The sequence below is a fragment of the uncultured Thalassospira sp. genome (genome assembly GCF_963976115.1).
In the GTDB taxonomy this organism is placed as follows: Bacteria; Pseudomonadota; Alphaproteobacteria; order Rhodospirillales; family Thalassospiraceae; genus Thalassospira.
Genome location: NZ_CAXBJJ010000001.1, coordinates 57,672 through 115,342, shown reverse-complemented (window position 1 = coordinate 115,342; position 57,671 = coordinate 57,672). Strand labels below are relative to the sequence as shown.

Here is a 57,671-nt window from a genome sequence, read left to right as displayed (position 1 = left end):
ATGGTGTATGTGACGCCGGATGGCGGGCACCACTGGGTTGACAGTGAATGGCGGGATACCAGAACATTGCGGGCAGCCATTGATGATAGCCAGCCGGGGGATTTGATCCGCCTGTTACCGGGCAACTATTTTCTGCCCGAAGCGATCGACCTGCCACGGGACGGCACACCGGGCGAACCAATTATTATTCGCGGTGAACATGGGGCGATTATTGATGGTCGGCGGCCACCGGACCCCGAAGTATCGGCCACCAGCCCGGGGCCGTTGCGCTATGCAGCATTTCGTATGGTGAACCGCTGTCATATCCGATTTGATAACCTTCGGATCGAACGGTGCTGGCCCAGTGCTGTTTACATGGAAAACAGCCACCATCTGACCTTTAAGGACATGCAGATTGTGGGCGGAACCTATGCCTTCTATGCCGATGGGCCACAATGTCGTCATTTAAGCGTTGTTAGATGCGACTGGATGCAGAATGACAGCCTGTGGCGTTACATCAACTGGGCCATGGTGCATGATGGTGAATTGGTACCGGGCGAAAAGGCACCCTATCGTTATTTGAACGGGGCCTTTTTTGGCAGCAACAATATCGCTGGCGATGTGGTGATTCGCGGCAATAATATTCGTCATTGTTATAATGCGATCCGGTTTGATCTGTCGGATGACAATGAGGACGCGCCGTTGGGGCAGTTCAATTGCAATGTTTTGATCTGCAATAACGTGTTTTCTTTTGTGCGCGATAACCCGGTCGAGCCCGAAAGTGTGGCGGTGAACTGGTGGGTGGTCAATAACCAGCTTTACAACTGCCATAAATGGTTTTCCCAGGATGGCGCGCGCGGCGGGTTCTGGTATTATTTTGGTAATCGGGGCTGGTTTGATTCCCGACCAGGGCCGGAAGGGGACGATAATAATGGCGGAGCTGTTTTTAAATTTGGCAAAGACCCCGATGCGCTGCCCGAATTGCCGTTTGAATGTTTTCACAACAGTTTTTACCTGCGCCAGCAATATGTAAAAAAGGGCACCACCCGCAATTGGCGCCATCGCCGTAATGCGATTGGCTATGCCGATGATGCGCAATTACCGCCGGGGTTAATGAACCCGGATCAACCATTTCTGGGCGAAGACCTGGTCCTGTCTGAAGCCGACAATGTGTCATTTGAGGGCGATTTGTGCAATCACCCGACATTCCCTGAAATATTTGACAATTATCCCGGTGTCTATCTGGGCGGAACGCCGGTTGACGGTCAGGTGTTTCGTGCGGGCATTTGCGGTGACCTGGCACTGGTGCCGGATAAGGCAGAGCCCTTTACCCAGCCGCTCGCGGTTGGCATGCCCGACGGCACGGTGTGGCATTCGGCCAATGGTTTGATGCCCGGCGCGCTTGATGGCAACAGCCTGTTTAAAGGCCCCAAATACCGGCCAATTGATCGTGATTATCTTCAGCAGTGCCTTGGGGGTGATTCGGATGACGTTTAGGCTGGCATTTGCGTCAACTCCCGATCTTGTGGTTTGCTGCTAACGTTAGCGTAAATTTATTGACTTCGACGTTGGTCTGGGGTGATGGTGTTGGTTGGGTGTCTTTGAGCATAAGAAGAACAGATGAACGATAAGCTTTACAGCATTACCGAACTTGCCGACGAATTTGACATCACGCCCCGGGCTATCCGCTTCTATGAAACCAAGGGGTTGTTATCACCGCAGCGGGCAGGTGCAACGCGGGTTTATAACTATCGTGATCGCGCCCGTCTGGTTCTGATTTTGCGGGGCAAGCGGCTTGGTTTTACGCTGGAAGATATCAAGGAATATATCGACCTTTATGATGCGGACCGAAGTCATGCCGAGCAATTGGCGCATTTGATGCTGGTGGGGCGTAAACGCATAACTGAGCTGGAACAACAGCTTGACGATGTTCAAACAACATTGGGCGAGCTTCGTAAAATAGAATCAGAAGCCGCTGATGCCTTGCGCAAGCGGGGGCTGGACCCGGAAGAATCGGTGCGTGAGATCAGCAAGAAATTACCCACGAAAGTTGGTGCCTGAACCCGCCGCGCGATTTTGATTTGTTGATGGTCTGAAATCAAGCCCCCCGCCAGACGTTCGTTTGGCGGGGGGCTGTTTTGGGTTGTGCAGCTTGGTTTTAATGGCTCGGCTTGGTTGGTTGACCCAGCGGTAAAGTCACTTCAAAGACTTCTTCGTCTTCCAGATATTTGCGTGTGAAGCCCAATTTTTCGCACAGGGTTAACATGCGGCGGTTATTGGGCAGAACCTGCCCAATAAATGTGGCGACGCCTTTGGCGCGGCAAAATTCGATCATTTTTTCCATCAGGATTCGGCCAAGGCCACGTCCTTTGATGTCAGATCGCACCATGACGGCATATTCTGCATGTTCATTGTTCGGGTCGATCACAACCTGGACAATGCCGTGAATATCCCCTTGCGAGGTCCCGTTGGGAACAGTGGCCACGAAGGCCATCGCGCGGTCGTAATCCAGCTGGGTCTGACGGGCCATTTCAGAATGTGGCAATTCACGGACGGAACCAAAGAAACGAAAGTGGATGTCTTCCGGGGTCAGCTTGGACATGAAAGCGTAGTGCGCGGGTTCGTCTTCGGGTTTGATTGGGCGCAACATATAGGTTGTGCCGTCTTCCAGAACGATTTCCTGTTTGAGATGGCGCGGGTAGGGATGAATGGCCAGGCGTTTGTCGTCGCTTTCAACCTTGGCGGTGACCTTGATGCGGGCATCAAGGGCGATGACGCCTTTCTGGTCAATCAAAAGCGGGTTCATGTCGAGTTCAACCACTTCGCCCAGATGCACAACCAGTTGCGACAGGCGCACCAGCGTCATGTACAGTTCTTCGAGGTTAACCGGCGGCACATCGCGATAACCCTTTAACAGGTTATAAATGCGTGTGCCTTCAACCAGTTCGCGGGCCAGCTTCATGTTAAGGGGGGGTAACGCCATGGCACGGTCACGCACCACTTCCACTTCCACCCCGCCATGACCAAACAAAATCACCGGGCCAAAAATCGGGTCGGTGGTCATGCCGACAATCAGTTCGCGGGCATTGCGGCGTTTCACCATTTCTTGCACGGTAAAGCCGCGCAGGCGGGCATCGGGGAACTGTTTGCCAATGTTTTTAAGCATCTTGGTCGCAGCGCGATGAACTTCTTCGCTGCTTTCAAGGTTCAAAACAACTCCGCCGACATCGGATTTGTGGCTAATGTCGTCCGACAGAATTTTAAGGGCAACCGGAAAGCCGATTTTTTCGGCTGTGGCAACGGCTTCTTCAGTGTTTTCGACCGACAGAGTTTTAACTGTGTTAATGCCGTAGCAATCCAGAACGGCCTTGGCTTCGGGTTCGGTCAGCATGGTGCGTCCGGCATGGATCGCCAGATGAATGATGCCCCGTGCCTTGTCGATTTCGGGTGTGAAATCCTGGGGCACTGACGGGGGCGTTTCCATCAGCAAATCCTGCAATTTGCGATAATTCACCATATGCTGGAACGCGGCCACGGCCTGTTCGGGGGTGTTATAGGTTGGAAGACCTGCTTCGTTAAACAGGACGCGGGCAGGGGCGACGGTTGCTTCGCCAACCCAGTTGGTCAGAATGTTCTTTTTGCTGTTTTTGACTGAATTAATCACGCCACGCGCCACTTCTACCGGGTCGGTAATGGCGGTTGGGGCATGCATGACCAGCAGGCTGTCGATATTCGGGTCGGCCAATACTTTGTCGATGGATTTGGCATAGCGCTCGCCTGGGGCATCGCCAATAATGTCAACCGGGTTGGCGTGGGACCAGGTATCGGGCAGCACGCTGTTCAGGTTATCAATGGTCGACTGTTCCAGATGGGCCAGATGGCCGTGGCGCTCGATCAGGGCGTCGACGGCCAAAACGCCGATGCCGCCGCCATTGGTGATGATGCCAAGCTTGTCACCGCGAAACGGGCGCATGCGCGACAGGGTTTCGGCCGCTGAAAACATTTCGGCGATGGTATACACCCGCAAGACACCGGCACGTTTGATCGCCGCATCAAACACGTCATCCGCCCCGGCCAATGCGCCGGTATGCGATGCGGCAGCAGCGGCACCTTCAGCAAAACGGCCAGATTTGATGCACAGAATGGGTTTGTTGCGCGATGCGGCACGGGCGGCTGAAATAAAGCTGCGGCGTTCATGGATCGATTCGATATACAGCATGATCGCGCGGGTTTCGGGGTCCGAGCCCAGATAGTCGATCACGTCGCCAAAATCGACATCATCGCATTCGCCCAGCGACACGAAATGCGAAAAACCAACCCCGCGCGCGGCGGCCCAGTCCAGAACTGCCGTGCACAAGGCGCCAGATTGCGAAACAAAGGCGATTTTACCCTTGCTGGCACTTTGATGGCTGAAGCTGGCATTCAGGCCAATGGGGGGAACCATCAGGCCCAGGCAGTTTGGTCCCAAGAGGCGCATTTTATTGCGCGCCGCAATTTCAAGCATCGCCTGTTTGACGCTGCGTGTTTCGTCATGCGGTGTTGTGCCAAGGCCTGCGGTTAACACAATGGCGGCCTTGCAGCCTTTGCGATCCAGGCATTCCATGACGGAAATCACGGCTGCAGGCGGCACACAAATGACGGCCATTTCCGGCACGACAGGAAGATTTTCAACATCGGGGTAGGCAAGAACCCCGCCAATGGACTGGCTGCGCGGATTAACCGGCATGATCGGGCCGTCAAAGCCCCCCGCCAGTAAATTGCGCATGATGACCTGCCCAACCGAATGCGGGCGGTTTGATGCGCCGATAACGGCGACTGACGACGGCTTGAAGAGGTGCTCTAGGTTGACTGTGCTCATAACCGAATTCCTGCTTTGCTCTCTGAATGGACGCCGCGCCGATCTGTGCGCTATGTGACCCGTTTTCGGTTCAATGTGATCCCGATCAGAATAATTTCTTTTCGCAGGTGCGGAAAATATGGCGTCTGGTGTCTGTTTGCCTTGTTCTGAATCAAAACCGCGACAGGCTTCACATTTCTGGAACAAAAATTGTTCTGTGGCAGGGTGAAGTAACACAGGCTGGAATGCAAACAGCTTTAATGCATGTGACCTTCCTGACCGTGATCAAGGTCATGGCGTTCCGAGTCTTCAAGCCATTGTTCAACTTCTGCGGCACCGCCCATGGCCAGGGCGATAGCAACATCGTTATGCACATGATCCAGGCTATCAAACATCGGGCACCAGCCAAATGCCTGTATGCGTTCATCCGTGGTCGAAGCAATGGTAAAAAGGTCGCCGTCTATCGGGTGGACGGTGCCGTGAATAACGTCGTTTTCACCAATGATCAGCCAGCCGTCGCTTGATCCGCCAAGTGTACCCAGTTGAACTTTTCGCAATTCAATTTTTGCAATTTTCATTGGTTTTTCCTTTTGGGCGTGTCGATCCATGATGGGGGAGGGTTACGAAAAGAAAAAGGGACCGAACGTTTGTTCGGTCCCTTTTTAATTGGCTCCGGCAGCAGGACTCGAACCTGCGACCCAATGATTAACAGTCATTTGCTCTACCAACTGAGCTATGCCGGATCAGTGTTAAGCACCCCGTTCGAAGTGCGTGGCTGGGGTATAATAAAACCCGGAAACACGTGCAAGACCTTTTTTGACAAAAAATCGGGAAAAATTGAATTTCGTCAAAATTTATCCAGTTTCAATGTCTTATCAGACGCTCGGGGTGGAAATGTTTGGTGCATTTTTAGCCGTGAATAAAACGAGATACATCAAGATCCGCCGTGATGCGTTCGAAAGTGCATCGCTTTGGTGCCGCTGCCGGAAGAACCAAGACGGATACTTAAATTTTACCCGCAATGCCGGGCACAATGAATTGAATAATCAGGATGTTGCAATCAGGGAACCGGGTGGCCCTGTGCGGCGACCAGAATGGCAAACCAGTCCTGGCGGTCCATCGTTATCGCACATGCCTGGGTTGCGGCACGGATCCGCTCGGGTTTCATGGTGCCAAGAACGGGGATCGGCTGGCACGGAAGCGCCATCAGCCATGCGACAGCGATTTCGGCAATGCCTGCAACGTCGTATTTGACACGCATTTCTTCAAGGATCGGCCGAAGGTGGGCGGCAACGGCATCGTCCTTGTCCTTGAACAGGCGCGCACCGCCCAGTGGCGACCAGATCATTGGTCTGACACGGTTTTGCTGCATCAAATCAAACGTGCCGTCAAAAATCGGGTCCAGTTCAAGAACGGAGCATTCAACCTGATTGGTGACAAGCGGTTGCTCAAGCCTGCTTTGCAGCAGATTAAACTGTGATGGTTTGAAGTTGGAAACGCCAAAATAACGAACTTTGCCATCGCGCTGTAGCTGGTTGAAGGCATCGGCAACTTCATCGGCAACCATTAACGGGTCGGGGCGGTGAAGTAACAAGGTATCGATATGGTCTATTCGCAGGTTTCGTAACGAGCGTTCGACCGATTCTATAATGTGAGGTTTGGACGTGTTGTAATGATTAATGCGGTGATCGGGGCGGGCGTCGCACACCAGCGCGATATCGCATTTTGTGATGATTTCCATCTGATGGCGTAAATGCGGTACGGTGGCCAATGCGTCGCCGAAATATTCTTCGCAGCCATAATTGCCATAAATATCGGCATGGTCAAAAGTGGTGATGCCGACATCAAGGGCGGTTTGCATGAGGCGGATAATATCGTCAACGCCGGAAATATCCGGGCTATTCCGAAGACGCCAGGTGCCCCAGGCCAAACTTGAAAAACTTAAATTTTCCGCTAACTGGCGGCGTGAAACAGGTGCTGACATTTCGGGTCCCTATGGGGCATCCTGTTTCTGGCGACGGGCATGTTAATCTGACCCGCATCTGAAACCGGATGACCTGTTTTTTCTGATTGCTCTGCCTATGTCGTATCAAGACATTGCGGTCAGGTAAACTGTCCATCATGTGTCAGATAAGGGCAGGGCAGAGTGTAATCTTGCCATCTGAAGCACTGTATCTATCGTTGTCATTCGTCGTGACAACGTGTCTCAGGACGAGACAGCGTAAAGAAAAAGGGACCGAACAAACGTTCGATCCCTTTCCACATTGGCTCCGGCAGCAGGACTCGAACCTGCGACCCAATGATTAACAGTCATTTGCTCTACCAACTGAGCTATGCCGGATCAGTGGAGGCGCGAGCCGGAATCGAACCGGCGTGCAAGGATTTGCAGTCCTCTGCGTAACCACTCCGCCATCGCGCCAGCGCGTCGGCAGGGCGGTGTATAGCCCTATCGAATACGAGCCGTCAAGCACCCAATTTTACATTTTTCATACAACAGCATGAATTTATGATCAAAAGCAGCACTGCCGCCAGTTTGAGGCTGGCGGCAGTTTTAAAAAATGCGCGTGCGCTGCTAAAGATTATCGACGCCGCTGTTTGCGCTCCAGCCACTGATCAAGGATTTTCTCGCAATCAGGCGATGGGCTGAAATGAAGGTTCGCGACATCCCCCTTACTGTTCTCAACCTCGAACGATAGCGATATTTTAAGGTCATCAAGAGTAATTGTGCCGCGAGAGCCGGATGTAAGCGGGTTTTGCAATTGTACCTTGCAGCCGCCTTTGGACAGATTGATGGTGTTGCCGCGTATGGCTTCACCATTCATGTTGATCTGAACCCTGGTGTTAATGTCGAATCTGGGGTCTCGGCGACGATTTACTTCCGGTGTTGCTGTGCGAACAATACGAACAAGGGTGGCGCGCAGTTCGGCAATGCTCTTGTCGACTTCGGATGCAATCCTGTTCATGTTTTCAGCCCGTTCCAGGTTGCTGTCGGCTTCTCGTGAAACATCGGTAATTTTTTCGGTCACCTGGTTTGATGCGGTTGCTGTTTCAACAACGCTACGGGCAATTTCCTGCGTCGCACTGTCTTGCTGGTGGACGGATATTTCGACATTGGAGGCGACTTGGTCGATGCGGCGGATGTTTGCGCTCATATGTTGAACGGCGGAAACAACCGAACCGGTAACCTGCTGAATATCGGCAATTTGGTGGGTAATTTCTTCGGTCGAACGTGCAGTTTGATTGGCCAGGTTCTTAACTTCCTGTGCCACCACGGCAAAACCCTTTCCTGCATCACCGGCCCGGGCTGCTTCGATTGTCGCGTTAAGGGCCAGAAGGTTGGTCTGGGCTGCAATGCCAGCAATCAGTTCGGCAACTTCACCAATACGGCCAACACTATCTTTCAGGGTTAATACAGTGCGTTCTGCCTCAATTCCTGAAGTGTTGGTTTCGGTTGCGATTGCTGTTGTTTCTTTGATTTGCCGCGATATTTCACGGATCGACACAGCAAGTTCTTCGGAGGCACCCGAGACGGCTTCCGCATTGGCAAGTGCTTCATGCGCTGCGTTAGCTACACTTTCAGAATTGGTTGAAACCCGTTGCGAGGATGCCGCCATGTCGCCGGCAGATGAATTCAGCCTTGATGTCTGGTCAATAATGGCTTCGACCACGATTTGTAATTCGCGTTCAACGGTTTCAGCCAAAATTTGCAGGGCCTTGACGCGCAGGGCGCTGGCTTTTTCTTCGTTTTCATATCGTTCAAGTGTGCCATAGGCCAGCTTGGCATGTAAGGCGCGCAACTGCTGGATTACGGGTTTGAAATCCGAGATGGATGGCAATTCAATTTCGTGGGACAGGTCATTCAGGGCGATGGCTTTAAAGTGATCTTCCATGCGCCGCAAAGGCTTGCACAATTTATGGGTTAAAAGTGTGCCGTAAATCAATGTCAGGGCAATGGTCGCGGCCAGTATCGCCAGATTTACCGTGATGGCGTTATAGCCGTTATGGTCTGCCCAGGCACCAAATCTGCCGGTCAGTACCATTAGAATCGCCATCGAGCCAAAGGCCACTGTCAGGCTGCCACGAATACCAGATACATAATGACGCAAAGATTGCCCAAAACCGATCCTGACAATTTGTCCGTCTTCCAGGTCGATATTCCTGGTGCCGTTGCGCAGGTCGGCATAAGTCTGTTCTGCTTCGCGTTTTTGCTCTGGCGTCGGTTTGGTTCGGATCGAGATATACCCGGTAACGTTTCCATCTTCGATGACGGGGGTGACGTTGGCGCGTACCCAGTAATGATCGCCATTTTTGCAGCGGTTTTTAACGATCCCCTGCCACGGACGCCCTGCCTTTACTGTGGCCCACAAATTGGCAAATGCTTCCTTGGGCATGTCACGGTGCCGTACAATATTATGGGCGGAACCAATGAGTTCATCTTCGCTAAAACCACTGATTCTTACGAAATCCCTGTTGGCAAAAGCGATCTTGCCTCCCGTATCTGTCCGCGAGACAAGGATGCTGGTGTCATCCATTTTGACTTCGCGATTTGTAACTGGCCCCGTATCGCGCATGGTTCCCCCCTTGGTGTTGCCCGTTTTGTGGCGTTTCAATCCCGTGTTAAATACACAGATACCGCGCGGGAAAAATTGATATATCTTTGTATCGTTCCATTAAAGATGATGGATTTTAAGATTATCCATTGGTATTGCGATGGGCCATCGCCCCGATATCGTCATTGTTCCGGGCGCTTTGCGAGATACAGAATCCAGATGCGGGGTTAATTGTTGTTTTGGGCTGGGGAATCGCTGTTTTCGGATGTTTAAGTGTCATGCTTGCAAAAACCCGGATGCACGTTAAAGGCCGCAAGGTTGGCTGAAGGTGATCAGAGGTTGTGTCTGGCGGCGTTTTGGTGGGGATATTGGCAAAAAAACACGAGCCCGTGCTGCCTATCTGCCGCCCATGCAATTTCCAATGTTGTCAGGGGGCGGTGGGCTGACTATAAACGTGACAGCTCGTCTGGCTCTCTGGCTATAATTGCTGCGGGGCCATCATCCTTTTCTTGCGGGAATTTCAGGTCAGATATGATGGATTATCAAGTCGCGCGCCACAACATGGTGGAAAATCAGGTTCGTACCAACAAGGTTACCGATCCTTTGGTCATCGCAGCGATGGAAGATGTCCCGCGGGAACGGTTTTTGCCTGAAAGCAAGCGTGATGTTGCCTATGTCGACGAAGACATTTCCATTGGTAACGGTCGCTATGCCATCGAGCCGATGGTTATTGCCCGTTTGATGCAGGTCGCCGAAATCGCCACCACCGATGTCGCGCTCGTTATTGGCGCAGGGTATGGTTATGCCTGTGCGCTGCTGTCACGGGTTGCGGAAACGGTCGTCGCGGTTGAGGGGGACGGCGCAATGGCGCAGGCCGCCGAAAAAATCATGCAGGACAATAATTTTGACAACGTGATCGTTGTTGAAGGGGACGTTGTTAAGGGATACGCCAAACAGTCTCCTTATAATGTCATTCTGTTTGATGGTGCTGTGGCCGAAGTGCCGGAAGCCATTTTGTCGCAATTGGCAGAAGGCGGGCGTTTGCTTGCTGTTGTTCGTGAAGAGAACAAGGTTGGCATTGCGCGTTTGTATGAACGTGAGCATGGTGTCATCGGGCATCGTGACCTGTTTGATGCAAACGTACCGTATTTGCCGGGGTTTGAGCCGGTCGAAAGTTTTGTCTTTTAAGTCACAATGAAACATATCGTTCCGGTAACAGGGTGCTGATATCGGAACGCATCGTTGTGTTATTTGTTGTTGCAAGGTCTGGTTCAATTGGACATGGTCCGGGATATTTCGTGTCAGGAAGTGGCGGGGCTGATTAAAACATCAGCGCCGCTTACCCTTGTTGATGTGCGCGAAGACTGGGAAGTTGAAATTTGCGCGATTGACGGGGCCTTGCATATACCGCTTGGCGATATCGCACGCCGTCTTGACGAAATTGGCACCGATAAACCGGTGGCGGTTTTATGTCATCACGGTGTTCGCAGCCGCCACGCGGCGATGTTTTTGGCGGTACAAGGTGTTAAAGACGTTTTTAATATCGCTGGTGGTATAGAAAAGTGGGCTATCGATATCGCACCAGAAATGTCACGATACGAATGATGAAAATGAATTAGTTCGGCTAAATGAAGGGAAAATTGGAAATTTTGCTTCCAACGACCTCTTTTTTTAGACATTTTTATTGGCAACGTTACCAAATCGGAACTGCGCTGGGGTCGGGACTTAGTGTAGGACTTTGACAAGGGTGTATAAATGATAAAACGGTTCTTGCTGACCTGTAGCATTCTGGCTACTGCCGGGGTGGTCTCTGCAGCGGCGTCTGCTGAAACCCTCGATGATGCGCTTGCCAAAGCATATCAGAGCAACCCGACACTCGAAGCCGGCCGGGCACAACTGCGCTCTACGGACGAGGAAATTTCAAAGGCGCTTTCTAACTGGCGGCCCACGGTTCAATTAAGTGGTAGTGCAGGTATCCGCAGACTTGATGTTGATACCGATAATGCATCCACAACAAATGATTCGACGCTTAACCCTTACCAGGTCGGCTTGAATGTCAGCCAGCCTTTGTATCGTGGTGGACGGACCGAAGCCGAAACCGAACGCGCCGATGCGCGGATCAAGGCACAGCGCGCGGCTTTGCGCTCAAGTGAACAGACCGTGTTTCTTGATGTTGCAACCGCTTATTTTAACGTTCTGCGTGACACAGCGGTTGTGGAACTGAACCAGAACAACATTCGCGTGCTTGAACGTCAGCTTGAAGCAACACGGGATCGTTTCTCGGTGGGGGAAGTTACCCGTACCGACGTGGCACAGGCTGAAGCCCGCCTGGCGGGTGCCAAGGCTAACCTGATTGCAGCACAGGGAACGCTTGCCAATACGCGTGCGGTCTATGAACGCCTGGTTGGCAATGCACCGACGGACCTTAAAATTCCTGATCCGCTTGGAGGACTGCCGACCGGTGTCAAGCAGGTGGTTGAAACCGCCAGTGCACAGCATCCGGATGTTTTGCAGGCACAATATTCTGAAGACGCTGCCCATGATGATATTCGTCTGAGCGAGGGTGCCCTTTATCCCGTCGTCAGCCTGTCAGCAGGTGTATCGCGCAGCAGCGAATCCTCGTCAGAAGACACCACCACGGATAATGCCGAGATTCTTGCCGAAGTAACGGTTCCGATCTATCAGCAGGGCGCTGAATATTCTACCATTCGTGCGGCCAAGCAGACAGCGGGGCAGGCGCGGCTGGTGGTGGATCAGACCCGTCGGCAAGTAATTGAAAGTGCGACCAGTGCCTGGGAAAACCTGGTAACGGCACGTGCAAGTATCGAAAGCCAGCAGTCTGAAGTTTCGGCTGCCGAAGTTGCTCTTGACGGTGTTCAGCGTGAAGCGTCTGTTGGGTCGCGTACGGTTCTTGACGTTCTTGACCAGGAACAGGAACTTTTGCAGGCGCGTGTATCTCTGGTACAGTCCCGTCGTGATGCAGCGGTTGCCGAATTTGAGGTTAAAGCAGCAATCGGTGCCCTGAATGCACAGGTTTTGGGTCTGCCGGTTGAAATTTACGATGTAGAACAAAACTATAATAAAGTTAAGGATCAATTGTGGGGATCTGATTGATCTGGAAGTGCCAACACCGGCCCCGAACGGTATGGGGTCGGATAATCGACCGGACCAGTTCGGTGATTATTTTTTAGCGCGAAAGAAAACCAATGAGTGACGGGCAACAGGAACCTTCGATGGAGGACATCCTTCAGTCCATTCGCAAAATTCTTGCGGATGAGGGAGAGGATGAGAAAAAGGAACCGGCAAAACGAAAGCCGACCCCGGTGCCTGAACCTAAACCTAAACCAGAGGTTTTTGACGAGCCGGAAGATGAGTTCGACGAACTGGTTCTGGAAGATGAACCCGAAGAGCTGGAACTTGAGGACGAAGAGCCAGAGCCGCTTGATCTTGATGATGAAGAGGAAATGGAACTTGCTCCGGAAAGCATGGATCTTGACGATATGCTCGATTTTGAAGAGCAGGTCGAAGAAGAACCTGAGCCGGAACCCGAACCGGAACCTGTTCGCGAAGAACCGCGACGTCCGGTACCAGCTTTTTACGAGGAAGAAGATGACGACGAGCCTGCGCTGATTTCCGGGCAGACTGAATCTTCGGCCTCGGGCAGCATGACAGAACTGGCTCAGGCTGTTGCACGTAAGCGTGCAATTGGCTTGGGGATCAATGCCGGTCATGCCACCCTTGAAGATCTGGTGCGTGATATGCTGCGCCCGATCCTGAAAGAGTGGCTTGACGAGAATTTGCCTTACATGATCGAGCGCCTTGTGAAAAAGGAAATCGAGCGGATTGTCAGCCGCGCCGAAGACCTTTAGGCGAGCCGATTAGTAACAATCAGCGGCGCGCCTTTCGGTGCGCCGCTTTTTTTCTTTTCTCAATAAAACCCGCAGCGGATCAGAAAGACGATGTTGGATAAAACCTACAACCCGACCGACGTGGAAAACAAACTCTACGAAAAATGGGAAAAATCCGGGGCATTTGCCGCCCATCCGGAAAGCAAAGAAAATCCCTATGTCATTATGATGCCGCCGCCCAACGTGACCGGCAGCCTGCATATGGGGCATGCTTTGACCTTTACCTTGCAGGATATTCTGGTGCGCTATAATCGCATGATCGGCAAGGATACCCTGTGGCAGCCGGGCACGGACCATGCCGGTATTGCGACCCAGATGGTGGTGGAACGTCAGCTTGGCGCCCAAAATGTGACCCGTCACGATCTGGGCCGTGAAAAGTTCGTCGAAAAAGTCTGGGAATGGAAAGAAGAATCGGGCGGAACGATTACCAATCAGTTGCGCCGCCTTGGCGCATCGCCCGATTGGCCGCGCGAACGCTTTACCATGGATGAAGGCCTGTCGTCTGCTGTGCGCAAGGTGTTTGTCACCCTGCACAAACAGGGGTTGATTTATCGCGACAAGCGACTGGTCAACTGGGACCCGAAACTTCTGACCGCAATTTCAGACCTGGAAGTCGTCCAGAAAGAAGTTAAAGGTCATTTCTGGCATTTTAAATATCCGATCGAAGGCCGTGAGGGTGAATTTATTACCGTTGCCACCACGCGCCCGGAAACAATGCTGGGCGACACGGCTGTTGCGGTTCATCCCGACGATGAACGCTATGCGGATCTGGTTGGTAAATATTGTATTTTGCCAATTGTTGGCCGTCGAATTCCGATTGTCGCCGATGAATATGCCGACCCTGAAAAAGGGTCCGGTGCCGTTAAAATCACCCCGGCGCATGACTTTAACGACTTTGAAGTTGGCAAACGCAACGATTTGGAAAAAATCAATATTCTCGATGACCACGCCTGCATCAATGACAATGCCCCGGAAGAATATCGCGGCATGGACCGCTTCAAGGCACGCGAACTGATCATTGCGCGGATGGACGAATTTGGTCTTTTGGAAAAGATCGAAGACACCGTTCATATGGTGCCCTATGGCGACCGCTCAAACGTTGTGATCGAGCCTTACTTGACGGATCAGTGGTTTGTGAATGCCGAGGTGCTGGCAAAACCGGCAACCGAAGCCGTCGAAGATGGTCGCATCCGGTTTGTGCCGAAAAACTGGGAAAACACCTATTTTGAATGGATGCGCAACATCCAGCCGTGGTGTATTTCACGGCAGTTGTGGTGGGGCCATCGTATTCCTGCATGGTTTGGCCCGGATGGCACTTTCTTTGTTGAAGAAACCGAAGAAGAAGCCATTGCCGCCGCCAAGGCACATTACGGCAAAGAAGTTGAACTTGATCAGGAAACTGATGTTCTTGATACGTGGTTTTCATCTGCCTTGTGGCCGTTTTCGACCCTTGGCTGGCCCGAACAGACGCCGGAACTTGGAAAATACTATCCAGGTGATGTGCTGGTTACCGGGTTTGACATCATTTTCTTCTGGGTTGCCCGTATGATCATGATGGGAATGCATTTCATGGACGGGCAGGTGCCGTTTCGTGATGTGTATATCCATGCCCTGGTACGTGATGAAAACGGCCAGAAAATGTCCAAGTCAAAGGGCAACGTGATTGATCCGCTTGATCTGATTGCAAAATTTGGCTGTGATGCCCTGCGCATGACGCTGACGGCCCTTGCCGCACAGGGCCGCGATATCAAACTTGCAGAATCCCGGGTGGAAGGGTATCGCAATTTTGCGACCAAAATCTGGAACGCCGCACGGTTCTGCGAAATGAACGAATGCAATGTTGTTGACGGATTTGATCCCAAATCGGTTAAAACGACCTTGAATCGCTGGATCGTTGGCAAGGTTGCCGAGGCCGCCAGGAACGTTTCGGGTTCGATTGAAAACTATCGTTTCAACGATGCCGCAGCCGGTGCGTATCAGTTTGTTTGGGGTACTTTTTGTGACTGGTATCTGGAACTGGCCAAGCCGGTTTTTATGGGCGATGATGCCGATGCCAAGGCCGAAACGCGTGCGACAGCGGCCTGGGTTTTTGATCAGATTTTGCTGATCCTGCACCCGATCATGCCGTTCATCACCGAAGAATTGTGGGCGCAGACCAGCGAAAAACATACTGGTTTGTTAATGGCGCAAGCCTGGCCGACATTAGGTGACGATCTGATCGATACCAATGTTGAAGCCGAAATGGATTTGGCGTTGCGCCTGATCGGTAACATTCGTGGTGTTCGTTCGGAAATGAATGTACCGCCATCCGCCGAAGTGCCGATTTATCTGGTGGATGCCACCGATGCCATGAAAGCCGCCATTGCTGCGCAGGAAGCCCAGGTAAAGCGCTTGGCCCGTGTTGCCGTGATCGAGTTTATTGGTGCGGATCGGACCGAAGCTGTGGCAAAAGGCGCGATCCAGACAGTGGTTGACGGTGTGCCCGTGTTTGTTTCTGTGGCGGATTTCATTGATGTTGCGGCCGAAAAATCGCGACTTGAAAAAGAAATAGAAAAAATCGGCAAATATATCAAAGCGCAGGAAGGAAAACTTTCCAACGAACGCTTTGTTAGCCGTGCCCCGGAAGAAATTGTTGCCGCTGAGAAGGCCAAACTTGAAGATGCCCGGAATACCTTGGGTAAACTTCAGGAAGGTTTTGATCGCATTGCTGCCATGTAAGGGTGTGAATTTCATAACCTGATCACGAAAAGGGGTGTCGCATTTGCTGCATCCCTTTTTTGTCACTGGTATTGGTGATGGAATCGCCTAAATTGTCGCCACGTGTTTTACGCAGGAGACATTGTGATGCCGCTTTCCCGTTTGCCGTCGCCGCCCTATTATGCTGTTATTTTTTCCTCTATTCGTACCGATGGCGATAGCGCGGCATATGGCGCTAAAGCCGCCGAGATGAGCCGCCTTGCCGCACAACAGGATGGATATTTGGGTGAAGATTCGACCGAGCGCGACAGCGAAGGTATGGGCATTACCGTATCGTACTGGCGTGATGAAGCGGCCATCAAGGCATGGAAATTACAGCTCGATCACACCGCAGCCCGTAATATGGGCCGCGAAAAGTGGTATCGGAGCTATACCTTGCGGGTTGCGAAAATTGAGCGAGCCTATGATTTTGATCGGCCGGATGCGGACGGCGATGCTGTCAGCCGGAACCAGGATTGATGCTGGTCGAAGAATACCCGTTTATTGAACCCGATATTGCCTTTGGTGCTTTGGCAGGTTCAGGTAAGTGCCAGTTTCTGGATTCTGGAAATGACGCCGGATTTTCCTATATCGCGCTAAACCCCATCCATATAATCACGGCCCGTGACGGGCAGGTGTGCCTGGATGGTGTCGATGTGCCCGGTAACCCCTTTGCTGTCCTTGGCACTTTGATGGCCCAATATGAGGTTCCCCACGATGCGACCTTGCCGCCTTTTCAGGGCGGGCTGGTTGGCTATTTTGGCTATGATTTGTGCCAGCAACTGGAAAACCTGCCGGAACCTGAACAGGACTGGATAAACATCCCCGATTTGATGGCGGGCATTTACGATGTTGTTCTGTCGTTTGACCTTGCCAAACGCCGGATGTGGATCATTGCGCATGGCTTTTGCGCGCCGCAAAGTCAGGCGCAACGGATGCGTGCGCGAGAGAAACTGGCCGATATCAAAGACCTGCTTCGTCGGGCCATGCCATTTGAGGTAGACGTTCCTCAAGCCCCCGAATTACCGGCCATGATGTCGTGGCAGGCCAACTTTAACCGCGCGGATTACGAAAATGCGGTGCGCCGGGTGCTGGATTATATATTTGCGGGTGATATTTTTCAGGCAAATTTATCGCAATCGTTTTTTGCGCACTATGGCCTGGGGCAGATGCCAGACAGATTTGCTCTGTATCGCAGACTGCGCGGCTTAAGCCCGGCACCGTTTGGCGCATATCTGGATTTTGGTGCGGTTGCTATATTGTCAAATTCGCCCGAGCGCTTTTTGAAAGTTGATGCTGACGGCAGGGTGGAAACCAAACCGATCAAAGGCACGCGTCCGCGCGGCAACACACCGCTGGAGGATGCCGCAAATGCACAGGAATTGTTGTGCTCGGACAAGGACCGGGCAGAGAATGTCATGATTGTCGATCTGTTGCGCAACGATCTGTCCAAGGTCTGTGAACCGTACAGCGTTGTTACAAAGGCGATTTGCCAGCTTGAAAGTTTTGCCAATGTTCACCATCTGGTTTCAACGGTCGAGGGCAGGCTGGAAACCGGAAAAACGGCGATTGATGCGTTCGCAGCGTGTTTCCCCGGTGGCTCCATTACCGGGGCGCCGAAAATTCGCGCCATGGAAATCATTACCGAGCTTGAAAACCGTCGCCGGGGTGCCTATTGCGGGGCCATTGGCTTTATTGGCTTTGACGGTGCGATGGATACCAGTATCGCCATTAGAACCTTGTCTATCCATGAGGGGCGGATGGCCTTTAACGTTGGGGGTGGTATTGTGGCCGACAGCATACCGGCTTGCGAATATGACGAAACCATGTCGAAGGCGGCCAAACTTATAGCGGCCCTTGGGATCGTGACCAGGTTGTCATAAGGTCTGGCAGGGTCGTATGGTCGGGCAACCGGCATGAAAACTGGAAATCGTTTGTGATTTTATTGATCGATAATTACGATTCTTTTGTCTTCAACCTGGCCCGATATGTGCGCGAGCTGGGACGCGAGGTTGTGGTGATGCGCAACGATGCGATTGATGCGCCTGGCGTTCGCCAACTGGCCCCCGAAGCCGTCATTATATCGCCCGGGCCGTGCGCGCCCGATCAGGCCGGGCAGTGCTTGAATATCGTTCGTGACACCTGCAATGATTTTCCGCTGTTGGGTGTCTGTCTGGGGCATCAGGTGATTGCCCAGGCATTTAACGGGACAATAACCCGTGCCGCCCGTCCGCTACATGGTAAAACCACGCCGATTGATCATGATGGCACAGGGGTGTTTTCCTCATTGCCTACCCCGTTAACGGTAACCCGTTATCATTCCCTGATCGCGAATTTACCAACGAATAACGCCAAATTGCGGGCCACAGCGCTTAGCCCCGATGGTGAATTAATGGCGCTGGCGCATCTGAGCCTGCCGGTTTACGGCGTGCAATTTCATCCCGAAGCCGTTCTGACCGAACATGGACACGATTTACTGGGTAATTTTTTGACCATCGCGGATAAATTCAACCAGCAAAAATTATCGCGACAAGTGGCAGATCGTACAATCGCGAAAGGGGCTTGAGGATGTTGTGGTTGAATGGCACTTTTCTGAATGAAAACGATGCACATATATCTGTTTCAGATCGTGGTTTTTTGCTCGGCGATGGTGTGTTCGAAACCATGCGAGCAACGAACGGTCATGTTGGGTGGTTATCTTTTCACCTTCAAAGAATATCGCAAAGTATTGATGTGTTGGGGGGATTTCCTGTTAAGATTCCAAGTGAAGCAACATTGGCGAAAGTGATCTCGACATTGTGTCAGGGCTTTGAAAAACGCCACGCCGTTATCCGTCTAACTGTATCGCGCGGGCAGGGCGGGCAAGGGTTGCTTGCGATCGGGGCAAGTGGATCGACCGTGTTAATCACGGCAAAACCCATTGACCTGGATGCAGGATGCGGGCCGCTTGAACTGGCAATATCCAAACAGGTACGCCGCAATCCGTGGTCTGTTGCCAGCCGTATGAAAAGCCTTAATTACCTTGACAATATTGTCGCCCGCAAGGAGGCCGCCGATGCCGGCGCGGAAGATTGCCTGATCCTGACGCAGGATGGTCATGTCGGGGAAACCACCATTGCCAATGTTTTTGCGATGCTTAAAGGGCGACTTTATACCGCACCAAAAGAAAGCGGCATTTTTGCCGGGTTAAGCCGGGCCTGCGTTATTGATTGGGCGCAAAGCAATCACATTTCGCTATGTTATGATCCGGTAACGATTGAGCAATTGAAAACAACGGACTGCGTATTTGTTTGCAATGCATTGCGGGGCGTTCGTGTGGTTTCAAGTGTTGGGGATTATATGCTGAACCAAACGCAAAGTGGATTAAAACTGATTACAAAATTATCACAGCACCTTGAAAACAGCATCGGACGTTAGGTTTTAAGGGGCTGAATTTTTACAGTTTGCCTGTTTTAAATGAATAGACGTGCAGAGAGAACATGACGCAAGCTGGAAAGTTAAAGCAAATTTCGGCGATCAGATTGCTGGAATTGCTGAAAAAGAACGATCATTCCGGCAAAAAACTGTTTGTCGGGTTGCTGAATCTCCCGGTTTCGTTGCGACTATCACCCGATGATTATGCTGCTTTGATGCGTGAAGGTTTTCGCCTGCTGCCTGAACGTACCCAGCAATATAAACTCAATAACGGTATGGTCGCCTTTGTTCGGCTGGGGCGGGGGTTGGGCAATGTGGACCCATTTGTCGATACTATTTCCGAGTTGCTCGAAAAGGTTATTGTTCGTCACGGGTTGGGCGCTGTCCCTGAGGATATCTGGAGCGAATTTCGCTGGCCTGATGATGATGCCAGGTTGCAAGCCGCACTTCAAATCAGCAGCAAAAATACAAATTTTACAACCGGCAAAAAGAAAATTGACCTTGGAAATCTGTTGAAGGCGGCCATTTCGGGTGATGCTGTTTATGATTCTTGTCGTCGCCAGGCCATATTGGAAATCCGCGAGACCCAACGCGAAATTATTGGTCATGAACTTTATTGTTCGCTGGATTTTTTACGTCACAACCATTTGTCAAACTTCGTCCTCGAAGGTTCTGGCGAAATAGAAATCCTGTCGCGGGTGCTTGATGACAAAGTCATGGCGCTAACCGAAAGACTTGCCCCTCTTGTTTTGCCCGATGTGTTGCATCTGAACATGCAGGTGCAGACAATTTTTTCCGACTCGTTTGCGAATTTTCTTGGCAATGGCGGTAGCCGGTTTGCCCGAAACCTGGCGATTGAGGTTTCGCTGGAAAATGCCATTGCCGACTGGTGGGAATTCGAGGATGCCTGCAAGTTATTGCAATCGGCCGGTGTTCGTGTGGGGCTGGATCGCATTACACTGCCCGCACTGGAATTTTTGTCGCCGCGCAAGATCAATGTCGATTTTGTAAAAGTGATCTGGGATCAGAATATCATCGGGTCAAAGCGGTCCACTGTTGCTGAAAGACTGCGTGAATTTGCAGTCGCCTTGGGCAACCGCAATCTGATTTTAACCAGGTGTGACAGCCGCACCGCCGTACGCATGGGACGGAGCCTTGGGGTGGATGCTTTTCAGGGCAGCTATATTGATGCCCTGTTGGGCAAGTATCTTGGCGACCAATGCGATTCACCCCATGCCGCTGGAAACGAACGCCGATGTGCCGTCTGCCAATGGGCCCCGCGTGAAACCGAAAGCAATGGCTGCGGCTTTCATTTCCGGGCGGGTAAAGTGTTGCCGCCGCTATAGCACGATACCCGCATGGTTTTGGGCATGTTTTCGACGCGACAATCGGTTACCCCCATTTTCGCAACGATATGTTGGCAAGGTTTGACCTTGCCAAGATGGGCGTAATTTTCTAGTGTCTTTTTGCTGATCGTTGTTTACGGTTAGTTATGTCGTTATTAAAACGGCGCTTATTCTCAGGGCAGGGTGTAATTCCTGACCGGCGGTAACCCGACTTCGGGAAGCCCGCGAGCGCCTGGCAGGTAACTGTCAGGGTCAAGCAGATCTGGTGTGATTCCAGGGCCGACGGTAATAGTCCGGATGGGAGAGGATAAAGCGTGACGGGATGGGCAACTGGATATTCCATATGCCTGTTTTGTTAGGTATCGACAAAGAGCGATGTTTACATCGTTGCTTTGACCTTTCTTGCGTGCCCTGATTCGTAAGCCGCCATTATTGGAGGACGGTTATGAATCAGAGTGATCATCAAGAACCCACATTGTCGCAATTTGGCGATTCAATGGTCCGGATGGAACGTGCCATTGCCGATTTGCAGGCCGGAAAAGGGGTTCTGGTTGTTGATGACGAAGATCGCGAAAATGAAGGCGATCTGATTTTTTCTGCACAGCATTTAACCAACGAACAAATGGCGATGATGATTCGCGATTGTTCCGGCATTGTCTGCCTGTGTTTGACAGATGCCCATGCAACGGCACTGGAATTGCCACCCATGGTGACAAACAACACCTCAAGCATGGGAACAGGCTTTACAGTTACCATTGAGGCCAAGGTTGGCGTCACCACCGGTGTTTCAGCCGCCGACCGCGTGACAACCGTTAAGGTTGCCACAGCGGATGGTGCCAAAGCAGCGGACCTTGCGCGTCCTGGTCATGTGTTTCCGTTGCGTGCGCGCCCCGGCGGGGTGATGGAACGGCGCGGCCATACCGAGGCCACCGTCGATATGATGCTTCTGGCCGGGTTAAAACCGGCAGGGGTTTTGTGCGAAGTCACCAACCCCGATGGCACCATGGCCCGTTTGTCCGAACTTGTTAAATATGCCGGGCAGCATGACATGGTTGTGATCAGCATTGACGATATCGTCGCCTACCGCCAGCAAATGCAAAAAGCTGCAGAATAATCTTGCTGGCGTTTGATCGGTGCGAAACCATAAAGGGACGGTCCATCTGGCCGTCCCTTTTGTATTCATAATCTATCAAATTAATAATTCATCATATCTGTTTGATATCAATAAATTACCCATCAATCATGCACCAGACCGGAGTGTGGTCCGATGCTTTTTCCTTGCCGCGCGGGTCGCGATCAATATCGGCAGCGCTCAGGCGGTCGGCTGCGGCCGGGGTTAACAGCAAATGGTCGATGCGCAATCCGTTATCCTTGTTCCACGCCCCGGCGCGATAATCCCACCAGCTATATTGATGGCCATTGGCATTAAAGGTGCGAAAGGCATCGGTGTAGCCCAAATTCATTATGGTGCGCAGACGTTTGCGTTCCTGGATGGAGCATAAAACCGTTTCATGCAGTTTTTCCGGGTCATACACATCGGAATCATCCGGGGCGATATTGTAATCGCCGCCCATGACCGCAGCTTCCCCGCTGGCAAAAATATGTTCAAACCGGGTAATCAGGCGGTCTAGAAAGTTCAGCTTGTAAGCGAACTTTTCCGATCCGACTTCCGTTCCCATTGGTACATAAATAGAGGCAACCCGAACCGGCTTTTCGCCTGAAATCACGGCTTCAATATAACGAGCCTGTTCGTCATCGTCGTTGCCGGGCAGGCCGCGCTGAACGTCCTCAATCGGGAATTTCGACAGGATAGCGACGCCGTTATAGGTTTTCTGGCCGTGAATGGCGATGTTATAGCCAAGATCTTCAATTTCCATGGCCGGGAAACCGTCATCAACCGTTTTGGTTTCCTGTAGCAGCACCACATCGGGCTGCGCTTGGTCCAGCCATTCGAGGATATTGGGAAGGCGTGCCTTGATCGAATTGACATTCCAGGTGGCGATTTTCATAAATTCCTCGAATTTCGCTAAAATATTGCCAAAAATAAAACGGGACCTGCACAATCACAGGTCCCGTAAAGATCTATCGCTTTCATTTCGGCCAATCAAACCGAGAAACTTGATCCGCAACCACAAGACGACGACGCATTGGGGTTATTCACCCGAAATGCCGCCCCGACCAGTTCGCGAACAAAATCAATTTCGGCTCCGCCCAATAAATCAAGCGAAACGTCATCGACGACCATTTTGGCGCCGAAATTTTCGAAAACATGATCTTCGTTGCTGCTATTATCGTCTAGCGAGAATTCGTACTGAAAACCGCTGCAACCGCCGCCAGAAACCTGCAGGCGTAGCATAAGGCCTTTATTGCCTTCGCTGTTGATCAGTTCCTGAATGCGGGTCGCCGCACTTTCTGTCATCTGTACTTGCCGGGATGCTTCCGCCATTTACATGCTCCTTGACACTCAACCCAACGTGTGGGGTTTAATAATCTGACATAACTTTAGCACAATCAGACCTGCCTGTTTAACCTGTATTTAGCCCATCATTGGTAAATGTCAAAACCCCGGATCGGCAAGGCTGCCATGCCACTGGCATGCCTTGCTTGCGTTTTGTCGTGAAATGGCTCAAAACACCGGCAGACTGTTGGCCATTGGCCCTAACTCACAAATTACAAAAGTCTTTATTGCCATGAATGTTTTCACCCAGTTGAAAAGCGATATCGAAGGCCAGATTGCGGCCCTTCAAACCGAAGGCCTCCTGTCGGGCGACCTTGATATAGCGCGTGTTACCGTTGAACCGCCGCGTGATCCGTCGCACGGCGATGCCGCAACCAATGCCGCCATGTTGCTGGCCAAGGGGGCGGGAATGAAACCGCGCGACCTGGCCGAAAAACTGGCCGAAAAACTGCGCACGGTTCCCGGTATTGCTGCTGTCGAAATTGCCGGGCCGGGCTTTATAAATTTGCGCATGGCCAATGAGTTTTGGCTGTCACAAATTACCGAAGTCCTCAATGTTGGTACGGAATATGGCAACAGCCCGATGGGGCAGGGTGAACGGGTGAATGTCGAATATGTTTCGGCCAACCCAACCGGCCCGATGCATGTCGGACATTGCCGGGGTGCTGTTGTTGGTGATGTGCTGGCAAACCTGTTGTCCAAGGCGGGCTACGACGTTACCAAGGAATATTATGTAAACGATGCGGGGGCACAGGTTGATGTGCTGGCACGTTCGCTTCATTTGCGCTATCGCGAAGCACTGGGCCAGGACATTGGCACCATTCCTGCCGGTCTTTATCCTGGCGATTATCTGGTTGCGCCGGGTAAAAAACTGGCTGCACGCGATGGCGACAAATGGGTGGATCAGCCCGAAGAAGCCTGGTTGCAGGAATTCCGTGCTTTTGCCATCACCGAAATGATGGGTCTTATTCGCGACGACCTGGCGCAGTTGGGTGTTGAACATGATGTTTTCACATCCGAAGCCGCCCTGGTTGCCGCAGGCAAAGTTCAGGCGGCGTTTGATTATCTGGAAAGCAAAGGCGACATTTATGTTGGCGTGCTGGAGCCGCCGAAAGGCAAAGCACAGGATGACTGGGAACCCCGCCCGCAAACCCTGTTTCGCGCGACCGATTTTGGCGACGATGTGGATCGTCCGTTAAAAAAGTCCGACGGCAGCTGGACCTATTTTGCCTCTGACATTGCCTGCCATTTCGATAAATACGAACGCGGCTTTGCCAATATGATCGACATTTTCGGTGCCGATCACGGCGGTTATGTCAAACGTATGAAGGCCGCAACCAAAGCCATCACCAATGGCAAGGGCGCGCTTGATGTCAAACTGTGCCAGTTGGTGAACCTGTTTGATAATGGTGAACCGGTCAAAATGTCGAAACGGTCGGGAACGTTTGTGACATTGAACGAAGTTGTTGAACAGGTTGGCAAGGACGTTGTCCGTTTCATTATGTTGACCCGCAAAAACGATGCGACGCTGGACTTTGACTTTGCCAAAGTGACCGAACAGTCAAAAGACAACCCTGTTTTTTATGTGCAATATGCCCATGCCCGCATCTGTTCCGTATTTCGTCAGGCTGCCGAAGCATTTGGCAATGTCGATTTTTCCGATGCGGCACTGGTTGGCAGCGATTTGTCGATCCTTGATTCCGACGAGGAAATGCGCCTTGTGCGTCGTATCGCTGAATGGCCGCGTATTATCGAGCAGGCCGCAACGGCGCATGAACCGCACCGGATTGCATTTTTCCTGAGCGAAATTGCCGCTGACTTCCATTCCTTGTGGAACCGTGGCCGCGATAATACCGAACTGCGCTTTATCAAGGCGGATGATCTGGCGGCAACCCAGGCGCGTCTGGCCATGATCCGTGCAGTTGCATTGGTGATTGCCTCGGGTCTTGCGGTTGTTGGGGTTAGCCCGCTCGAGGAGATGTAACCATGTCCGGGGATCACAGCCGCGGATTGCACGCCGAACACCGTCGTCCTGCATCTGGCTCAGGTCAGGGCGGAGGCTGGAAAAGGGGCGCTGCGACTGTGATCCTGGGAATGGTGGTTATTGGCGGCGGCATCGGCCTTGGTGCATGGTGGTTTTACGGGTATGGCCAGTTTGCGACCCGGGAAGGCGACCTGCCGGTTCTGTCGCCCGAAGACGGGCCTATCAAGGTGCGCCCCGATAACCCCGGCGGCATGGAAGTGCCGCATCGCGACACCACCATCTATCAGGAACTAGACGAAAGCGGCGGTGATGTTGCCGTGGTCATTGATCCGATTCCCGATATGCCCAAGGCCCCGGATGCCTCTGAATTGCGACCGCCCCCCGATGCGCGCAAACTGGTAGGTGAGCAAATTACCGTTGATACCCGTAAGGACGTCGCGGCCGCGCCGGTTGGTGAAACTGCGCCCGCAGGCGTGCATGGCAGTGCCAATAATGCCCGGTCGGTCCAGCCCGCCCCAAATACAACAATCGCCACGGCAGATACTGTGCCGGTCGCAGCGGAAAATGCAGATGAAGGCGCGTTTCGCATTCAACTGGCATCGTTGCGAGATGATGCACAAGCAAGTGCCGCCTGGGAAAAGTTAGCAACGGAAAACAAGGACCTGGTTGGTAATCTTAAGATGTTTGTCCAGCGCGTTGATCTGGGTGACAAGGGTGTTTTCTATCGTTTGCAGGCGGGGCCGCTTGACGGGCGTGCTGCTGCCGACAAAATTTGTTCCGAATTGAAATTACGCAATGTGGGGTGCCTCAGTGTCCGGCCTTGAGTTAAAACGACCCAGAGCCTGTATTCTCGGGCTTGAAGGAACAGCATTAAGCAATTGGGAAAAAGGCTTTTTTCGTGAAGCTGATCCCTATGGTTATATTCTTTTCGCCCGCAATGTCGACGCCCCCGATCAGCTGAAACGCCTGACGGATGAATTGCGCGATGTGAACGGGCGCGCCAATTTGCCCATTCTGGTCGATCAGGAAGGGGGCCGGGTGATGCGGTTAAAACCGCCGCACTGGCGCAACATGCCTGCGGCCGGTGTGTTTGGACGGCTATATGAACAACACCCCGATGATGCCCGCGAAGCGGCTTATATCAATGCCCGTTTGCTGGCCGCTGATTTGATTGATGTGGGGATCTCGGTGGTTTGTGCGCCGGTTTTGGATCTGTATTTTCCCGGCATGAGCGACGTGGTGGGGGATCGCGCCTATGGCAGCGAAGTTGCCAATGTGGTGGCGCTTGCCAGTGCGGCTTCCGCCGGGTTCATGGATGGTGGCATTGTGCCTGTGGCAAAGCACATCCCCGGTCACGGTCGGGCATCGGTTGATAGCCACAAGGATCTTCCTGTCGTCAGTGCATCGCGCAGCAGCCTGTCGGTCAATGATTTTGAACCGTTTCGCCTGATGAAAGATATGCCGGCGGCAATGTCGGCACATATCCTGTTTACAGCGATTGACGACCAGCGCCCCGGCACTGTTTCCCCCAAGGTGATTGACGAAATCATTCGCGGGGATATCGGGTTTGAAAACCTTCTGATCAGCGATGATCTGTCGATGGAGGCCCTTGGCGGCTCTCTTGCCAGTCGGACTCATGAATGTCTTGCGGCAGGGTGCGATATTGCCCTGCATTGCAATGGCAAAAGGACCGAACTTGAACAGGTCGTTTCCATGTCGCCGAAACTGGACGGGCTGGCCTTGGACCGCGCGCTGGCGGTAACAAATAAAATATCCTCGCTTCAGGGCACGGTGCCGCCAAGGCCGGTTCTGGCGGACTGGAATGCGCGGTTGGCGCAATTGCTGGCACCTGTGTGGCCTGCGGCACAAGGAGAAGGTGCTTGAACCATATTATCGACGTGATCATTTCGGCAACCACATGGGTTTTGCCGGTGCTTTTTGCTGTGACCTTGCACGAAGCGGCACACGGCTTTGCCGCCAAGGCGTTTGGTGATGATACTGCCCAGCGGGCAGGGCGGTTAAGCCTTAATCCGATCCGCCATATTGATCCGGTTGGCACCATTGTTATTCCGGGGCTTTTATTGCTGACAGGCGCACCGTTTTTGTTTGGCTATGCCAAACCGGTGCCGGTGGCCTTTTATCGTCTCAGCCCCCAGCGGCTGGGGATTATTGGTGTTGCGATTGCAGGTCCGGCGGTTAATATCGTTTTGGCAATTTTATCGATTATGTTGCTGGTGTGGCTGCCGTCTTTTTCACCGGCAGTAAACAACTGGCTTGGTCAAACCCTGCATAATTCCATTGCATTGAACTGCATCTTGGCAGTCTTTAACATGTTGCCCATTCCGCCGCTGGATGGGGGACGGGTTCTGACCGCGATTTCGCCCGCGCCGATGGCCCGTTTTTTGATGCGGATGGAAAAAACAGGTATGGTCCTGTTGCTTGGGCTGGTGTTTCTGCTGCCCTATGTTACCGCGCAGCTGGGGATCGATCTGCCGATTTTTCAGTGGGTTGTTGTTGAACCGGCGACATGGCTTATCAATTTTCTGGTCAGCTTTTTTATCTGACCGGTCATTGACGTTATACGAGACCTGAATGGCCGAAACCGATTTGCCCGATTCCAGTATTAGTGACGAAGCCTTCGACGTCGCCCCCGTCGATAGCATCAGTCTGGCTGATCGCCTGGTCCTGGATCTGGACGGTTTTGAAGGTCCGATTGACGTTCTGCTGGAACTTGCCCGGGATCAGAAGGTTGATATCATTCGGATATCGATCCTTGATCTGGCCGAACAGTTTCTTGAATTTATCAATCGCGCGCAGGAAATGCGCCTTGAGCTGGCCGCCGATTATCTGGTGATGGCGGCCTGGCTGGCTTATTTGAAGTCTCGTTTGTTATTGCCCAAACAGGAAGATGACGGCGAAGAACTCAGCGCTGAAGAAATGGCCGAATTACTGGCATTTCAGTTGCGCAGGCTGGAAGCCATGAAAGCAGCCGGGGCCAAACTGACAGAAGGCCCCAATCTGGGGCGGGATTTTTTCGCCCGGGGCAACCCCGAAGAAATGCAGGTGACCACATCATCGGTTTATGATGCTTCGCTGTATGATTTGCTTAAATCATACGCACAAATCATGCTGAGCGCGGAAGCCAAAACGCTGGAGATCGAAGCATTTGATCTTTATGCGATGGATGATGCCATACGGCGCCTGCGCGATTTGTTTGGTCGGCGCATTGTCCCGCAATGGACGCTGTTGCTTGAATTTATGCCACGCGGGCTGGGCACGCCGCTAAAGGCGCGATCAGCACTTGCGGCGCATTTTGTGGCCAGCCTGGAAATGTGCCGGGATGGCGAGATTGAAATTTCCCAGGAACAGGTGTTTGGGCCGATCATGTTGCGATCCCCGCAAAAACCAAGGCCGGAACAAACGGTCTCGTTTGACGATGGTTGGGGGACATCCCCGCGGTTGGACGAAGAAGCTCGCCTTTCCGGCGAAGCCGCGATTGATGGGGCAGGGGGCGATGATGACGAACGATAATGACAACAACAACAATAACGATAGTGATAATAACGTGCAGCTTGAAATGGCAGGCATGATTCAGAAACCGGCAATCGACCTGCAACATTTGCGCATTGTCGAAGCCGTTTTATTTGCCTCTAGCGAGCCATTAAGCGAGAAGCTGTTGGCGGCACGCCTGCCATCGGATGCCAAAATTACTGATATCCTTACCGAGTTGCGGGAAACTTATGCCGAGCGCGGTGTTAATCTGGTGCATGTCGGCGATAAATGGGCTTTTCGCACTGCTGTTGATCTTGCTGGTGATTTACATGTCGAGGTCGAAAAATCAAAGAAAATGACCCGTGCGACACTGGAAACACTGGCGATCATTGCGTATCACGAGCCGGTAACGCGCTCCGAGATCGAAGAAATTCGGGGTGTGGCCTTGTCAAAGGGCACGCTGGATATTTTGCTTGAAGCAAAATGGATCCGTCCACGAGGCCGTAAACGTGTGCCGGGCCGCCCGGTTTTATGGGCAACAACAGACGACTTTCTGGATCATTTTGGCCTGCAAAATCGTGATGATTTGCCCGGTCTTTCGGATCTGAAAGCCGCAGGCTTGCTTGATAGTCGCCCGGGAATGGGGCGGTATGGTGCCAATTCAAATGATGACAGCCTGCTGCCCGAACCTGAAGACGACCCGTCAAGTACAGAATCGGCTGTTGAAGAAGCCTTGACGAGCCGAAACCTGGCCGAGCTGGATGCCGAAATATATGCCGAAAATCTTCCCGGGGATGGTCTGAAGCCGGAATAATCCTGATTGTCGTGCAAATGGTTGCATGTGACGGGTGCGGGCATTAAATCAGAGACAGATATTGCTTGTCATTCGCAATTTTTGTGGGGCAATAGCCGTTTTGGTCGATTTAAATCAACAAAGAGTGTGACATGCCGGTTGGCTTGAGCCTGAAAAATGTCAGCCATGAATTTGGCGATACCCGCGTTTTGCGTGACATTAATGTCGATGTTGCGCCAGGGGAACTGGTGTGTTTGCTGGGGCCGTCGGGGTGCGGTAAAACAACGGCCCTGCGCATTGCCGCCGGGCTGGAACGCCTGCAAACCGGCACGGTTCTGATCCATGACGAGGTTGTGGCCTCTGCCGGGCAGTATCTGGAGCCTGAAAAACGCGGTGTTGGGCTGGTATTTCAGGATTATGCGTTGTTTCCACATCTTGATGTGGCCGGGAATATCGGCTTCGGGTTGCGTCATATGCCCGCTTCCCAACGGCGCGAGGCCGTGATCAATGCGCTTGAGCGGGTTGGCATGGTTGATTATATTGATGTTTTTCCCCATCAATTGTCAGGTGGGCAACAACAACGTATTGCGCTGGCGCGCGCGTTGGCACCGGTGCCGCGGGTCATGCTGCTTGACGAACCCTTTTCCGGGCTGGATGTGGCACGCCGGGCCGAATTGCGTGATACCACGCTGCATGTTTTAAAAAACGCCGGTATCGCCACCGTTATGGTGACGCATGATCCCGAAGAAGCCATGTATATGGGCGACCGGATCATTGTCATGAATGAAGGGCAGGTGATGCAGGATGGCAGCCCTGAGGACCTTTATTTTCATCCGGCCAACCATTTTGTCGCATCGTTTTTTGGCGAAGTGAACGTGTTTCCATCCCACGTTGAAAACAATATTGTGTCAACACCACTTGGCGATGTTGCCGCCCGGGAAATTGCCAATGGCACGGTGGTTGACGTGTTGGTAAGGCCCGAAGGTTTGCGCATTGGCGATGCAGGACGCACGGGTGATGTTTTGGCCAATATTGATGCTGTCCGATCCCTGGGCGGGGTCAGTCTGATGCATCTTTCGATCCAGAATGGTCCCCATATTCATGCCCGGGTTCCTCGCCGACAGGTGATCGATAAGGGGGGCGTTGTGTCTATTACGCTTGATCCCGAGATGACGTTCGTGTTTCCTAGAGACTAGAAAGGCCCGGAAGTCCTGAAACAGCAAACACCGCGTTGCACCCAACAGGGCTTTCTGCCATTATCCCTTGCCCTGTTCAAAGGGCGAGTACCGTTTTGGGAGTAAAAAGTTATGAGTATCGGCGTCTGGCAAATTGCACTTATTCTGGCCATCGTTCTGATCATTTTTGGCGCGGGCAAATTACCGCGTGTGATGGGTGACATGGGTAAAGGTATTCGCAGCTTCAAAGCTGGCATCAATGAAAAAGATGATGAAGAATCCGGCAAGGCTTCGATTGGCAACACCACCTCGGCTTCGGTTTCTGCCGAAAGCAAAGACAAGGATTCGGTTAAGTCCTGACCCCGTCTGTCTGACTGGCTTGGCTCTGATAGGCGCTATTCATGTTTGATATCGGTTGGACCGAAATGGCACTTGTGGCCGTCGTCGCACTTTTTGTCGTCGGCCCCAAGGATTTGCCTCATGTTCTTTATAAGATGGCCCATTACTGGAAAAAAGTTCGCGGCATGGCACGTGAATTCCAGGGCGGAATCGATAGTTTGATCCGCGAGGCCGAGCTTGACGAATTGCGCAAGCAGGCGACCGGTGCCAGCAACAGTGCAACTGAATTTCTGGAAAAGCAGATTGGCGGCAGTGATATCAATTTATCAAAGCCGACTTCCAAAAAAGCCGATTCTCCCTCTGTTCCATCGGACTCAACGGTTCCTGCTACCTCTGCTGACACTGTTGAAGCCGATGAAACAAAAAATTCTGCGGCAGAACCGGTGCGTCAATCTGTGACGGAACCGGCGGACATAAAAGATCAACCAGAACCGGCAACCGTCCGGACCCAGCCGGAGAAATAGGCGTGAACATGCAGCTTCAAGACCAGCAGATGCCAATCATGGAGCATCTGATAGAGTTGCGGAATCGCCTGGCATGGTCGGTGCTCGCACTTTTTGTGACTTTTGGCATCTGTTACTATTTTGTCGAAGACATATATGCTTTTCTGGTGCGTCCGCTTGCTGCGGCCATGGGGCCGGGCAGTGACCGGCGTATGATCTATACCGCCTTGACCGAGGTTTTCTTCACCTACGTCAAAGTATCGTTTTTTGCGGCCATGTTCGTTTCAACACCGGTGGTTCTGGGCCAGATATGGGCTTTTGTCGCACCGGGGCTTTATAAAAACGAACGCCGGGCTTTTTATCCGTTTTTGTTTGCCACCCCCATCCTGTTTTTACTGGGCGGGGCGATGGTTTATTATTTTATCATGCCACTGGCATGGAAGTTTTTCCTCAGCTTTGAAACCGCTGGCAGTCAGACCGGTCTTGCCATTCAGCTTGAAGCCAAGGTTGGTGAATATCTGTCGTTGGTTATGAAGCTGATTTTTGCTTTTGGCCTGAGTTTTCAGTTGCCGGTATTGCTGACCCTGATGGCCCGTGCCGGGTTGGTCACAGCTGCCGGACTGGCCAAAAAACGCAAATACGCCATCGTTGTAACGTTCATTTTCGCCGCAATTATGACTCCGCCAGATCTGATCTCGCAGGTCGGGCTGGCGGTGCCCATTATGCTGCTTTATGAAATTTCGATCATTATGGCCCGGATGAGCGAGCGGAAACGCGCCGCAAGCCAGGAAGCTGACGATAATGAAGATGACGACGATGATGTGAATGCACAATCTGCTGCTGCGGCAAGTGCAGGAAATACAGAAACATCACATTCCGATAAACCTGCGAAAGAGGCGGGTGCCTCATCCGACGATAATGTGGATGAGACCAGGCCGTCAAAGTCATCACAATCTGGTCCTGTGACTGGTGATGATGATGAAGATGATTTTAACAATGCCCGTTAAATAATCTTCGCAGGTCATAAGACGTTTGGACGGGGTGGACCAATGGTTCGCCCCGTCGTATAACCAGCCCCTGAAAATCAGACAAACAAGGTGCGGTTTTATGCACGATATAAAATGGATTCGTGACAACCCTGATGCATTTGACGCAGCGATGAGCATGCGCAATGCCGAGATTACAGCTGCCCGCTTGATCGAGATTGACGCCGAACGCCGCCGCCTGATGACCGAACATCAGGAATTGCTGGCGCGTAGAAAGTCGATCTCGGGCGATATTGGCAAAGCCAAAAAAACGGGCGAGAACGCAGATGAATTAATGGCCGAGATGGGCGGATTAAAAGACCGCATCAAGGCCGCCGAAGATGGTCAGGCATCTTTGAACGAGCAGCTTGATCTGCTGCTAACGTCGTTTCCCAACATTCTCGATGCTGCCGTGCCCAAGGGTGCTGATGAAGACGACAATGTTGAAGTGCGTCGTTGGGGCACGCCGGGTACGTTTGATTTTGATGTCAGCGAACATTTCGATCTGGGCGAAAAGCTCGGCATGATGGATTTCGCCACGGCAGCAAAACTTTCAGGTTCGCGCTTTGTGATATTGCGCGGCCAGTTGGCGCGCCTGGAACGTGCACTGGCCCAGTTCATGATTGATCTGCATATCAATGAACATGGCTATGAAGAAACCATTACGCCGATGCTGGTGAAAGACGATGCCATGTTTGGCACCGGTCAATTACCAAAATTTGCTGAAGATTCGTTTAAAACCACCAATGATATGTGGCTGATCCCGACATCTGAAGTCACGCTGACCAATCAGGTGGCGGGCGACATTATTGATGTTGCGCGTCTGCCATTGCGCTACACCGCCCTGACACAGTGCTTCCGTTCTGAAGCAGGGTCAGCCGGGCGTGACACCCGTGGCATGATCCGCCAGCACCAGTTTTCCAAGGTGGAAATGGTGTCGATTGTCGATCCGGACCAATCGGATGCCGAACTGGAACGTAAAACCGCCTGTGCTGAAGAGGTTCTGCAAAAACTGGACCTTCCGTACCGGACGATGCTGTTATGTTCGGGCGATACCGGGTTCTCGGCGATGAAAACCTATGACATCGAAGTCTGGTTGCCAGGGCAGGGACGGTATCGTGAAATTTCGTCATGTTCGAACACGGGTGAATTTCAGGCACGTCGCATGAATGCGCGGTGCCGGACCCAGGGCGACAAAAAAACCCGGTTTGTGCATACCCTTAACGGGTCCGGGTTGGCGGTTGGGCGGTGCCTGATTGCGGTGATGGAAAATTATCAGCAGGCCGATGGCTCGATCCGGGTACCTGATGTGCTGGTACCCTATATGGGTGGCCTGACCAAAATTTCCGTTGCCAGCTAAGGGAAGCGCATGATCGATCTGCAAAACGCCCGCATCCTGATTTGCAATGATGACGGCATTGATGCCCCTGGTATCAAACTTCTGGAAAGTCTTGCGCGTCAGTTTTCGGATGATGTGTGGGTGGTTGCGCCATCGATAGAACAAAGCGGTGCAGGGCATTCATTGACCCTGCACCGCCCTTTGCGCATTCACGCGCGTGATGATCGGCATTTTGCCGTCGATGGTACGCCGACAGACTGTATTTTGCTGGCCCTGCAAGTGATCATGCGCGAAACGCCGCCCGATATTGTGCTTTCCGGCATCAATCGCGGCGGTAATCTGGGCGAAGATGTGACTTATTCGGGCACGGTGGCCGCGGCCATGGAAGCGGCTTTGTTAAATATTCCAGCCATTGCCTTCTCGCAGTATTTTTCGCAAAAATTGATCAATTGGGATATTGCCAAGGCACATTTCGTCGATGTTGTACGCTCACTTATTAAAGTAGAATGGCCCAGTAACGTTTTGATAAACGTTAATTTTCCTGAAAATGAACGCGATGGTGGGGCGCAAATTTGCGTCACCCGCCAGGGACAACGCAAGATCGGTGACCATGTTGAAGAACGCCTTGATCCGCGCGGCGAAGTCTATTATTGGGTCGGTGCCATTCGCTCTGAATTGCCCGAAGATAAAAACGCCGATTTACATGTGATCGCAAAGGGCGATATTTCTATAACGCCGATCGGCCTTGATTTTACCGACAATGTGACCCACGAAAAACTGACAAAGGCATTTCAGTGAGTACGCCTGCCATTGCCCGTGCCCCGGAAATTGATGCCCTGCTGGCAACCTTGCGAGATGACGGCATTCATGATGATGCGGTTCTCGAAGCGCTTGCGGCCATACCGCGTGAACTGTTTGTTGCCGAACCTTTCGTGCGCCGGGCGTGGGAAAATGTCGCGTTGCCGATCAGCAAGGGACAAACGATTTCCCAACCCTATATTGTTGCCCTGATGACGCAGGCCTTGCAACTTAATGACCGGATGAAGGTGCTTGAAGTTGGAACCGGGTCGGGGTATCAGGCGGCTATTCTGGCGCGGCTGGCACGGCGCGTATACACGCTTGAACGCCACAAGCCGTTGCTGCGTGAAGCCGAAGACCGATTTCGCCGGTTGGGATTGCATACCATTTCAACCCTTCATGCCGATGGCGGGTTGGGCTGGAAAGCACAGGCGCCCTTTGACCGGATTATTGTCACCGCATCGGCACAGGATGTGCCGCCGGTTCTGGTCGATCAGCTTGCCATTGGCGGCATTATGGTGGTGCCGGTTGGCGAAGTTTCACATACGCAGATATTATTACGCGTCATGCGGACACCGACCGGAATAGACGTAACCGAATTGATGCCGGTCCGATTTGTTCCCATGCTGGCGGGCACCGAAGAATTCTAGCCCCAACTTCATTTCGCGAAAATGCGGCCTCCTTACCGATTGTTAACCGGTAATGATGGAAAATCTCGGGCATGATGAAAAATTATGCCAAACACGTCGTTCATAATGTCCGGACGTTGCTGTTTGTCAGCGCGACAACAGCGGCCCTTGGTGGCTGTTTGCTTAATTCCAAGCCAGTTCCGGTTGTGTATGACGAGGGAACAAACTTTTCGCTTTCTGCCATGCCGGCATTGCGCAATGGCGAGCGCGTGATCACCGTTCGAAGCGGCGATAGTGTCTCGCTGCTTGCGCAGCGGTATCATGCTGATTTCAAGAAATTTGCCTCGCGAAACAACCTTCGGTCGCCATATGTGATTTATCCGGGGCAACGTCTTGTCTTGCCGCCATGGCAATCTGATTATAACAGCAACCCGCCCGAGGCGGTTGTTGCATCAGCACCGCGAAAATCGTCACCAACCAAACAGGTTGTGATCGCCGGGCGCACGCAGTCTGCTGAAATAAACGCATCCCCGCTAGATGCACCAGATACGGCACAGCCGTCATCTGCATCCACGTCCACATCAGATCTTAGTCGTGTTACCGATATCACCAGCAGCAAGGCGAACTATGCGACTGGCGCAAATATTCCGGTGCCGGGGGCGAAACCGCAGGATGTTGCTGCCCAGGCCGAACGCCAGTTTGCGGCGGGCAACAGTTGGCATGGCAAGCCTGCAACGTCGGTCGCGCGTAACATGGACATATCGGGCGGTGCATCAACCCGGGCGTCGGTTCAATCCAGCGCGGTTTCAAAATCTCCACGGGTGGATGATATCGCCCCGGTCAATCGGCAGGGCTTTATTTGGCCGGTCCAGGGAAAAGTGGTTCTTGGATATGGCGCCGGGCCGGGGGGCCTGTTTAATGACGGCATCAACATTGCAGCCGAACGCGGAACCGCCATTCTGGCAACAGATAACGGCGTTGTAACCTATGTCGGCAATGAATTGCGCGGTTTTGGCAATCTGATCCTGATCAAGCATGCCGACGGGTATGTTTCGGCCTATGCCCATACGGAAAATCCGTTAGTGGCGCGCGGCGACATTGTCACACGAGGACAGCGTATTTCATCTGTCGGGGCGACGGGGGCTGTAAACCGGCCGCAACTGCATTTTGAAATCAGGTTGGGGCGCAAATCTCGTGATCCGGTTAAATATCTGCCCCAGGCCGTGGCTTCACGGTAAAATCAGCACGGCCTGACATATCATCAGGCCGTGTTGATATATCGTACGGATACTTTAAGAGATTCTTTTTCCCTGTGCGCCAGCAATTTCCTGGATAAACTGCCAAGCGACTCGCCCGGATCGGCTGCCGCGTGTCACGGTCCATTCCTTGGCGCGGGCAAAAAGTTCTTCCTTTGGCATGTCCAGGCCAAATTCGTCGGCATAACCGGCGATAATTTCGAAATACACATCCTGCGAAATATTATGAAAACCCAGCCACAAACCAAACCGGTCAGACAGCGACACTTTTTCCTCTACTGCTTCTGACGGGTTAATGGCTGTTGAGCGTTCATTTTCAATCATGTCACGCGCCATCAAATGGCGACGGTTCGAGGTGGCATAGAAAATAACATTCTCGGGGCGGCCTTCAATGCCGCCATCCAGCACTGCTTTAAGCGACTTGTAGGATTCGTCCTGTAGGTCAAACGATAAATCATCGCAAAACAAGATCGTTTTGCGTGCGCTTTCCTGAAGAATTTTCAGCAGAACAGGCAGGGTAGGAATATCTTCCCGATGTATTTCCACCAATGCCAGCGATGACGGGCTTTCGTGATTGATCAGGGCGTGCATGGCCTTGACGATCGAACTTTTGCCTGTGCCGCGTGCGCCCCACAACAAAGCATTATTGGCGGGCAGGCCGTTGGCGAACCGTTTGGTGTTATTATACAGGATGGTTTTTTGCTGCTCTATCCCCTGCAACAGGCTGATATCCACCCGGTTGACCTGTTTGATTGGGGTTAAATAACCTGTTTCGGCATGCCATACAAAAGCATCGGCACTGGAAAGGTCATTTTTTTTGCGGGCAGGGGGCGCCATACGGTCAAGCGCATCGGCGATGCGGTTTAAGGCAGGCAGCAAATCGGCGAGGGTGTCGGTCATCAGGGCCTCTTGGACGGTTTTGTTTTTGCGTGTGGCATGAATGCCGCCTTTTATGACCAAACCCTATCACAGCATTATCAAAGGAGAATAGTCTGTTGCCGTGCGTCCTAATACTGTGAATCCGATCACAAACTCGATTAAACCCGCACTGTTCAACTGCTAATGGGCGGTGATGTGGAGATTATAAGGCATTGAGGGGGATGTTTGGGGCAAAATTACGCGATCTTTCTTGCAACGGCGACCGACACCGTTATATTCCGGCAGTTGATTAGTTTTTCCGTTTTAGGTTAGGAGTTCCTAATGTTGATTTCACCGGCTTTTGCTCAGGGTGCTGGTGGCGTTGCTGGCGGCACAGATATGCTCACCAGCTTTCTGCCGCTTATCCTGATTTTTGTGGTTTTCTATTTTCTGCTCATTCGTCCGCAGCAGAAGAAAGCAAAAGAACACAAAGCAATGCTGGCCGCGGTTCGTCGCGGTGATAAAGTCGTGACTGCTGGCGGGATCATCGGGACCGTTGTTAAGGTTGTCTCGGACGATGAAGTTTCAGTAGAGATTGCTGAAGGTGTGAAGGTTAAAGTCGCACGCGGCATGATCTCGAACGTTTTGTCGAAAACTGAACCTGCCAAGGGTGGTTCGGATGACGACGAAAAGAAAGACGACAAGAAGATTGAAGAAGTCAAAAAAGACTGATTTCTGTCAAGGTGCAAAGGCGGAACCCAAGGTTCCGCCTTTCTGCTTATTACTGTTAATGCTGGTGGTCGGCCGGGCAAGTCCTTTCTTTTATCCTGATTGCGCCCTGAGCCCGATGTCGCAATGTTCCCCAGACATCTCTGGTTAAAGGACACATGCTTTATTTTACCAAATGGAAAGCAACACTGGTACTTCTGGTGTGTGCTTTGGGCGTGATATATGCCGCGCCAAACTTCTTTCCCAAGGGTACTTTCCCGACAGAAGCGAGCTGGATGCCCGGCAAGCAGATCAGCCTTGGTCTTGATCTGCGCGGCGGTTCGCATATGCTTTTGGAAGTGGGCGTCGATTCCGTTATTCGGGAACGTTATGACTCACTTACCGAAAACATGCGCGATGCCCTGCGTGAAAACCGTATCCGTTATCGCGGGTTACGGGGTTCTGCAGATGGTGCTTCGGTTTCCATCGTGAGCGATGATGATGTCGAAAAGGCCCGATCCATGCTGGCAAAGCTGGACCCGCTGACGATTGTCGGTGGTGAAGGCAACCATATCATGGTGACCTACAACGAAAAGACGCGTCGTGAAATGATCGACCGCGCCATCAGCCAGTCGCTGGAAGTTGTCCGTCGCCGTGTTGACGAACTGGGTACGACCGAACCGTCGATTCAGCGTCAGGGGGAAGACCGTATCGTTGTGCAGGTTCCAGGCCTGGACGATCCGTCGCGTTTGCGCGACATTCTGGGTCGGACAGCCAAGATGAACTTTCACCTGATCAATGAAACCAAAACACCGCAAGAGGCAAAGGCAACCGGCATTCCACCCGGAGCTGTCATTATGCCCGGTGCGGATAATGCATCCCCTGGCGAACCGCAAGAATATCTGGTTGATCGCCGTGTCGTTGTTTCCGGTGATAACCTGATTGACAGCCAGCCGACCTTTAATGATGGTCGCCCGGTGGTTTCGTTCCGCTTTGATGCGGCTGGCGGTGCCCGGTTTGGGGATGTCACCAGCAAAAATACCGGTCGTCGTCTGGCGATTGTGCTGGATGGCAAGGTGATTTCAGCACCCCGTATCAATGAACCGATCATGGGCGGTAGTGGTATCATTACCGGTCAGTTCGGCGTACAAGAAGCCAATGACTTGTCGTTGTTGTTGCGCGCAGGCGCGTTGCCAGCACCGATGAAAATTCTTGAAGAACGTTCTGTCGGGCCGGGCCTTGGCCAGGATTCAATCGATTCAGGCGAAATTGCCGCCATTCTTGGTATGGTTTTTGTCGTCGCGTTTATGGCAATCAGTTATGGCCTGTTTGGTCTTTTTGCCAATCTGGCGCTGATTGTGAACCTGATCCTGATTTTGGCGATCATGTCGATCCTTCAGGCAACACTGACCTTGCCGGGCATTGCCGGTATCGTTCTGACTGTCGGGATGGCGGTTGACGCCAACGTTCTTATTTTTGAACGTATTCGAGAAGAACGAAAAGTCGGCCGATCGATTATCAATTCGATTGATGCCGGTTATCGTAGTGCTATGTCGACAATCCTTGATGCCAACATCACAACCCTTATCGCGGCCCTGGTCCTGTTCAGTTTTGGATCTGGTCCGATCAAGGGGTTTGCTGTGACGCTGGCAATCGGGATTCTTACGTCGATGTTCGCGGCCATCTGGGTGACACGTCTGATCGTGGCATTCTGGGTCAAGCATCGTCGTCCGACAGAGCTGGTATTGTGAGGAAGGGAGCAAATCGCACATGAAACCGTTGCATCTTGTTCCGGATGAAGTGAACATCCCGTTCCTCAAGCTCCGGAAGTTTTTCTACATCTTTTCCATATCGCTGGTCGTTATTTCCGGGGTTCTGTTCTTTACCAAAGGGCTGAATTTCGGGATCGACTTTCGCGGCGGGATTCTGCTTGAAATCAAAACCGACGGGCCTGCCGATATTTCGGGCCTGCGCGACAATTTGGGTAGCCTTGGCCTGGGTGACGTTTCGATCCAGCAGTTTGGTGAACCCGATGACGTTCTGATCCAGTTGCAGCGTCAGGACGGCGACGAAAAAGCCCAGATGGCGGCTCTTGAAACTGTTACCAAGGCCCTTGGCGATGGCGTAAGCATTCGACGTTCAGAACTTGTTGGCCCCAAAGTCGGTGACGAGCTTAAGGAAGCCGGGATTTATTCGGTTGTGATCTCGCTTGCGCTGATCATGTTTTACATCTGGTTGCGGTTTGAATGGCAGTTTGCCGTGGCATCTGTCATTGCACTGCTGCATGACGTGATCATCACTGTAGGTCTGTTTGTTATCAGTGGCGTTCAGTTCGATCTGGCGACACTGGCAGCAATTCTGACGGTGGCGGGCTATTCCATCAACGATACCGTGGTTGTGTTTGACCGTATCCGCGAGTTCATGCGCAAGTTCCGTAAAATGGATCTTGTCGAACTTCTGGATCTGTCGATCAATACCACCCTGTCGCGAACCGTGATGACATCATTCACCACGTTGTTAGCCCTGATTGCGTTGTTCGCATTTGGTGGCGAAGCCATTCGCGGTTTTACCTTTGCCCTTATTTTCGGGATCGTGATCGGGACTTATTCTTCGATTTGCGTGGCATCACCGTTGCTGGTGGTGTTTAATTTGCGTCGTAAAATCCCCGAAGGCGAAGAAGCATCAACCGAAGAAGCTGGCGCGCTGTAAGACCAGTTCTTAGCGTCAGACATTTACAAGAAGGCCGGGATCGTGCGAAAACGACCCGGCCTTTTTTATGTCAGCTTGCCCCGTTATAATGCGTTTGGGCATCGGATAACGTCACCACCAACGAGGTCAATCATGTCACTGGACATCACGCCGATGATCACATCGGGTCGGAAAATCGTTACCAGCTATGGTGATGGTTTGTTTCGTTTTGGAACGGAAAAGGCGGAAGGCTCCATTTTGCTGTTTGCAACGGAAATCCTGCCGTGGCCGCATACGGACCTTGAAAGCATAGATATCGACGCCTTCGCCGAGGTGATCGCCCGATCCGAAAAGATCGATATCTTGCTGTTGGGAATGGGCGCACATATGCAGCCCGTTAAAACCGCGTGGCGAAATGCATTGCGCCCGCATGGTATTGTGATCGAACCGATGGACACCGGTGCCGCTTGCCGCACGTTCAATGTATTGCAGTCCGAAGAACGCCGCGTGGCGGCCGCCCTGATCGCCGTTTAAGGGTGTTTTGAAAATGTCGAATACGTGAAATAACGCAGCCACAGACAATGACGATCACATGACACAACAATCACAGCAAGCGTTCGAAAAGATGGGGTAATGTCCTGTTTTGACACGCTGCGACCGCCGGGTAAAAGCAGATTGATGAAAGATACACCAAGCCTTTCCTATTGTGCGCAATATGTCCGGCGTAATGACCGGGACCGGTTTTTGTGTGCGCTTTTTGCCGCCCCTGACCGGCGCGAAGATCTGTTTACTTTGTATGCTTTTAATCAGGAAATATCGAAAACCCGCGAAATGGTCAGCGAGGCCATGCTGGGCCAGATCCGCCTGCAATGGTGGCGCGATGCCCTTGACGGCATTGAAAAAGGGGAAGTGCGCAAGCACGAAGTTGTTGAACCCCTTGCACGCTTGATCCAGAACGGTACAGTCAGTCGCAGCACGCTTGAAGGTATGATTGACGCGCGCGAGTTTGATTTGTTTGACACGGCTCCCGCCAGCCTGAACGCTCTGGATGATTACATTGATCAAACCTCAGGACGTCTCAGCCTGACTGCGGCGCGCGTGTTAGGGGGGGCTGATAACGAAAATGGGGATGATGCCCTGGAGGTCGCCCGTCGCGCCGGTAACGCCTATGGCACCGTTGGTATTTTACGGGCGATGGTTTTTCATGGTCGGGCAAAACGGCAATATGTTCCAGCCGAGCTGATGGAACAATTTGGTGTCAGGACAGGCGATATTTTCGAGTTTCGGTGTAGCGATCCGGTTCGGCAGATGACAAAATATCTGGCTGCATATGCGGGTGAGAAAATTCGCGATGCGCGCAAAATGCGCGCGTCATTACCCAAATCGGCACTTTCGGCTGCATTGCCGGTGGTGTTGGCGGAAAACTATTTGAAAAAGCTGAAAAAAGCAGATTACGATCCGTTTTCTGCGGAATTTGGTCTGGCCCGACCGGCCAGTTTTCGTCTTACAGTTCGGGCATTTTCCGGTTATTGGTAAAGCAGTGTCTTTACAACGGGCGAAAAGGTTATAAATCTTTACATGTGAACTGGTTCCTGACCAAATTCAGGGGTTAAACCGGTGTTTTAAGCCCGTGGGGTTACAAAATGAAAATCATCAGGAAGCTCGCGTTCTTGGTCATCGTTCCATTGACTGTTCTGGTGGCGTTTTGGCCCGGTTGGCACCCTGCGGCCGCAATGTCGATTGATCCTTTTCTCGGCACATATCATGGAACGGCAATTTCTGAATCCCGGAACGAGCTAAAAGCACGTGACCTTGATGTTGAAATTAAAAAAATCGGTGGTGGATTTTCGGTCGACTGGTCAACCGTCATACATAAATCAGATGGTCGCGAAAAAACTGCTGCGATCAGCATCGATTTTTTTGAAACAGACCGTGCAGATATTTATGGCAGTGCCATGCGCACCGGTCTGTTTGGCAAACGCGTTCCCAATGACCCGTTAAAAGGCCAGCCCTTTGTCTGGGCGCGCATTGTGGGCAAAACCCTAACCGTACATGCGATGTATATTCTTGATGATGGCGGCTACGAAATGCAGGTTTACGAGCGGACCCTGGATGACGATGGCAATCTGGACCTTGTTTTCAAACGGTTTCGTAATGGCAAAAGCATTCGTGAAATCACCGGTGAGTTAACCCGGGTTGGTCAGGACCCGTATTGACCGACATAAATGATCGACACAAAAACGCCCGATCATGATCGACCGGGCGTTTTTGTTTGGCACATAACAATTTTTACTGTCGTTACGACCCGATACTTGCCAGCCAGTCGTCAAAAGCTGGAATGGCGCGGTCGGTATAAAGTTTTTTGCGATCCCGACCTTTAACCCGTTTGGTCAGTTCCAGTTCGGGAAACAGCCCGAAATTGACATTCATTGGCTGGAAGGTGCTTTCATCGGCACCGCCGGTAATGTGGCCCAGCAATGCGCCCATCGCAGTAATGGCCGGGGGCAGGGGCAATTCACGGCCCTGTTTTTCGGCCGCGGTAAAGCGCCCGGTCATAAGGCCGACGGCCGCACTTTCCACATATCCTTCACATCCGGTTATCTGCCCGGCAAAGCGAATGTCGCGCCGCGATTTCAGGCGCAATGTCGGGTCGAGCAAACGGGGCGAATTGATAAAGGTGTTGCGATGAATGCCGCCCAGACGGGCAAAGTCGGCATTTTCCAAACCGGGGATGGTTTTAAACACGTCAACCTGGGCACCGTATTTCAGTTTGGTCTGAAATCCGACCATGTTGTAAAGCGTACCCAGGGCATTATCCTGGCGTAGCTGGACAATGGCATAGGACTTCACCAGCGGATCATGCGGGTTGGTCAGACCAACCGGTTTCATTGGGCCGTGGCGCAAAGTTTCACGGCCCCGTTCAGCCATTACCTCAATGGGCAGGCAGCCGTCAAAATACGGGGTGTCTTTTTCCCAGTCTTTGAATTCGGTTTTCTCGCCCGCCAGCAAGGCATCGATGAACGCGTTATATTCGTCCTTGTTCATCGGGCAATTGATATAGTCCTTGCCATCGCCCTTGTCGTAGCGCGACTGGAACCAGGCCTTGTCGAAATTAATGCTTTCCTTGTACAGGATCGGGGCGATGGCATCAAAAAAGGCCAGCGACTTTTCGCCTGTGGCATCACGGATGGCTTCGGCAAGCGGGCCTGATGTGAGCGGGCCGGTGGCAATAATGGTGTTGCCCCATTCGACTGGCGGCAAACCATCAATTTCGCCGCGCTCCAGCGTGATCAGGGGGTGATTGCTGAGCGCATCGGTAACCGCTTGTGAAAAACCTTCGCGGTCCACGGCCAATGCGGCCCCGGCAGGAACTTTATGTTCATCCGCACAGCGCAAGATCAGTGAATTGGCCCGGCGCATTTCATCATGGATCAGGCCGACGGCATTATATTCCTTGTCGTCAGACCGAAACGAGTTCGAACAAACCAGTTCGGCACATTTGTCGGTGTGATGCGCATCGGTCGGGCGGGTGGGCCGCATTTCGTGAATGATTACGGGGATGCCAGCTTCGGCCAATTGCCATGCTGCCTCGCTACCAGCCAGTCCGGCACCAATGATATGAACGGGTGTAACCGTATTCAAGCTGAACCTCCGTCAGAGCAGGTGATGGCATAATGCCAGGATTGCCCCACACATAGCGGTGCAACGGGCCAGATTTCAAGACAATTGCAGCATTTTCCATCCATCATTTGCCAAAATATCGTTTCTGCAATGGCCGGTGTCACATTTTAGGGCGATCCGCGTCAGTTCGATGGCGTTTGTTGTTGCAAACAGCCTGATCAACAACGCAGGAGCCCGCCTAAATGAAACCCTTCATGCCAAGCCCAACGACATCGGTCGATACGCCAAATCCCGGTGCGACAATGGCGGGGCCAGCCGTATCAGCAGCCACATCAAATACCCCGAATAATCCCGTGAACCGATTTATGACAATATTGGTGTCGGGGGGAGATGCGGCGAAGTTGTCCGCGGCAAGCTTGGCACTGGTCCTGTCACCTTGTGTTATTGTTGTTGTTCTGGGGATGTTTTTTGCCATTGATATGCTGGTTAGCTCATGGGACGGACGACTGTTCGGGTTTAGTTACGATCTGGTCTTTTTTGTCGGCGTTTTTGGTGTCCTGGGCGCAACTGTCAGCGTGATGTTGTATATGGGCGATAGCCATAACTGGGCGGACATATCGCCGTTGGACGTCTTTTTTAAATTTCTGTTTCGGCCATTTTTGGGGTTTGTTTTTGCCGTTCTGGCGTTGCTGGCTATCCGGGCCGATCTTGTCCCCGACTCCCTTAATCAGTTGCAGGCGATCAAGGATCTTAATGACATCGGTACCGCCGGCCTGGCAGCCAATAGCGGCCAACAGGTGGCGATTATGCTGTTGATTGCCTTTGTCGCAGGCTTTAGCGAAAGGCTGGTCAAGGCGATTTTACAAACGGTCGAAGGCCGCATCCGTGCCTTGGCGATTGGATCGAACAATGCCAAATCCACGTGATGCGGCCAAACCGTTAATCAATGCGCAAATGTCGTTTCAGGTATTTGCCGGTATAACTGCGGTCATTGTTCATGATGTCTTCCGGCGTTCCGGCCCCCACCAGTTCGCCGCCGCCATCCCCCCCTTCGGGGCCAATATCAATGATCCAGTCGGCAGTTTTGATGACATCAAGGTTATGCTCAATCACCACCACGGTATTGCCCTGATCGGCCAGGGTATGAAGCACTTCTAGCAATTTGCGAATATCGTGGAAATGAAGGCCGGTTGTCGGCTCGTCCAGAATGTAAATGGTGCGCCCGGTTGCCCGTTTTGACAGTTCCTTGGCAAGTTTCACCCGCTGGGCTTCACCGCCCGACAGGGTGGTGGCTTGTTGACCCAAATGAACGTAACTTAAACCAACCTGTTTAAGGGTTTCCATCTTGTCACGAATGCCGGGAACGGCCTTGAAAAACTCGGCCCCTTCCTCGACGGTCATATCAAGAATGTCGGCTATTGATTTGCCTTTAAAAGATATTTCCAGTGTTTCGCGGTTATAGCGTTTGCCTTTGCATTGGTCACAGGTGACATAAACGTCGGGCAAAAAATGCATTTCAATTTTGATCAGGCCGTCGCCCTGGCAGGCTTCACAACGGCCACCTTTGACGTTAAACGAAAAGCGCCCTGGCTTGTAACCGCGTGTTTTGGCCTCGGGCAACTGGGCAAACCATTCGCGAATGGGCGTGAAGGCACCGGTATAGGTTACCGGGTTGGAACGCGGGGTGCGTCCAATCGGGCTTTGGTCAATATCAATGATTTTGTCGATATGTTCGATGCCCGAAATGCTGTCATGCGCGCCAGGCTGGTTGCGCGCATTATGCATGCGCTTTGCCAGCGCCTTATACAGCGTTTCAATCACCAGGCTGGATTTACCGCCACCCGATACCCCGGTCACACAGATGAATTTTCCCAGCGGGAAATCCACCGTGATATTTTGCAAGTTATTGGCCCGTGCGCCGGTAATGGTAATGGCTTTGCCACTGCCAGCACGTCGTTTGTCAGGCACGGCAATCTGTTCGATGCCGGTCAGGTATTTACCGGTCAGGCTATTGGGGTTTTGCTGAATTTCTTCCGGTGTCCCCTCGGCGACAACGCGGCCCCCGTGAATGCCGGCCCCGGGGCCCATATCAACCACATAATCAGCCGCCCGGATGGCATCTTCGTCATGTTCGACCACCAGCACGGTATTGCCCAGGTCTCGCAGGCGTTTTAACGTTTCGAGCAAGCGGTCATTGTCGCGCTGGTGCAGGCCGATGGACGGTTCATCAAGCACATATAAAACGCCGGTCAGGCCCGACCCGATTTGGGATGCAAGGCGAATACGCTGGCTTTCCCCGCCCGACAACGTGCCTGATGTGCGCGACATGGACAGATAGTTCAGGCCGACATCTTTCAAAAAACGCAAACGATCGTTAATTTCGCGCAAAATGCGTCGGGCGATTTCGGTCTGTTTTTCGTTCAGCTTGGGTTCAAGGGCGGCAAACCAGTCTACCGCCTTGCCAATCGACAGGGCGGTGATTTGGGAAATGGTGCAATGATCAATCTTGACGGCCAGTGCTTCGGGTTTCAGGCGGTCGCCGTGGCAGGCATCGCAGCTTGAAATCGTCTGGTATTTGGCAAGTTCATCACGTGCCCACTGGCTGTCGGTTTCGCGCCAGCGCCGTGACATGTTGGGAATAACCCCTTCAAACGGGCGCGTAACCTTATAGCTGCGCGATCCGTCATCATAGGTAACGGTCACTTCTTCATCGCCAGAACCATGCAAAATAATTTTCTGCGCCGTTTCGGGCAGCTTTTCCCACGCAACATTGGTTTTAAAAGCAAAATGCTTGGCCAGGGCGCGCAGCGTTTGCAAATAGTATTTTGATGTTCCGCTGGCCCACGGAGCCACAGCACCATCATCCAGCGTTTTGCTGGTATCGGGCACCACCAGGTCGGCGTCAAATTCCATTTGGGTGCCAAGGCCGTCACAGACCGGGCAGGCACCAAACGGGTTGTTAAACGAAAACAGGCGCGGTTCGATTTCTTCGATGGTGAAACCGGAAACAGGGCAGGCGAATTTGGCGGAAAACAGCGTGCTGTCACCGCTTCGTGCATCTTCGGTAAAGACAATGCCATCGGTCAGTTCAAGTGCTGTTTCAAAGCTGTCTGCCAGGCGCGTTTGAATGCCGTCTTTTACAACAAGACGATCCACCACGACAGATATGTCGTGTTTCAGTTTTTTGTTAAGGTCGGGGGCATCATCAATGTCATACATTTCGCCATCGATTTTAACGCGTTGAAAGCCGCGCGCGCGCAGGTCTTTCAATTCCTTTTTATATTCGCCCTTGCGGCCGCGCACGATGGGGGCCAGCAGATAAAGCCGTGTGCCTTCTTCCATTTCCATAACGCGGTCCACCATTTGTGAAACGGTCTGGCTGACAATGGGAAGGCCGGTGGCGGGGGAATAGGGAATGCCGACACGCGCCCACAAAAGACGCATATAGTCGTAAATCTCGGTCACAGTCCCCACCGTCGAGCGCGGATTGCGCGAGGTGGTTTTCTGTTCGATGGAAATGGCTGGCGATAGCCCGTCGATATATTCGACATCGGGCTTTTGCATCATTTCCAGAAATTGGCGCGCATAGGCCGACAGACTTTCGACATAGCGGCGCTGGCCTTCGGCATAGATCGTATCAAATGCAAGCGAGCTTTTACCCGATCCCGAAAGACCGGTAATGACCACAAGTGAATCGCGCGGCAGGTCCACATCAATGTTTTGAAGATTGTGTTCTTTCGCACCGCGAACCGAAATTTTTGTCAGCATATCCGGCCTTTTGTTCCTGAATTGTTCGGGAAATGTATAGAGGAGCCCGTCTATATACGCAAGTGCGCCCCTGACAGTTCCTGTCAGGATATGTCAGCATGACTGATATGCGGTCAGCACGCCCGAATTTTGCACAGGAAAAACAAAACCCGCCAGATTTCTCTGACGGGTTTGGCAACGGCTATTTAGCTTCAGCCTTTGGCGATGGACTTGCCAGTGGCTCCCAGATCCTTGAAGGCTTCTTCAAGGCGGGCGGCCATTGAAAGTTCGGCCTCGCGGACCCAGACGCGTGGGTCATATTGCTTTTTGTAGGGGGTGTCGTTGTCAGGATCGACCTGATATTTAAAGGCGCGCTCATTTTCTTCAACATATTTACCAACCGCCGTTGCATAGGCAAACTGGGTGTCGGTATCGATGTTCATTTTGAAAACGCCATAACCAACGGCTTCCTCGATTTTTTCTTTTTCCGAACCGGAACCACCGTGGAAAACGAAATCAAGCGGGAAACCTTCAAGGTCATGTTTCTCGGCAACGTATTTCTGCGATTCCAGCAAGATTTCCGGGCGCAGTTTGACATTGCCGGGCTTGTAGACGCCATGCACATTGCCAAAAGCCGCTGCGACCGAAAAGTGGCCCAGTGGTTTAAGGCGACGATAGGCTTCTTCAACTTCTTCAGGCCGGGTATAGAGGCGCGGGTCAATATTGTCTTGCGACGTATCAAGTTCCTTGCCAATACCGTCTTCTTCACCGCCGGTAACACCCAGTTCGATTTCCAGGCTCATATCGACAGCAGAAAGACGTTTGAGAAATTCCTCGCAGGTCGCCAGATTGTCTTCCAGTGGTTCTTCTGACAAATCAAGCATATGCGAGCTAAACAAAGGCTTGCCTGTTTCCTTGTAGGCTTTTTCGCCCCAGCTCAGCATACCATCGACCCATGGAACAAACTTCCGGTTGGCATGATCGGTATGAAGAACAACGGCGACGCCATAATATTCAGCCATAAGCTGGGCATGGCGGGCGGCAGAAACGGCGCCAATAATACGGGCAGCATTGGCATCCTTGATGCCCTTGCCGGCAAAAAACTGGGCACCACCGTTCGATAGCTGAATGATGATATCCGAACCGGCATTGGCAGCAGCTTCAAGGGCTGCGTTTAATGTGCTCGACGAGGTAATGTTAACCGCGGGTAGAGCGTATCCGTCCTGCTTGCAGGCAGCAACGAGGTGGCGGTAGGCTGCACCGGTAACAACACCGGGTTTAACGGAAGGCATGTGGGTACTCCTCCTGGGGGTCAGAGCATTATAATAGTCCCCGTGCGAACCGATTGATCCGCAGCAAGGGCGATCCGTAAAGAGCCCAATGCATCCGTCATATGTTGCGTAAGGTCAAGATCTTCCGTCATAGACTTTAGGAAAAACTGCTGTTCACGCAGGCACAAAGCATCATGATCAGGCTCGTCGTCCGTTCTGATGATCTCGTCTGATTGTGTGAATTTTCCGTCACAATCTGTGGCAGCATGATGTAATTTTAAGGCACTTGTTTTGGTATGCGTATCAATATTGGCTGATCCTGCGCCTTTTTCTTCTACATCTGTGATTGAGACAGAGCCCTTCGGCCCGATCACGTCTTTAACGAAAAATGCTGTCTCGCTGATCATGGGGCCCCAGCCCGCTTCGTACCAGCCAATTGACCCGTCATCGAACCTTACCTGCAATTGCCCGTAATTATACATATCTTCGGCAACGTCTGGCGAAAGGCGAACCCCCATGGCGTTAACCGATACCGGCTTGGCCCCGGTCATCAGGCACATCATGTCCAGGTAATGCACCCCGCAATCGACAATCGGCGACACACTGTTTAACAGGCGTTTATGGGTTTCCCAAAAGGCACCGCTGCTTTGCTGGTTCAAATTCATGCGCATCACCAGCGGCTTACCCAGTGTTTGCGCCAATTCAACAAATTTTTCCCACGACGGATGATGGCGCAGAATATAGCCGATCACCAGTTTGCGGTTATTCTTTTGCGCACTGGCAACAACCCGCTCTGCATCTTCAACCGTGGCGGCCAGGGGCTTTTCAATAAAAACATGCGCCCCGGCCTCAAACGCGGCTACGGCATAATCGGCATGGGTTTCGGTGTAGGTATTAATTGAAACGGCATCGGGTTTTGTGTGCATCAATGCCGTTTCGTAATCGGTAAATTGCGGATAATGCTTAAAGCCATCGGGCAGGGTGCCATCCACAATGGGGGATCGCGCGCACAGCCCGATAATTTCATACCCCTCAAGGGCATGATAAGCTTTGGCATGGGACATCCCCATATTGCCCAGTCCGACGACAAGAACGCGTACGGGTTTCGACGTCATGAGGTGTCTCCTTTTTAATGTTTTATATAGAGAACGGTCGTTATTGCCCTGAAATCCAGGTGTTTTTTACCGTATATGATGCGCTGTCAAACAGAACCAGATCGGCATCAAAGCCGGGTTTGATCCGGCCTTTTCTGTTGCCCAGCTTTAAAAATTCGGCGGGATAAAGCGATGCCATACGCAAGGCCTCGGCCAGATCAGCGCCAATCATTTCAACGGTGTTTTTCACCGCCGACATCATATCAAGATCGGACCCGGCCAGGGTGCCATCGGCCAGTGCACAGCGGCCATGGGTGGCAATAATTTCCTCACCACCCAGAACAAAACTTTTGTTGTTTGCGCCGACTGTCGGCATCGCATCTGTCACCAGCATGATTTTGCCGGTTTTTTTGGCGCGCACGGCAATTTGCATGGCGCAAGGATGCACATGGAACCCGTCGGCGATCAGGCCACACCAAGTATTGTCATCGGCAATGGCGGCCCCGGCAACCCCAGGTTCGCGGTGGTTAAGCGGGCTCATGGCGTTAAAAAGATGGGTAAAGCCGCGCAAACCTTCGCCAATCGCGGCTTGCACATCATTATATGTACCCGCTGTATGACCAGCACAGACCAAAACGTTGTTCTGGGTCAGCTTGGCAATGGTTCCTGCCTTGGCCTTTTCCGGTGCCATCGTTACCACAATGCGGCCATTGGGCAGGCTGCTTAGCAATTCAATGGCATCATCTTCCATCGGGCGGATAATGTTGGGGTCATGAACGCCTTTGCGTTCGGCATTCAGATAAGGCCCCTCAAGGTGAATGCCGACAATGCCGGGGACATTTTGCGCAATTGCATCTTTAACCGCCGCAATTGCGGCCAGCATTTTTTCACGGGTATCGGTAATCAGGGTTGGCAACATGGCGGTTGTGCCAAATTGCCGATGACCGGCCATAATCGTGCGAATGCCATCAACAGTGGGGGTATGATTGAGCAAGACACCCCCGCCGCCATTCACCTGAACATCGATAAAGCCAGGGGCAAGAATGTTGCCTTTGGCGTCATATATAACCGCATCTGACGGGATCATGCTGGTGTCGCCAACAGCAGAAATTCTGCCATTGTCAATTAGAACCGTTTTGTCATCATAAAACTGGTCCCCATCAAACAGGCGGGTATGAGTAATGGCAAGAACCGGCATTAATGCGTCTCCGTTACCTTTGAAAGATGGGGCGGGGCATCGGGGTTGCAGCCGCGCAACAAGGCGACATGTTCGGCCAGCGTATAAAATGTCTGGATCATGGCGATCGGGGCAAATAATGGATGGATATCTTCAACAACCGGCAAATGGCCTTTGGTATCGCTATGCCCGGTTTCGGCCGCAAACAGGTTGTCGGTTTTGGCGCGCATTTCGGCTAAAAACCCTTCCACACTGTCGCGGGTGGCATCCTGTTGTGAAAATACCAGCATCGGAAAATCGCGGGTTACCAGCGCCATCGGGCCATGTTTGACTTCGGCGGCACTAAAAGCTTCGGCATGCAGGCTGCTGGTTTCTTTGAATTTAAGGGCCGCTTCCTGGGCAATGGCAAAGGTCGGTCCGCGGCCAATAACATAAAGCCCCTGCGATTTTGCAATTGGTTCCGCCGCGTCAAGCCAGTCTTTGTCTAATGCGCGGGTCAACTGGTCGGGCAGGGCGGCCAAGCCCTTGATCAGCGCATCATCATTGGCCCATGACGCCACAATCTGGGCAATGGCCGACAAGGTCGCGATATAGGATTTTGTTGCCGCAACGCTGGTTTCGGCCCCGGCGAGCAATGGAATAACGTGGTCAACTGTTTCAGCCAACGGAGAATCCGTTACATTGACCAGGGCGACCGTACGGGCCCCGGCTTTTTTTGCGGCTGCTGCACTTTGAACCAGATCCGGGCTTTTGCCCGACTGTGAAACGGCAATGAACAACGCACCCTTTACCGCCAGTGTCTTGCCATAAATCGACGTGATTGAGGGGGCCGCCGACACCACCGGAATGCCAAGCTGGCTTTCGATCAGGTATTTGGCATACAGCGTTGCATGGTCAGAACTGCCACGTCCGCAGGTCATGACAAAGGTGGGCGGGGTTGCGCGTAATTCTTCGGCCAACTGGGTAATCGCGCCATGATTAGCCGCCAGTTGCGCTTTTACAACAGACGGGGCCTGTGCCGTTTCGCGACCCATCTGGGTTTGCGGTGTCCAGCGTGTGCTCATGTTCGGGTTCCTCGGTTTGCAATCTGCATATAACGGTTGTGGCGCCTAGCGCGCATCGACCTGCATTTCGGCGATAAAGTCGTAACTGTCGCCGCGATAATGCGATCGGGTGAATTCAACAGGCGTGCCATTGGCCAGAAATGACCGGCGTTCAATATAAAGGGCGGCACTTCCTTCGGGGACGCCAAGAATGCGCGCTGTGTCGCTGTCAAACAATTCGGCGCGCAACCGCTGCAAGGCACGATCAGGTTTTTTGCCGTTTTTGGCCAAGGCATCGTAAAGCGATTTGTCCACGTCCTCGGGCGTCGGAATAAACTGCTTGGGTACCACGGCAAATTCCAGCGCCATGGGTTTATCATTGGCGGTACGCAACCGGCGAAACCGGGCGACTTCGGTGCCGGGCGACAGGTTTAAGGCCATGGCTTCTTCCGGGGTTGCATACCCGACCGATTTTTCCAGCCAGACAGCACCGGGGTTCATGCCCCGCGTGGTCATGTCTTCGGTAAAGGATGTTAGCCGGGACAGGGCCTGTTCAACACGCGGCGCAACAAAAGTGCCCGCGCCATGACGCTGGACTAAAACGCCGTCATCGACCAGAGCCCGAACAGCGTTGCGCACGGTAACGCGCGAAATGCCCAGTTCCGTTGCCAGGTCCCGTTCACTTGGCAGGGCGTCTTCGACCTTTAATATTCCATCATCTATAATGCCCTTAAGGGCAGTTTGCAGGCGGCGATATAGCGGGCCATGGCCAGTATTTTCAAAGTCGCGTGCCCGCAGGCTTTTTAAAACATCATCGGAAGCAATCATGGGTGGGCCTCATCGTGGCGTTTTGCCATCAAAATAGCACCATCAAGCGCGTCGCCGGATGCTGGAACCAGTTTTTCCTGAATATCGCCGGGCATTAAAGCCGCCATACGTTGGCCAATGCCGCCCATTAATGTCAGGTGCGGGGCGCCAAATGCCAGCAATTGCCGTAAAATCTGTTCATTGGCAGAGCGAGCCTGCAAAATAATATCCGAGGCAACCATGTCGCCTTTGTCAAAGGCATCAAAAACAGTCCGGCTGAATTGCCCGTAATCGGCCGGGCGGGCGGTTTCGGCGAATGAAACCATTTCTTCCGGGCTGTTGTGAAAATGTACCATTATCTGGCGGGTCATGTCCGATTCCAGACCAATTTTTTCATGGGCAAGCAGGGTTCTTTCCAGCGCGTGTTTGCCAATGCGCGCACCACTGCCAATATCCGATATTTCAAATCCCCAACCCGCAATCGCCAATTGCCGTTCCCCGACAATGGCCTGCCCACATGTTCCTGTGCCCACAATCAAAATGGCGCCATCGCGGCCATTATGGGCACCTAAGCACGCACAATAGGCATCGGTTTCAAAAACGGCACTGGCAAACGGGTGGGGATGGGCACGTACGAGGTTCTTTTCACGGCTTAATGACAATCCTGCAAGGCCCAGCCCCGCATGGATATTGCCAATTTGATCCCGCGTTAAAGATGCCTGATCAAGGGTTTCGTAGGCCGCATCGGTTATTTCAGCAAAGATTTTTTCAAGGCCAAGGCGTGTATTTGCGCTGCCTCGCACCGCTTCCCCCAGAATGTCGCCGTGATCGTTGGACAGTCGAACCCGGCATTGTGTTCCGCCGCCATCAACCCCCAGGAAAAGTCTTTCCGCGTCTGGTTTGTTCATTGTTTGCCATCCCTAACTTGCGCCACCATAGCAGAGTGGTATCAATATTGGCAATACCAATATAGATCCACTTATGGATATAGGGGATCAGTATGTTGGTTGCCAGGGATGAGTTTCAAGGGCTGAATTTAAATGAGAGAATCGATATATGGGGTTGTAAAAAATCATTAAAATTAGTTTTACCCCGTGAAGATCATCAAGGTGAAATTTAACGCCTTGCACGTCTGGTATCATAATGGTATTTAATTATGGAAGGGAGATCAGGAAAATGGCATCAAGCACCGAAGAATTCGATATGCGCTTTGCCGGGTTGGACCAATGGTCTGACGCTGATTTCCTGACGGCATTGTGGGAAGGTCAGATGCGCGCTGTTGCATCGGTCGGCCCGGTGATTGAACCCTTGTCCCGCGCGGCGGCTGATATCGCCAATCGACTGCTTGATGGCGGTCGTCTTGTTTATGCCGGGGCAGGGACATCAGGCACGGTTGCCTGGCAGGATGCCAAGGAACTGGGCGGCACATTTGGCTGGCCCGAGGACAAAACCATTGTCTTGCTTGCCGGGGGTGTCGACAGTGCGCCAGGCGTTTTTAATTCCGCCGAAGACGACCGTGACGCGGCGATTGTTGAAATTGACCGGCATCATATTGGGCCGAAAGACGCCCTTATTGCCGTTGCGGCCAGCGGATCAACCCCTTTCACATTAAGTGCCGTGCGGACAGCCAAGGCGGCTGGCGCGTTAACAATCGGAATTTGCAATAATGCGGACGGGGCTTTGCTGACCTCCGCAGATCATGGCATTTTTCTTGATAGCGCGCCCGAAGTTGTTGCCGGATCAACCCGCATGGGGGCGGGAACCGCGCAAAAAGCGGCATTAAATATGCTGTCAACGCTGGTGATGAACCGGCTGGGGCGCCTGTTTGATAATCTGATGGTTGGGATGCGGGCTGAAAACATCAAACTTCAGGGGCGGGCGGTTCGCATTGTCGGCCATATTGCCGGATGCGACGGCGACGTTGCACAGACGGCCCTTGAACACTCCGATTTTGATATTCGCTGCGCCGTTTTACTGGCGCGCGGCCAAACTTTGCAAAAAGCAAAAGAAATTCTGGCGTCCGTAAACGGCAATCTTCGGGCAGCGCTTGAATATAAGGGTTGAACCCGGTTCACAAAGAACCGGGCGGCCCACCGACATTGATCAGAGGAGGCATAAATGTCGAACAAACTATTGGCAAAAGGGCTGGCGGGTGCCTTGGCGGCAAGTGTCGCCCTGGTTCCGTTGATGGCGCAAGCCGGCGATCTGGTGATTGAAAGCTGGCGGACTGATGATGTTGATATCTGGAATGATCAAATTATCCCTGCGTTCAATGAAAAGCATCCAGACATCCATGTGAAATTTACTTCGGTCACCCCACCTGAATACAATGCGGCATTGAATGCGAAGATAGCTGGTGGCACAGCTGGTGATTTGATTACATGCCGTCCATTTGATGCATCGCTTGAACTTTACAGGCAGGGCAACCTTGCATCGCTTAACGATCTTCCAGGCATGGACAATTTCTCTGACGTCGCCAAGTCCGCCTGGCAGACCGACGATGGTTCAACCACCTTTTGCGTGCCGATGGCATCGGTTATTCATGGCTTCATCTACAACAAGGAAGCCTTTGATGAAGTTGGCGTAGAAGTGCCGAAAACCACCGAAGAATTCTTCCAGGTTCTGGATAAGATCAAGGAAGACGGCACCTATATTCCGATGGCAATGGGCACGGCGGACCAGTGGGAAGCCGCGACCATGGGGTTCCAGAATATCGGTCCGAACCACTGGAAAGGTGAAGAAGGCCGCAAAGCTCTGATTGATGGCAGCCAAAAATTCACCGACAAGCCCTATGTCGATACTTTCACCGAACTGGCCCGCTGGAAAAATTACCTGCCCGATGGTTTTGAAGGTATTTCATCTTCTGATTCCCAGAATCTGTTCTCACTGGGCCGTGCGGCCATTTATCCGGCCGGTTCGTGGGACATTTCGCTGTTTAACAAACAGGCCGATTTCAAATTCGGTGCCTTTCCGCCGCCTGCACCGGCAGGTTCTGATACCTGCTATATCAGTGACCATACCGATATCGGCATGGGCCTGAATGCCCATTCTGAAAATGCCAAAGACGCCAAGGTGTTTCTGGAATGGATGACAGGCCCCGATTTCGCCCAGCTTTATTCCAATGCCTTGCCGGGCTTCTTCTCGCTGTCAAATTCCCCGGTCAAGATCGAAGATCCGGTCGCGCAGGAATTTGTCAGCTGGCGCCAGAAATGCAAGTCGACCATTCGTAACTCCTATCAGATCCTTTCGCGCGGAACGCCGAACCTTGAAAATGACCTGTGGAACATTTCCGCCCAGGTCATCAATGGTACGCTGACCCCGGAAGAAGGAGCGACAAAGGCCGAAGGCGGCTTGGCAAAATGGTATGCACCGCATCAGAAATGATCGGTCCCTCCATCGGACGGGCGCATTTTGTGCGCCTGTCCGCCCTTTGGGGCACATGCACAATATAAAGTGGGCGGTCGTTTCTAACGCCCGACAAGAAGCGGGCGGACCGGGTTATGTTCCATCGCCCCGCCATCAAACACTTTCAGACAGACAGGACATGGTATGGCGCATTCAGGGCCCATGACCGATTGGCGCAAGGCAAAACTGCCTGTGTTTGCCTTTCTGGCACCCGCAACACTTCTTTACACGCTGTTTATGATTTATCCGTTGATCGATTCGATCCGGTTAAGTTTTTACAGTGCCCCATCTGGCGGCGATCTGGCTTTTGTCGGTTTCGATAACTATCGCACAATTTTAAGCGATCCCGACTGGGCGGCAACATTCTGGAACAGTTTCTGGAACAACATGAAATTTTTTGCCGTTCACATGCTGGTGCAAAACCCGATCGGCATTGCCCTTGCCGCCGTGCTGAGCCTGCCGCGCCTTAAATTTCGCAATACCTATCGCACCCTTATTTTCATGCCGACCATGCTGTCGGTCGTGATTGTCGGGTTTATCTGGCAGTTGATCCTGAGTCCGGTCTGGGGTGTGGGTGCCGATATTCTTGATATTGTCGGCCTGAAATCGCTGTTTGGGCCATGGCTGGGCAAGGAAGGAAGTGCGCTGATTACGCTGGCCTTTATTTCCGTCTGGCAATGGGTCGGCATTC

General features: G+C 52.4%; 52 protein-coding genes, 3 tRNA genes and 1 riboswitch (2 of these 56 cut by a window edge). Of the genes, 37 read left to right on the top strand and 18 right to left on the bottom strand.

All coding sequences use genetic code 11. The annotated features are described in order from the left end of the window. Both AAC086_RS00525 and AAC086_RS00520 read left to right on the top strand, forming a co-directional pair. On the top strand, positions 1-1,476 hold the 3' portion of the coding sequence (locus AAC086_RS00525; RefSeq protein ID WP_339774098.1) for a hypothetical protein. 9 nt of this gene lie to the left of the window's left edge; the window shows 1,476 of its 1,485 coding nt (coding positions 10-1,485); its start codon lies off the left edge, out of view; it ends in the stop codon at positions 1,474-1,476. A 123-nt stretch (positions 1,477-1,599) separates the two neighbouring features. Then, positions 1,600-2,040, top strand: a complete 441-nt coding sequence (locus AAC086_RS00520; protein WP_339774096.1) for a MerR family DNA-binding transcriptional regulator — start codon at positions 1,600-1,602, stop codon at positions 2,038-2,040. 97 nt (positions 2,041-2,137) lie between these two features. On the opposite strand, the gene AAC086_RS00515 is transcribed toward AAC086_RS00520, so the two are convergent. The 7 genes from AAC086_RS00515 to AAC086_RS00485 all read right to left on the bottom strand — a co-directional run bounded on the left by AAC086_RS00515 (position 2,138) and on the right by AAC086_RS00485 (position 9,387). Further along, positions 2,138-4,837, bottom strand: coding sequence for a bifunctional acetate--CoA ligase family protein/GNAT family N-acetyltransferase (locus AAC086_RS00515; RefSeq protein ID WP_339774094.1), 2,700 nt, complete (start codon positions 4,835-4,837; stop codon positions 2,138-2,140). 236 nt (positions 4,838-5,073) lie between these two features. After that, positions 5,074-5,394 carry a hypothetical protein gene (locus tag AAC086_RS00510; RefSeq protein WP_339774092.1) on the bottom strand — a complete coding sequence of 107 codons (321 nt, stop codon included), beginning with the start codon at positions 5,392-5,394 and terminating at the stop codon, positions 5,074-5,076. A gap of 89 nt (positions 5,395-5,483) precedes the next feature. Next, positions 5,484-5,559 (bottom strand) — tRNA-Asn (locus tag AAC086_RS00505). Positions 5,560-5,876: 317 nt separating this feature from the next. Then, entirely contained in the window at positions 5,877-6,800 is a 924-nt protein-coding gene (locus AAC086_RS00500) for an aldo/keto reductase (RefSeq protein WP_339774090.1), read from the bottom strand. 281 nt (positions 6,801-7,081) lie between these two features. Next, positions 7,082-7,157 (bottom strand) — tRNA-Asn (locus tag AAC086_RS00495). 4 nt (positions 7,158-7,161) lie between these two features. Then, positions 7,162-7,235 (bottom strand) — tRNA-Cys (locus tag AAC086_RS00490). Between the two features lie 160 nt (positions 7,236-7,395). Next, the gene (locus AAC086_RS00485; RefSeq protein ID WP_339774088.1) at positions 7,396-9,387 is read right to left on the bottom strand and encodes a methyl-accepting chemotaxis protein; all 1,992 of its coding nucleotides are present in this window, start codon (positions 9,385-9,387) and stop codon (positions 7,396-7,398) included. Between the two features lie 510 nt (positions 9,388-9,897). Between AAC086_RS00485 and AAC086_RS00480 the strand changes: the two genes are divergently transcribed. From AAC086_RS00480 to ribB, 11 genes are all read left to right on the top strand, one after another. After that, positions 9,898-10,554 (top strand): protein-L-isoaspartate O-methyltransferase, encoded by a 657-nt coding sequence (locus AAC086_RS00480; RefSeq protein WP_339774086.1) that lies wholly within the window; start codon positions 9,898-9,900, stop codon positions 10,552-10,554. 93 nt (positions 10,555-10,647) lie between these two features. Beyond that, a complete protein-coding gene (locus AAC086_RS00475) occupies positions 10,648-10,971 on the top strand; it encodes a rhodanese-like domain-containing protein (protein ID WP_339774084.1) in 324 nt (107 codons plus the stop codon). 150 nt (positions 10,972-11,121) lie between these two features. Continuing rightward, positions 11,122-12,480 (top strand): TolC family outer membrane protein, encoded by a 1,359-nt coding sequence (locus AAC086_RS00470; protein WP_339774082.1) that lies wholly within the window; start codon positions 11,122-11,124, stop codon positions 12,478-12,480. Positions 12,481-12,599: 119 nt separating this feature from the next. Beyond that, a complete protein-coding gene (locus tag AAC086_RS00465; protein ID WP_339774080.1) occupies positions 12,600-13,235 on the top strand; it encodes a DUF2497 domain-containing protein in 636 nt (211 codons plus the stop codon). Between the two features lie 90 nt (positions 13,236-13,325). After that, on the top strand, positions 13,326-15,992 hold the full coding sequence (locus AAC086_RS00460; protein ID WP_339774078.1) for a valine--tRNA ligase: 2,667 nt from the start codon (positions 13,326-13,328) through the stop codon (positions 15,990-15,992). Between the two features lie 126 nt (positions 15,993-16,118). Then, a complete protein-coding gene (locus tag AAC086_RS00455) occupies positions 16,119-16,490 on the top strand; it encodes an antibiotic biosynthesis monooxygenase (RefSeq protein WP_339774076.1) in 372 nt (123 codons plus the stop codon). Beyond that, entirely contained in the window at positions 16,490-17,893 is a 1,404-nt protein-coding gene (gene pabB / locus AAC086_RS00450; RefSeq protein WP_339774648.1) for an aminodeoxychorismate synthase component I, read from the top strand. Before AAC086_RS00455 ends, pabB begins: the two co-directional genes overlap by 1 nt. 53 nt (positions 17,894-17,946) lie before the next feature. Next, a complete protein-coding gene (locus AAC086_RS00445; protein ID WP_339774074.1) occupies positions 17,947-18,576 on the top strand; it encodes an aminodeoxychorismate/anthranilate synthase component II in 630 nt (209 codons plus the stop codon). 2 nt (positions 18,577-18,578) lie between these two features. Continuing rightward, positions 18,579-19,427, top strand: coding sequence for an aminotransferase class IV (locus AAC086_RS00440; protein ID WP_339774073.1), 849 nt, complete (start codon positions 18,579-18,581; stop codon positions 19,425-19,427). A 62-nt stretch (positions 19,428-19,489) separates the two neighbouring features. Next, positions 19,490-20,770 (top strand): hypothetical protein, encoded by a 1,281-nt coding sequence (locus AAC086_RS00435; RefSeq protein WP_339774071.1) that lies wholly within the window; start codon positions 19,490-19,492, stop codon positions 20,768-20,770. A gap of 165 nt (positions 20,771-20,935) precedes the next feature. Next, positions 20,936-21,083, top strand: a riboswitch (FMN riboswitch). A 132-nt stretch (positions 21,084-21,215) separates the two neighbouring features. Next, the gene (gene ribB, locus AAC086_RS00430; RefSeq protein ID WP_339774069.1) at positions 21,216-21,884 is read left to right on the top strand and encodes a 3,4-dihydroxy-2-butanone-4-phosphate synthase; all 669 of its coding nucleotides are present in this window, start codon (positions 21,216-21,218) and stop codon (positions 21,882-21,884) included. 115 nt (positions 21,885-21,999) lie between these two features. Here the strand turns inward: ribB and xth are convergent, their stop codons facing one another. Together xth and erpA are read right to left on the bottom strand one after the other, a co-directional pair. Further along, positions 22,000-22,779, bottom strand: coding sequence for an exodeoxyribonuclease III (gene xth, locus AAC086_RS00425; RefSeq protein WP_339774067.1), 780 nt, complete (start codon positions 22,777-22,779; stop codon positions 22,000-22,002). Between the two features lie 95 nt (positions 22,780-22,874). After that, positions 22,875-23,216 carry an iron-sulfur cluster insertion protein ErpA gene (gene erpA / locus AAC086_RS00420; RefSeq protein ID WP_339774065.1) on the bottom strand — a complete coding sequence of 114 codons (342 nt, stop codon included), beginning with the start codon at positions 23,214-23,216 and terminating at the stop codon, positions 22,875-22,877. A 244-nt stretch (positions 23,217-23,460) separates the two neighbouring features. Between erpA and argS the strand changes: the two genes are divergently transcribed. From argS to AAC086_RS00350, 14 genes are all read left to right on the top strand, one after another. Then, positions 23,461-25,212 carry an arginine--tRNA ligase gene (argS, locus tag AAC086_RS00415; protein ID WP_339774064.1) on the top strand — a complete coding sequence of 584 codons (1,752 nt, stop codon included), beginning with the start codon at positions 23,461-23,463 and terminating at the stop codon, positions 25,210-25,212. A 2-nt stretch (positions 25,213-25,214) separates the two neighbouring features. Further along, the gene (locus tag AAC086_RS00410; RefSeq protein ID WP_339774062.1) at positions 25,215-26,036 is read left to right on the top strand and encodes an SPOR domain-containing protein; all 822 of its coding nucleotides are present in this window, start codon (positions 25,215-25,217) and stop codon (positions 26,034-26,036) included. Beyond that, positions 26,023-27,096 (top strand): beta-N-acetylhexosaminidase, encoded by a 1,074-nt coding sequence (gene nagZ, locus AAC086_RS00405; RefSeq protein ID WP_339774060.1) that lies wholly within the window; start codon positions 26,023-26,025, stop codon positions 27,094-27,096. Before AAC086_RS00410 ends, nagZ begins: the two co-directional genes overlap by 14 nt. Then, positions 27,093-27,776 carry a site-2 protease family protein gene (locus AAC086_RS00400; protein WP_339774058.1) on the top strand — a complete coding sequence of 228 codons (684 nt, stop codon included), beginning with the start codon at positions 27,093-27,095 and terminating at the stop codon, positions 27,774-27,776. The genes nagZ and AAC086_RS00400 overlap by 4 nt, the downstream gene beginning before the upstream one ends. A gap of 28 nt (positions 27,777-27,804) precedes the next feature. Continuing rightward, positions 27,805-28,743 (top strand): ScpA family protein, encoded by a 939-nt coding sequence (locus AAC086_RS00395; RefSeq protein ID WP_339774056.1) that lies wholly within the window; start codon positions 27,805-27,807, stop codon positions 28,741-28,743. Further along, positions 28,727-29,518: an SMC-Scp complex subunit ScpB gene (scpB, locus tag AAC086_RS00390; RefSeq protein WP_339774055.1), complete on the top strand. Its 792-nt coding sequence runs from the start codon at positions 28,727-28,729 to the stop codon at positions 29,516-29,518. The genes AAC086_RS00395 and scpB overlap by 17 nt, the downstream gene beginning before the upstream one ends. Positions 29,519-29,649: 131 nt before the next feature. Continuing rightward, positions 29,650-30,693 (top strand): ABC transporter ATP-binding protein, encoded by a 1,044-nt coding sequence (locus AAC086_RS00385; RefSeq protein ID WP_339774053.1) that lies wholly within the window; start codon positions 29,650-29,652, stop codon positions 30,691-30,693. Between the two features lie 111 nt (positions 30,694-30,804). Beyond that, entirely contained in the window at positions 30,805-31,032 is a 228-nt protein-coding gene (locus AAC086_RS00380; protein WP_339774051.1) for a twin-arginine translocase TatA/TatE family subunit, read from the top strand. A 41-nt stretch (positions 31,033-31,073) separates the two neighbouring features. Further along, positions 31,074-31,535, top strand: coding sequence for a Sec-independent protein translocase protein TatB (gene tatB / locus AAC086_RS00375; protein WP_339774050.1), 462 nt, complete (start codon positions 31,074-31,076; stop codon positions 31,533-31,535). Between the two features lie 8 nt (positions 31,536-31,543). After that, positions 31,544-32,521 carry a twin-arginine translocase subunit TatC gene (gene tatC, locus AAC086_RS00370; protein WP_339774644.1) on the top strand — a complete coding sequence of 326 codons (978 nt, stop codon included), beginning with the start codon at positions 31,544-31,546 and terminating at the stop codon, positions 32,519-32,521. Positions 32,522-32,621: 100 nt separating this feature from the next. Beyond that, positions 32,622-33,899, top strand: coding sequence for a serine--tRNA ligase (gene serS / locus AAC086_RS00365; protein WP_339774048.1), 1,278 nt, complete (start codon positions 32,622-32,624; stop codon positions 33,897-33,899). A gap of 9 nt (positions 33,900-33,908) precedes the next feature. Next, positions 33,909-34,676: a 5'/3'-nucleotidase SurE gene (gene surE, locus AAC086_RS00360; RefSeq protein ID WP_339774046.1), complete on the top strand. Its 768-nt coding sequence runs from the start codon at positions 33,909-33,911 to the stop codon at positions 34,674-34,676. 11 nt (positions 34,677-34,687) lie between these two features. After that, positions 34,688-35,326: a protein-L-isoaspartate(D-aspartate) O-methyltransferase gene (locus AAC086_RS00355; RefSeq protein ID WP_339774642.1), complete on the top strand. Its 639-nt coding sequence runs from the start codon at positions 34,688-34,690 to the stop codon at positions 35,324-35,326. A gap of 71 nt (positions 35,327-35,397) precedes the next feature. Next, positions 35,398-36,543 (top strand): peptidoglycan DD-metalloendopeptidase family protein, encoded by a 1,146-nt coding sequence (locus AAC086_RS00350; protein ID WP_339774044.1) that lies wholly within the window; start codon positions 35,398-35,400, stop codon positions 36,541-36,543. Positions 36,544-36,597: 54 nt separating this feature from the next. Here the strand turns inward: AAC086_RS00350 and AAC086_RS00345 are convergent, their stop codons facing one another. Further along, on the bottom strand, positions 36,598-37,461 hold the full coding sequence (locus AAC086_RS00345) for an ATP-binding protein (protein ID WP_339774043.1): 864 nt from the start codon (positions 37,459-37,461) through the stop codon (positions 36,598-36,600). Between the two features lie 300 nt (positions 37,462-37,761). Here AAC086_RS00345 and yajC point away from each other — a divergent pair, with 300 nt between their 5' ends. The 6 genes from yajC (at position 37,762) to AAC086_RS00315 (ending at position 43,031) form a co-directional block, all read left to right on the top strand. After that, positions 37,762-38,151 (top strand): preprotein translocase subunit YajC, encoded by a 390-nt coding sequence (yajC, locus tag AAC086_RS00340; protein WP_339774041.1) that lies wholly within the window; start codon positions 37,762-37,764, stop codon positions 38,149-38,151. 155 nt (positions 38,152-38,306) lie between these two features. Next, a complete protein-coding gene (secD, locus tag AAC086_RS00335; protein WP_339774039.1) occupies positions 38,307-39,878 on the top strand; it encodes a protein translocase subunit SecD in 1,572 nt (523 codons plus the stop codon). A gap of 19 nt (positions 39,879-39,897) precedes the next feature. Beyond that, positions 39,898-40,836, top strand: coding sequence for a protein translocase subunit SecF (gene secF, locus AAC086_RS00330; RefSeq protein ID WP_339774038.1), 939 nt, complete (start codon positions 39,898-39,900; stop codon positions 40,834-40,836). Positions 40,837-40,968: 132 nt separating this feature from the next. Continuing rightward, on the top strand, positions 40,969-41,349 hold the full coding sequence (locus AAC086_RS00325) for an Mth938-like domain-containing protein (RefSeq protein ID WP_339774036.1): 381 nt from the start codon (positions 40,969-40,971) through the stop codon (positions 41,347-41,349). 144 nt (positions 41,350-41,493) lie between these two features. After that, entirely contained in the window at positions 41,494-42,351 is an 858-nt protein-coding gene (locus AAC086_RS00320) for a phytoene/squalene synthase family protein (protein WP_339774034.1), read from the top strand. A gap of 134 nt (positions 42,352-42,485) precedes the next feature. Beyond that, positions 42,486-43,031 carry a hypothetical protein gene (locus tag AAC086_RS00315; protein ID WP_339774033.1) on the top strand — a complete coding sequence of 182 codons (546 nt, stop codon included), beginning with the start codon at positions 42,486-42,488 and terminating at the stop codon, positions 43,029-43,031. Positions 43,032-43,113: 82 nt separating this feature from the next. Here AAC086_RS00315 and trmFO read toward each other — a convergent pair whose 3' ends face one another. Then, on the bottom strand, positions 43,114-44,457 hold the full coding sequence (gene trmFO / locus AAC086_RS00310; protein WP_339774031.1) for a methylenetetrahydrofolate--tRNA-(uracil(54)-C(5))-methyltransferase (FADH(2)-oxidizing) TrmFO: 1,344 nt from the start codon (positions 44,455-44,457) through the stop codon (positions 43,114-43,116). Between the two features lie 380 nt (positions 44,458-44,837). On the opposite strand from trmFO, the gene AAC086_RS00305 reads away from it, so the two are divergent. Next, complete coding sequence (locus tag AAC086_RS00305; protein WP_339774029.1) at positions 44,838-45,362, top strand: hypothetical protein; 525 nt, start codon at positions 44,838-44,840, stop codon at positions 45,360-45,362. A 13-nt stretch (positions 45,363-45,375) separates the two neighbouring features. Here the strand turns inward: AAC086_RS00305 and uvrA are convergent, their stop codons facing one another. The 7 genes from uvrA to AAC086_RS00270 form a co-directional block, all read right to left on the bottom strand. Continuing rightward, positions 45,376-48,204: an excinuclease ABC subunit UvrA gene (gene uvrA, locus AAC086_RS00300; protein WP_339774027.1), complete on the bottom strand. Its 2,829-nt coding sequence runs from the start codon at positions 48,202-48,204 to the stop codon at positions 45,376-45,378. Between the two features lie 191 nt (positions 48,205-48,395). Next, a complete protein-coding gene (fbaA, locus tag AAC086_RS00295; protein WP_339774026.1) occupies positions 48,396-49,475 on the bottom strand; it encodes a class II fructose-bisphosphate aldolase in 1,080 nt (359 codons plus the stop codon). 20 nt (positions 49,476-49,495) lie between these two features. Beyond that, on the bottom strand, positions 49,496-50,569 hold the full coding sequence (locus AAC086_RS00290) for a Gfo/Idh/MocA family oxidoreductase (protein WP_339774024.1): 1,074 nt from the start codon (positions 50,567-50,569) through the stop codon (positions 49,496-49,498). A 40-nt stretch (positions 50,570-50,609) separates the two neighbouring features. Then, entirely contained in the window at positions 50,610-51,746 is a 1,137-nt protein-coding gene (nagA, locus tag AAC086_RS00285) for an N-acetylglucosamine-6-phosphate deacetylase (RefSeq protein WP_339774022.1), read from the bottom strand. Further along, positions 51,746-52,789: an SIS domain-containing protein gene (locus AAC086_RS00280; RefSeq protein ID WP_339774020.1), complete on the bottom strand. Its 1,044-nt coding sequence runs from the start codon at positions 52,787-52,789 to the stop codon at positions 51,746-51,748. The genes nagA and AAC086_RS00280 overlap by 1 nt, the downstream gene beginning before the upstream one ends. Positions 52,790-52,834: 45 nt before the next feature. Continuing rightward, positions 52,835-53,596, bottom strand: coding sequence for a GntR family transcriptional regulator (locus AAC086_RS00275; protein WP_339774018.1), 762 nt, complete (start codon positions 53,594-53,596; stop codon positions 52,835-52,837). Then, a complete protein-coding gene (locus AAC086_RS00270) occupies positions 53,593-54,483 on the bottom strand; it encodes a BadF/BadG/BcrA/BcrD ATPase family protein (protein WP_339774016.1) in 891 nt (296 codons plus the stop codon). Before AAC086_RS00270 ends, AAC086_RS00275 begins: the two co-directional genes overlap by 4 nt. Before the next feature lie 268 nt (positions 54,484-54,751). Between AAC086_RS00270 and AAC086_RS00265 the strand changes: the two genes are divergently transcribed. From AAC086_RS00265 to AAC086_RS00255, 3 genes are all read left to right on the top strand, one after another. Further along, positions 54,752-55,639 carry an N-acetylmuramic acid 6-phosphate etherase gene (locus tag AAC086_RS00265; protein WP_339774014.1) on the top strand — a complete coding sequence of 296 codons (888 nt, stop codon included), beginning with the start codon at positions 54,752-54,754 and terminating at the stop codon, positions 55,637-55,639. 54 nt (positions 55,640-55,693) lie between these two features. Continuing rightward, on the top strand, positions 55,694-56,959 hold the full coding sequence (locus AAC086_RS00260) for an ABC transporter substrate-binding protein (protein ID WP_339774012.1): 1,266 nt from the start codon (positions 55,694-55,696) through the stop codon (positions 56,957-56,959). A gap of 165 nt (positions 56,960-57,124) precedes the next feature. Further along, on the top strand, positions 57,125-57,671 hold the 5' portion of the coding sequence (locus AAC086_RS00255; RefSeq protein ID WP_339774010.1) for a sugar ABC transporter permease. Its footprint extends 392 nt past the window's final position; 547 of the gene's 939 nt are visible here — the first part of the coding sequence; the start codon lies at positions 57,125-57,127; the stop codon falls past the right edge of the window.

Excerpts from the sequence above, each read along its gene's own strand:
- secF (WP_339774038.1), top strand. The coding sequence starts at position 39,898 with ATGAAACCGTTGCATCTTGTTCCGGATGAAGTGAACATCCCGTTCCTC.
- yajC (WP_339774041.1), top strand. The coding sequence starts at position 37,762 with ATGTTGATTTCACCGGCTTTTGCTCAGGGTGCTGGTGGCGTTGCTGGC.
- nagA (WP_339774022.1), bottom strand. The coding sequence starts at position 51,746 with ATGCCGGTTCTTGCCATTACTCATACCCGCCTGTTTGATGGGGACCAG.
- AAC086_RS00480 (WP_339774086.1), top strand. The coding sequence starts at position 9,898 with ATGATGGATTATCAAGTCGCGCGCCACAACATGGTGGAAAATCAGGTT.
- ribB (WP_339774069.1), top strand. The coding sequence starts at position 21,216 with ATGAATCAGAGTGATCATCAAGAACCCACATTGTCGCAATTTGGCGAT.
- AAC086_RS00385 (WP_339774053.1), top strand. The coding sequence starts at position 29,650 with ATGCCGGTTGGCTTGAGCCTGAAAAATGTCAGCCATGAATTTGGCGAT.
- AAC086_RS00265 (WP_339774014.1), top strand. The coding sequence starts at position 54,752 with ATGGCATCAAGCACCGAAGAATTCGATATGCGCTTTGCCGGGTTGGAC.
- AAC086_RS00325 (WP_339774036.1), top strand. The coding sequence starts at position 40,969 with ATGTCACTGGACATCACGCCGATGATCACATCGGGTCGGAAAATCGTT.
- AAC086_RS00380 (WP_339774051.1), top strand. The coding sequence starts at position 30,805 with ATGAGTATCGGCGTCTGGCAAATTGCACTTATTCTGGCCATCGTTCTG.
- argS (WP_339774064.1), top strand. The coding sequence starts at position 23,461 with ATGAATGTTTTCACCCAGTTGAAAAGCGATATCGAAGGCCAGATTGCG.
- AAC086_RS00515 (WP_339774094.1), bottom strand. The coding sequence starts at position 4,837 with ATGAGCACAGTCAACCTAGAGCACCTCTTCAAGCCGTCGTCAGTCGCC.
- AAC086_RS00270 (WP_339774016.1), bottom strand. The coding sequence starts at position 54,483 with ATGAACAAACCAGACGCGGAAAGACTTTTCCTGGGGGTTGATGGCGGC.
- surE (WP_339774046.1), top strand. The coding sequence starts at position 33,909 with ATGATCGATCTGCAAAACGCCCGCATCCTGATTTGCAATGATGACGGC.
- erpA (WP_339774065.1), bottom strand. The coding sequence starts at position 23,216 with ATGGCGGAAGCATCCCGGCAAGTACAGATGACAGAAAGTGCGGCGACC.
- AAC086_RS00520 (WP_339774096.1), top strand. The coding sequence starts at position 1,600 with ATGAACGATAAGCTTTACAGCATTACCGAACTTGCCGACGAATTTGAC.
- AAC086_RS00475 (WP_339774084.1), top strand. The coding sequence starts at position 10,648 with ATGGTCCGGGATATTTCGTGTCAGGAAGTGGCGGGGCTGATTAAAACA.
- AAC086_RS00485 (WP_339774088.1), bottom strand. The coding sequence starts at position 9,387 with ATGCGCGATACGGGGCCAGTTACAAATCGCGAAGTCAAAATGGATGAC.
- AAC086_RS00280 (WP_339774020.1), bottom strand. The coding sequence starts at position 52,789 with ATGAGCACACGCTGGACACCGCAAACCCAGATGGGTCGCGAAACGGCA.
- AAC086_RS00320 (WP_339774034.1), top strand. The coding sequence starts at position 41,494 with ATGAAAGATACACCAAGCCTTTCCTATTGTGCGCAATATGTCCGGCGT.
- secD (WP_339774039.1), top strand. The coding sequence starts at position 38,307 with ATGCTTTATTTTACCAAATGGAAAGCAACACTGGTACTTCTGGTGTGT.
- AAC086_RS00395 (WP_339774056.1), top strand. The coding sequence starts at position 27,805 with ATGGCCGAAACCGATTTGCCCGATTCCAGTATTAGTGACGAAGCCTTC.
- AAC086_RS00510 (WP_339774092.1), bottom strand. The coding sequence starts at position 5,394 with ATGAAAATTGCAAAAATTGAATTGCGAAAAGTTCAACTGGGTACACTT.
- AAC086_RS00350 (WP_339774044.1), top strand. The coding sequence starts at position 35,398 with ATGATGAAAAATTATGCCAAACACGTCGTTCATAATGTCCGGACGTTG.
- AAC086_RS00440 (WP_339774073.1), top strand. The coding sequence starts at position 18,579 with ATGTTGTGGTTGAATGGCACTTTTCTGAATGAAAACGATGCACATATA.
- AAC086_RS00460 (WP_339774078.1), top strand. The coding sequence starts at position 13,326 with ATGTTGGATAAAACCTACAACCCGACCGACGTGGAAAACAAACTCTAC.
- scpB (WP_339774055.1), top strand. The coding sequence starts at position 28,727 with ATGATGACGAACGATAATGACAACAACAACAATAACGATAGTGATAAT.
- AAC086_RS00275 (WP_339774018.1), bottom strand. The coding sequence starts at position 53,596 with ATGATTGCTTCCGATGATGTTTTAAAAAGCCTGCGGGCACGCGACTTT.
- AAC086_RS00345 (WP_339774043.1), bottom strand. The coding sequence starts at position 37,461 with ATGACCGACACCCTCGCCGATTTGCTGCCTGCCTTAAACCGCATCGCC.
- tatB (WP_339774050.1), top strand. The coding sequence starts at position 31,074 with ATGTTTGATATCGGTTGGACCGAAATGGCACTTGTGGCCGTCGTCGCA.
- AAC086_RS00290 (WP_339774024.1), bottom strand. The coding sequence starts at position 50,569 with ATGACGTCGAAACCCGTACGCGTTCTTGTCGTCGGACTGGGCAATATG.
- AAC086_RS00260 (WP_339774012.1), top strand. The coding sequence starts at position 55,694 with ATGTCGAACAAACTATTGGCAAAAGGGCTGGCGGGTGCCTTGGCGGCA.
- uvrA (WP_339774027.1), bottom strand. The coding sequence starts at position 48,204 with ATGCTGACAAAAATTTCGGTTCGCGGTGCGAAAGAACACAATCTTCAA.
- serS (WP_339774048.1), top strand. The coding sequence starts at position 32,622 with ATGCACGATATAAAATGGATTCGTGACAACCCTGATGCATTTGACGCA.
- AAC086_RS00455 (WP_339774076.1), top strand. The coding sequence starts at position 16,119 with ATGCCGCTTTCCCGTTTGCCGTCGCCGCCCTATTATGCTGTTATTTTT.
- AAC086_RS00500 (WP_339774090.1), bottom strand. The coding sequence starts at position 6,800 with ATGTCAGCACCTGTTTCACGCCGCCAGTTAGCGGAAAATTTAAGTTTT.
- xth (WP_339774067.1), bottom strand. The coding sequence starts at position 22,779 with ATGAAAATCGCCACCTGGAATGTCAATTCGATCAAGGCACGCCTTCCC.
- fbaA (WP_339774026.1), bottom strand. The coding sequence starts at position 49,475 with ATGCCTTCCGTTAAACCCGGTGTTGTTACCGGTGCAGCCTACCGCCAC.
- AAC086_RS00435 (WP_339774071.1), top strand. The coding sequence starts at position 19,490 with ATGACGCAAGCTGGAAAGTTAAAGCAAATTTCGGCGATCAGATTGCTG.
- AAC086_RS00410 (WP_339774062.1), top strand. The coding sequence starts at position 25,215 with ATGTCCGGGGATCACAGCCGCGGATTGCACGCCGAACACCGTCGTCCT.
- AAC086_RS00470 (WP_339774082.1), top strand. The coding sequence starts at position 11,122 with ATGATAAAACGGTTCTTGCTGACCTGTAGCATTCTGGCTACTGCCGGG.
- tatC (WP_339774644.1), top strand. The coding sequence starts at position 31,544 with ATGCAGCTTCAAGACCAGCAGATGCCAATCATGGAGCATCTGATAGAG.
- pabB (WP_339774648.1), top strand. The coding sequence starts at position 16,490 with ATGCTGGTCGAAGAATACCCGTTTATTGAACCCGATATTGCCTTTGGT.
- AAC086_RS00465 (WP_339774080.1), top strand. The coding sequence starts at position 12,600 with ATGGAGGACATCCTTCAGTCCATTCGCAAAATTCTTGCGGATGAGGGA.